This is a genomic window from Sodalis sp. RH16 (assembly GCF_047324245.1).
Classification (GTDB): Bacteria; Pseudomonadota; Gammaproteobacteria; order Enterobacterales; family Enterobacteriaceae; genus Acerihabitans; species Acerihabitans ligni.
Genome location: NZ_CP178737.1, coordinates 5,058,064 through 5,115,734, shown reverse-complemented (window position 1 = coordinate 5,115,734; position 57,671 = coordinate 5,058,064). Strand labels below are relative to the sequence as shown.

Below are 57,671 nucleotides of genomic sequence, written 5' to 3'. Positions count from 1 at the left end.
GGCAAATCGACTAGCACCTATCAAGATGGTAAAGGTATAGAATATACTTTGAGCGATAAAGGCGTCACAGTCAGACCAAGTCCTGATGATTCATCCAATGAAACATCTAATACTATGCCGGACGATTCACTTAATAAGTATGGGCCGAAGCCGGATGCGTCAGCGAATGCTCTCCTTGGGAGCCATTGGAATAGACCATCTAATATAAATCCTGGTGATCCTGCTACCTCTAGTATCACTTTAGATGACCCTTAAAAAATAAGTGGCCTTAGTTGCTCCGGTCTGTTGTGCTTAAAAAATCGGGCCAGGGTAGGCCCGAAAGATATCACTATATTGTATGTATAAATAATTCTATTGATCCATCTCAAACAATTCAAGCTCATAAAAAATTCTAAAATCTCCTATATATGAAGGGTTAGTATTTGATATCGTCAAAGGTATATTGACGCCAAAATCGGAAAATACCCCAGTTCCGTCGCGTATAGGATCGATTACTGTAGGAGTGGAAGTTAATGTTATAGATAAACCATCTCCTGCTTGTGACGAAGGACCTTGAAAATTATATAAGCTAGTAATGTTTAATTTATTACTTGCAGTATCTGTTGCGAAATTATGCTTCCAAGCCAATTCAGTAGAAAGCATATCAAAACGGATGGCTGATGTAATAGATTGAATAACAAGAATTTTTAAATGAGCAATAACTATTCCTTTTTGTCCGGAGCCATGACCAAATGGATTAGGATGATCAAAAACGTTCAAGGTAATGCTCATAGGGTTTGCGAAAGTTAGGTAATCTTTAAGGGGTATCTCACCTTCGGTTCTTTGTGCCGACCTGTTCAAAACCCCATATTTCCCATCGTATGGTAGATATATACTAAATATCCCATTGGAAAAAGAAGCATTTATCTTACCATCTGGTAATATTTCATTATCTATTCTTATTAATGTTTTTGTTAAAGAAGAATTATATGATTGATTGAAATTAATATTTGTTTTATTCAGTACTACGTATTTAAAATTATCCCCCTGATCTCCTATCTGTGCTCCTTGACTTATGTCAATATCCCCGATAAATAAATTATCAGCCTGCAAAAACCTGCCTCCCGTGACTAACAAAGCTATTCCGTTTGAAGGTAAGCTGCCATCACTTGATTCTATGATTATATTTTTTATCCTTACATCACCTATTTTTTTCCAACGATTTCTATAATCAACCCCGTTCGTGCCATTAGTCCAAACCTGGTTGGATAGGGTTAATAGACCCAGTTCCTCAGTTCCTGTTGGGAAAGTCGATACTTGTATTTTCCAATTTTCAATCGTGCCCCCATAGCTTCTATTGTTCGATATTTCGCTGTCTCCTTCAGAAAATACATTTGATATGGTTGTAAATAGAGCATTATGACTATCTACAGACGCTATATTATCTCTCCCAATAATATCATTATATATAGTGTTTTCTGCCCAGTCGGCTGAATATGTAAGATGTCGGCAATTATTTCCGCGAATTTTATCGGTCCGACAATTCGCTGTTGTAATATTTTTACAGCCATAGCGAACATTCACTAGTTCAATGTTGTAGGCCGAAATATTATATGACTCCTGGCAATGAAATGCGTCTATTGTTGTATTGTCATCGGAACTGAACTTGCAATTTATCAATCCTTCACAATCTGCTATTCCAGTGAAGGCCAAGGCATATTGAACACCCGTTGTTGCATGAAAATGGATACCTTTGAGATACACTTTTCTTGGGGTATTATATACATAGGCACTAACCGAAGTATCTGTGGCGGAGTGATCAAAAAAAAGATTACTGTCAAGAATTACAGATCCTGTCGCAATGGATTTAACACGTTTTATACTTCGTTTAATATATTCGTCTGAACGCCTTGTCTCCACTCGCTCGTCAGCTTTGAGCAAAAGTATTGCACCAACTGAAACGATTGAAGAGTCTAAAATTGTCACAACATTTTGATCACGTAAGCTGCTGCCATTTAAGGTAACTTGTTTCCTTGTTGAGTTAAAACCTAACGGTGAACCTTGAACATTTATGATCACTTCACCTTGAGCTCTCCACCTAACGGGCAGGTCAGAAGTGTTTGTATAACCAGTTAATGTATATGTTCCAGCCGTGAAAACGAGTTCGAGTCCATGCTCCATGGCATAGCTGTCGGCATCTTGGATTGAGTCGAACATCGAAGGCGTGACATAGCTAATCGCTTGTGAAACTGTTCCTACAGGTAGCCCGACTTGGTTCGTGAGTTGTTCGTCTGATTCAGCTTGGCTATATACATCCAAGTTATCTCTTGCCGTTGCGGCGTCGCTTACATCGGACAGATTATTGATATCTAGCAATGGATTACCCGGCATGATTTTTCCTTACTTAGTAATCATTTGGAAATCTAACGATATTCTCATTTGATGCTTATATGATTGAGTAGGAAGAAAATCAGAGTATGTCTTAGCGAGAAGGTTAAAAAATGGTCAGGGTATGGCCTAAGTCCGCAGCAAATGGAACCTAATGGAAACAAGTTCATCATACCGAAGCGGTCAAATTTATCGTGAACTCAATCTATTACGTTTAGTTGCCATTTCAATGCTTCCCAAATCCTATTCAAAAGCATAGCCTGTAATTATATACAGTATTTTGTATATGATGGCAGAGTTGAAATCCTTTTCACGGGTGCTTTGCCCCTTCGACAGCATCTTAATGAGGTAGGCTATGGCTATTCCTAACGTAGTGGTATCCGCTCCATCTCAGCTTTTCACCTTACCCAACTCTTTTGCAGCGGTAGCGGGTGGATCGATTTACATTGGCCAAATCAATACCGATCCGACCGTGGCCGCTAATCAAATACAAGTCTATGTCCAGAACAACGACGGCAGTACAACTGCTGTGAGTCAACCTATCAGCATAGGGGCCGGGGGCTATCCTGAATACAATGGATCTGTTTCCAAGTTCGTGACAGTGGAAGGCCAATCAATGGCCGTTTTGGATGCTAATGGTGTACAGCAGTTTTATTATCCTGACGTGTTGAAATATGACCCAGACCAGCTTTCTGTATCTCTAGCAGAGCAAAATGGTGCACAATTGGTTGGCTTTAGGTATTCAACTGTTTATTCCTCACTCAACCACATGCTGACATCAACGGATTATGGTGGGGCATATCCTTTTGTGTATGGACAAAGTTCTGTTGATGATGCCAATATTATCGCCGAGCAAACAGGTGACCAAGATTTATTGCATTATGGGGGTATATATATTGGTAAAAACGGCTTCGGTATTGGGCGAAATAATTGTGTAATATCAGCAAGATTAAATGCTTCAAACCTTTCTTTTTTTCCGCAAGTTGCCGGCGCATCAACAACACAGGCATTAGCTAATTATGGGTCAGTTGATGGAGTGGCGAGTTTTTCTGATGCAAGTAGTACGCCTTATAATTCATGGGAAATTTTTTCTTCACCGGTTTATTCTGCTACGGGGTTTACAGCAACTAGTATCGATACAGCTAATGTAAAAGTTGGAATGGTTGTCTTAACCAATCATTCCACACCCTGGTGGGGGATAATTTCGTCCGTCACTTCTACTACAATTACTCTTGCTGATGGATGGTGGCAAGCTTCATCGTCGGTGGCATCAACGCCAACGAGTGGAATTGGCTTATACCTAAACCCATTAACAAAAATTTGGGCCCATAATGCAAATGTGACGATAGGGGCGACGACAAGAACATCGAATGCTGTAATCGCAGAATATGGTCTTATAAACAATAAAGTTTCTTCCCCTACCAATATTAACGGGATTGATGTTGTGTTGCTTTCCCAATCAACATATGGTGGTACTGCGGGTGTGTATGTACATCCGGCTGGAACTCAAAATTGGTTGTATGGTTTCGACTCGGTTTCTGCAAAAAATGCTAACTTCTTTTCAAGTGGATCAGCAAGCGGTACTTTTTGGAATGGATTTCAGGACGCTTCAAGTAGCCAAGTTGGGTTGAGGTTTGGAGGACAAAATATTGTTGCCTCTATAAACTGGTGTAATAATGTTGGCACAACGGATCTCACGGAAGTCAATACAAATGCCAGAATTGATGGTGCTGGGCGTGTTCGTAAACTCCCTAAATTTCTCACTAATATTTCGGCAGATATTTCACTAAATTCACTGCAACCATCACTCGTTGTGTTGGTCTCTGGAATAGCTATTACTATTCCCAAAAAGACAAACGTGCAGGCTGGTCACCAAATAGAATTATTTAACATTTCATCCGGTGCTATAACTCTTTTGTCTACTGATTCAACTATAAATAATGCTTCATCTTATTCATTAGCGGTCGCAGCCTATACCAAATATACACTTTTATATGGTGGCGCCGCATGGTATGTTTTTCAGGGCTAAATCGGGGAATTGAGGTCCTGTAAGTTTCAATGGTCCTTTTACATATGTTTCGACGAAAATTAAAGCTTACTACATTCTCCTAAGATGCCGATTTGCGCTTAAAGCGTGGTCGGCTTTTTTATTCCCTCTTCTGAAGTGAATCCCTATGGCCGCGATTGATATTACCGCTATGAGTGGGGATGTAGTCCCCCCGGTTTTTAGTACCACTGCCAATGAGGATCTCCGACCAGTTTTTGCCTTACGTAGATAACTGGCGGTGTAGTCCCCCCTGAATTTAGTCTTACCGCTTGATGGAGTTCTCTGGTTAAAATGCAACCAACGGGAGGCTCATCATGAAGAAAGCGCGTTTCACTGAAACTCAGATCTTGCGAGTCCTGAAAGAAGTTGAAGGTGGCCGGCATGTGAAGGATGTCTGTCGCGAAAACGGTGTTTCAGAAGCCAGCTACTATAACTGGAAATCCAAATACGGCGGGATGGAATCCTCTGATATCAAGCGGATGAAAGAGCTTGAAGAAGAAAATCGCCGACTAAAGCAGATGTATGCCTCCCTGAGCTTGGATCATGAAATCCTTAAGGATGTCGTAGCAAAAAAACTTTAACGGCACCTGAGAAACGCGAGTTGGTGCGTTATGTCATGAAGGAACATCACGCCAGCGAGCGTCGCGGGTGTCGGATTATTGGCATCAGTCGAAGTCTTTTGCATTATCGCCATAACACCGCGCGGGACCTGCCGGTGATAGAGGCATTACAAAAACTGGCGCAACAGTATCCGGCCTATGGCTTTGGTCTGATGTTCAATAAGTTACGTCAGTTCGGACAGAGCTGGAATGCAAAACGGGTTTACCGAATATATCGATTGTTGAAGTTAAACCTCAGGCGTAAGGGGAAAAAACGATTGCCCAACCGTCATCCCCAGCCTTTGGCTATTCCGCATAAAATGAACCACTGCTGGTCAGTAGATTTTATGAGTGATGCCTTGATAGATGGGCGAAGGTTCCGCCTGTTCAATGTGGTCGATGATTTTAATCGGGAAGCACTGGCAATCGAAGTTGATTTAAATATACCGGCTCATCGTGTCGTCCGTATCCTGGACCGACTCAGCAGCGAGAGAGGTTATCCGGCTTATATTCGAAGTGACAACGGACCCGAACTTACCGCTGTTGCCTTGGCGGAATGGGCAGAGGATAACGGTGTCATGCTAGATTTTATTCAGCCTGGTAGGCCAATGCAAAACGGATTTATCGAGCGGTTCAACAAAACCCTGCGAACAGAAATACTTGATATGTATCTGTTCCGGACGCTATCTGAAGTGCGGTTTTTAATAGAGAGCTGGCGTACAGAATATAACGAGGAGCGTCCACACAGCTCACTCGGCGATATGCCGCCAGTTATCTACGCAAGGCAAAAACTGGTCGGAGATCCTCATTGGCAGTGGTACTAAAAACCGGGGGGACTACAAACCCACTGCAAGAACGTATGAGAGAAATAAATAATTGGATGGGGTCGCTTTTAATTAGTTTTCTTGGTTACAAATTTAATAATTAGTAGTTTTTTACATCTTTTTTAAAAACCAATAGATATTAAGGTTCTAGTGGTTTCGCGGATTGATGTTTGAAAATTAATACTTAAATTATTATATTGACATTGTTTTTCGAAATGATAGTTCTTTATAAAAATCGCGTGTTGAGAATGATATGCTGCGTGGTTTTTTATACTCTGATGCGAAATCTTCTTCACAGTTACAGTATTCTAAGAGAGTTAAAATTTGAGGGACACTCATGAAACTTGAGTTGCTAAAGAGACGTTGACGATCAATTTCTGTATCTTTAAGAAGAAGTAAATAATTATTGATATCTTTCGTATAATCTCTCCAATTTTTCAGTCTTTTGTCAATTTCCAAATCGGAGCTATGTACCTGAGAGGATATACTTAACTTTAGTATTGTTTCTAGCGTTGTATGATCTTGCAGGCTTCCGAAGTCATGAAGACTAACTGAAACTTTCTCAATTCTACGACCACTTAAAAATATAGTCTTTTTGATCCCGGCATCAAGGTCATGCAGCGTGATTTCTCCAGTAAGTTTTAATAGATATTCGATTTTGAATGCTTGGTCTTGCGAGTGTAGAAGACTATCAGAAAGATCATTTAATAAGCTGTAATCTCTTCCGGACATCGCTTTTTTTGTAAGTGACTTTTTTTTGATTTCAAACAAAAATATAATATCATTTGTCTCGATTAATATATCACTTTCCCCATATATTTTTTTATTCTCAAAATAAAAATTACCTGTGTGATTAATTATGTTTCTTTTGGAAAATTCAGCTCTTAAAAAAAACTCCAATTCCCTCCCCAATTTACTATCCATAGAGTTATCAAAGTGGCCATTTGGCTTACTTAATTGATTCAAAACTGAATTAAGCACAGCTATCGATGTGATACTTTTTGGTAAAAGAATATAAAATTCACCTTGTCTTAAAATTGGATAAGATGTATGGCCTATGTCTTCACTCGAAGGGGGGAAGTGAAATTTTATATTTTGTTTTTTATTTTTAGGTGATAAGATTTTTTCTAAGACACTTAATGTTTGAATTTTTGATAACTTACATTTATTTACTATATCCTTTAGTATGACCTTTGTAGGTATTAGATTATTCGATAAATCTATGATTGCATATGATACCTTAATGATATTTTTCATTGATACATTAAAGCTTTTGTGATTATCAGCCATTGCCCTAGCGGATAGCGAGTTTATAATTTGTTTGCAATAATTCTTATTGATTTGGAAAAAGGATATTAAGTTATCATAAACGACACATTCTTGTAAAAAATCGATCATTTTATCACTACTTACATAAATATTTTCCCAGATACTTTCTGGTTGAATTTCAAATACAGCAATGATATCTCTCAATATCTCCAATAGGTTATTAAATTCATTTTCTTTTGTTATTGAACCTTTATAATCTAAATATTTTACACCTAAAGCTATGCAATATCCCCAAGGTACTGCTTGCGGCACAATAGCTAATCCATTCGTGACTTCCCGATAAACATGAAATCGTGAAAACTTATTATCATAATTCGTTCTGATTTTTTCAAATAAAAAATTTAGTATGTTTTCCCCACCTATATTTTTACAATGACTCTCCAATAGATTATCTATAATGTTGAACGAATTTTCGGAGAAATAAACATTATCATCTTTAAATATTATATTTATATTCAGGTCATGCAATCGCTTAATTGAAAATCCAAGTTTAATCTCTTGTTTGCAAGAATTCAAAGTATTATTATTGGAATCGAAGTAATGTGATGTATTTTTCACGGAGTAAATAATTTCTAAAATTTTCTTCCATTCGCTTTGTTGTATAACTTGTCTGTTTAATGTAATCTTATTATTTCTCGGGCTATCAATAATAACAGTAAGAAATTGAAGGTAAGGTGTTGTTTTCAAACCATAGCAATAATTTCTTATAATAAGTTGTTTTCTAATAAAAAAAGCTTCTTGACGAATTTGATGCACATTATCCCTACAGATTTCTTTGATATCTTCATATACCTGCTCAATACTCTTCTCATTATCAAGAAGATTTTCTTCCAATATCTTATCGCATAAATTTGTAAACTCGCTGAGTTCCATAGCTACCCTTTCATTCATTTTATTGGTCCGTGCGCGCAATGCTATCCCTTCCTCGCCTGCCCGTTTTAGGTGTCGCTTTTCATGCGTTTGCCCGATCCAATCGGATCCAGGCCAGAGCAGGGCTACAGCGCCATAACACCGCTCCCGATCGCCATGCAGAATCATGCACCCTATGCATGCAGTGGTGCAAGTCTGGGATGGTAATCCCCCCGAAAAACTGGGGTACTCATAAGTAGAATTTTCTCGTAACATGAATCGAGGAGATTCGGATGAAAAAATCACGTTTTAGCGACAGTCAGATCATGGCCATTTTGAAGCAAGCTGAGGCAGGTACACCGGTTTCTGAGCTTTGCCGCGAGCATGGTATGAGTAATGCCAGTTTTTATAAGTGGCGCTCACGCTTTGGCGGCATGGATGCCTCAATGATGGCCCGCCTGAAAGAACTGGAAGATGAAAATCGACGGCTCAAAAAGATGTATGCCGAAGAGCGTTTAAAATCCGAGATCATCCAGGAGGCCATGCAAAAAAAGTGGTAACGCCATCCCGGCGACGCGAGATGGCGCGGCACGCAGTCAGCGTTAAAGGTATCTCTATCCGCCTGGCCTGTTCCATTTTTGGCCTCAGCGAAAGTGGCTACCGTTATTGCACTAAATTGCGTGATGAAAATGTGCAAATAGCCAATTGGCTTACCGATTTAACGGCACGACACCGTAGTTGGGGATTTGGTCTGTGTTATTTATTTCTGCGTAACATCAAAGGCTTTCATTGGAATCATAAACGCATTTATCGGATTTATTGCGAACTCAAATTGAATTTGCGGATCAAGCCAAAACAAAGGATTATCCGGCCTCATCCGGCCCCGTTAGTTGTGCCTGACAAGGCCAACCATACTTGGTCAATGGATTTTATGCATGATCAATTAAGTGATGGCAGAAGTTTCCGCACATTCAATGTGATAGACGATTTTAATCGGGAAGGCCTGGTCCTGGATGTTGATTTTTCCCTGACGTCAGAACGCGTTATTCGTTCACTTGAACAGCTCATCGAATGGCGCGGAAAGCCGGCCTGTATACGGTGCGACAACGGCCCGGAATACCTGAGTATCCAACTGCAAAAATGGACGATTAAACATCAAATAACCTTGCTTAATATCCAGCCGGGCAAGCCCCAGCAAAATGCCTATATAGAGCGATTTAACCGCACGGTACGTTATGACTGGCTAAATCAATATGTGTTTAGTTATATTGCCGAAGTACAAGATTTTGCAACGCGGTGGCTTTGGACCTATAACCATGAACGTCCCCATATGGGGCTAGGCGGCATAGCGCCCATGCAGAAGCTCGCATTGGTGGCATAATTCTACTTAAAGATCCCGTTGAAAACGGGGAGATTACCAGACCATCCGCTGTCAGCGGGCCCGACCGCAGCAGCGAACATCCGAATATAAGAGGAAGTCAGAGGGATTATTCTACTGACATTCTGCCATTACAGCCGACCATTTAATCACTGCAAGAGCCCATTACCTTTTCCTGATGGGCTCTGACAGTAATTTACCAACGTGATTTGGTATTTGCATGGAGTGATGAATTAACCATGGCCGCCAGGGCCACCGCCACCCGGTCCGCCACCGCCTCCACCACCAGGTCCACCCATCTGGCCGCCACCAGGACCACCACCGTCTCCACCATCCGGGCCTGGCCACCAAATACAGCCGCTTAGGGCCACACTGAGCATTATGATACTTAACATCATCAATAATCGTCGCATATTTACTCCTTATTAAGTCATGTTGAGTATTCATCTCAGGAAGTAATACGCAATGCGAATAGTACTAAATAATTACTGATTAGTTCATTTATTTCATATGGTTACATTACTTGAATAAAATCTTACGATTTCATGTCGCTGCGCTGTCGGAAGCGTACCTCGTCAGCCTCGACGCAGCTTCTCTTATCTGCTGAGCGCGGGGATTTAAGCAAATAGCGAATGCCGCCCATTACAGGCTCGTAGTGGCTGCGCAGGCTATGGCAGAAGAATGTGCGCGCGGACATAAACCGCATTAATGAACGCTATTGTGCTTATACCAATAACCCTGGAAGATCCATTGCTAAGCCGACCCATCGCGGCTGAAGTTCTGCTGTCCGCTTACCCTGCCACTAAAGTAACGCTTATTTTTTGTCTCAGCATCCAGATGGCTTGATTTTTTCATTAAAAACATCTAAATACATCATATTGTAAAGTATTGTTAAGCAGTAAGACAAAGATGCGCTCCCTTCATTTTTGACCAAAATTTTATAAGTTATTGATATTAATGCTTTTTATCCGGTCGGCGTCGCAACCTCGAGGGCGCGGTTCTCTTCGTGACATGAACTAAAAAAAAGTAACAATGCAGTTTTGTTTATTAAAGAAAAGGCCATAGACCAGTCTCTGGAATAGGGGGTAAAAGTGTCTGGTAAATCCCAATGGATAAAGTTCATATGTTTAATGTTCCTGTTGTCTTACTTTTCACAAACATTTGCGAACGATTTGGACCTCTATTCATTAGATACTGCATCCTTTGCGTATCACGTTTATGCCCCGAAGGAGGGGGACAATCAATACTTTAAAAACCAACTGTTTGCCATTGAAAAAAAAGTGCATAACAATTCAGATTACTTTTTTTTGGCCGGTACTTTCGTCAACAGTGAAAGCAACCGATGCGTATTGTTGGGTATGGGGAAAAATTGGGTAAGGCATAACAATTGGAGCTTTGAAGGGTTATACGCGTACGCAGGCGAATTTGTATTCAAACCCTTTGAGCATTGCGGAGATGATGGGTTCTACCACGATGTTAAAAGGGCGACCGGTATAGGTTTTGCCCCCTATATTTATCATGGCGTTAAATATGATTTGAATAGCTATATCAGTGTAAGGTCAGGTCTTCTTCTGCCTGGTATTGTTATCATGAGCCTACAGTTCAGATTCTGACTGATATGTACACGGTCCGGGGGCAGCCCATCCCCTGGTCGGGCTGTCAGGCAACAGGTTTCGGCTGAAACCCACAATTCGTCATCCGAGCCGTTCGCTGGCCTGATGTTCCGTCGCGGCGTAGCGCGCCAGTTCATGTTTCTCAGATGCCGTTAAAGTTTTTTTCTACAACTTTTTTAATAATTTCATGATGTAAGCTGAGGAATACGTGTATTTGCTTTGGTCGCTGGAGGGGGTTTTTTGACAAACAAGGCGCTGTGCCATTCTCTGCTCATGGCAGTTGCGCAAATTGTGACAGAGAAAGTGCGAATCAAACCACCGCTATGGTTAACTTATGATTAAAATATACTGGGATAAATAAATGAAAAAAGGAATCAGTCATGAATGGGAAACTTTGGGTGGATTATCTGGTGATTGGCGGAAAACGTCACGGCGAAAGGTATGTAGAGCTACAGGAAGAAAATGAAGTTTTTATTAAAGCACAGATACAGCCGCTCATAGAGTTTATTGCCCCTTCTATTGCTGAAAAATTAAGCAAAAAAGCCGGGAAATATTACAAGGTTGAAAGGTTCGTCTACAACGGCAAGACGTATCTTCTCGCGATATTGAAATCAAAAGCAGGCTATGACATCGAAAATCTTCTTCTTCAATCTGACCCGCCCGTAAAGCCTATTGATTGAGATTGTCACCGCCTCCGGGAGTGAACGTCTACAGTTATGGGATATCCATATGCCAATAACGGTAGCGGGGGAAACGACATGACGATATTGATAACGGGCAGTACCGGCATCATAGGCCGGCAGGTTATGGACAATCTGGCGGGACAGCAGATCAACATCCGGGCTCTGACGCGTACTCCGGAACGTGCTTCTTTTCCTGCGGGGATAGACCCTGTCAAAGGCGATCTCACCGATCCACAGAGCATGCGCGCCGCCATGGACGGTGTGGATACGCTGTTCTTGCTGGTGTCCAATGCGCCTGATGAGCTGACCCAGGCGATACAGGCGGTAAATGTTGCCCGGGAAAAAGGCGTCAAGGGGCTGGTTTATTTTTCCGTCATACGGTCGGACAAGTTTGTTGATGTTCCGCACTTTACCAGTAAGTATACGGTGGAGCGGATGATCGAACACTCGGGTATGCCCGCCACCATTTTGCGGCCCGGCTATTTTATGCAGAATGATAAGCGCCAGCGAACAGTCCTGCTGGATAAGGGATTATATGCCATGCCGGTGGGTGAAAAAGGCCTGTCGATGGTTGATGTGCGCGATATCGGCGAAGCCGCCGCCAAAGCGCTGATAAGCAGGCATGGCGAGCAACAGCCGGCACCGAATGAAATATATGAATGCGTCGGTCCAGATGCGCTGACGGGACAGGGGGTGGCGGAATTGTGGAGTCAGGTGCTCAACAAAGACATTCATTACGCCGGCAACAATCTCGATCTCTTTGAGCAGCAGATGCTGCAGGCCGGGCAACCCGGTTGGCTGGCTTATGATATGCGCCTTATGTTGCAGCGCTATCAGCAGGATGGCGCTGTTGCCGACGCAGCGACCGTCCAGCGTTTTGCCCGATTGCTCGGCCACTCTCCCCGGCGCTATCGGGATTTTTGCCGTGAAATGGCTGACGGCTGGTTATAGCGGGGTGGGGCAAATATCAGCAATGCTATGTCCATGGCTATTCTGACTTTTGCGATTTACGGCAGGTCTGCGAGGTGATGGCTCATGATATTGTTTCTGGACTTTGGGGAAACAGGAGAATGAAATCATGGGTGAAAACTTTCAGGAAGCACCTCTGCCGATTGGCAGCGTTTTCAGACGCAACGACCATGTGATTTTGCTATCAAAACCTGTAGGAGAACCACGAAAAAGATACAGGATCAGCGTTAGAATTTCTTCCATACACGACGGCATTTACCAAGGTTTTATTACATCGGTCGAAAATGCCGACGATCATGAACGACCGGGTGATTTCTTTCACCCAGAGGAACGGATAAGCTTTGAGAAAAGGCATATTCAGGGCATTGCGGCGCATTCGGAGGTTAACGCTTCGTCGGCGGGGTAATGATGCCTTGATCACTTATCCTCTGCAGGGTTGAGGCGTTTTTTTTTGCTCGCCGCTAACTGGCTTCGTCATACGGTCGCGGTGAGCATGTTACTGCCTTGCGCTGAATGCTTATTCTTCAGCTATCCCGAGTAGGAACGATATTCTTTCCCGCGTCATTTCTTCACTCGGGCAAACTCTGGCGGGACGCGGCGCAGGCCTGAACGAAAAATTCCGTTTATTCGCCTTTATTATCGGCAATCACGAAATAGCGTTCGAAAAGACGCTTGGATTCGCGCAAGCCCTCTTCGGTAAACACAACGGATTTTGTCTTATTGGCGGGATTGCAGATAAAACCTCGCTCGTAGAGGCGGTCCATTGCATCCCAGTCATGGCCCTTCCAGGCCCGGTCATAGTCATGGAGCGTAAGATAGAGCAGTGCCAGAACGGCTTCATCAATGGCATTTGTATTGATATTCATGTCGTTATCCCCTGTGCTTTTCTGCCCGCGCGGTCAAACCCTCAGAGGGTGGGCTGGTATAAAAAACCTTGTTATAAAATATCGTTTATGAGTGAATTTTTAATTCATGGCAAGAGGAATTACCGCTAAAGAGGCACCTGCCGGCTAACTTGCAGGCATGAGCCGGGACCGAGGCCGGCCCTTAAATGCCGCTGCCGAGACATCGGCGCTTACGAACTATTTATGGCAACCGGCGGCAATCGGAACTAGGATTGCTCTGCTTAGCAGGGAAAATTTCCCGTTGCGAACGTTTTCCCCGTTATGACTCTTCGACAGTTTTATGCCGTACTTTAGTATCAATCAAAGGAGGCTATCACATGACCGATATTTCATCACTTTTGGGTAAAGACGCCGCAACGCTGCTGGAACACCGCTGTACAACTATCCCCGCCGAACATCTGTGCCTGCCGGGCAGCGATTATGTCGACAGGGTAATGATGGACAATGTCCGTTCGCCCGTGGTCCTGCGCAATATGCAAACGATGTTCAATACCGGCCGCCTGGCGGGTACCGGCTATCTCTCCATCCTGCCGGTGGATCAGGGAGTCGAACATTCCGCCGGTGCGTCGTTTGCCGCTAATCCGCTGTATTTTGATCCGAAGAACATCGTTGAACTGGCGTTGGAAGCCGGCTGTAACTGCGTCGCCTCAACCTACGGCGTGCTGGCGGCGGTCTCACGCCGTTATGCTCACCGTATCCCGTTTTTGGTCAAAATTAATCATAACGAAACCCTCAGCTATCCCACTCAATACGACCAAACCCTTTATGCCAGCGTCGATCAGGCATTTGATTTGGGGGCGGTAGCGGTTGGCGCCACCATCTATTTCGGCTCGGAGGAGTCCCGCCGGCAGATAGAAGAAGTCTCCGCCGCGTTTGCCCGCGCTCATGAATTGGGCCTGGTTACGGTATTGTGGGCCTATTTGCGCAACTCAGCCTTTAAAAAAGACGGGGTGGATTATCATACCAGCGCCGATTTGACCGGTCAGGCCAATCATCTTGCCGCCACCATTGGCGCCGATATCGTTAAGCAGAAGATGGCCGAGAACAACGGCGGGTATAAAGCCATTAACTTCGGTTATACCGATGAACGGGTTTATAGTACGCTGACATCGGATAATCCCATCGACCTGGTGCGTTATCAATTAGCTAACTGCTATATGGGCCGTGCCGGCCTGATTAACTCCGGCGGCGCGTCGGCAGGCGCGACCGATATGGCGGAATCCGTTCGGACGGCGGTCATCAATAAGCGGGCCGGCGGCATGGGTATGATTATGGGACGTAAAGCATTCAAACGGTCTATGAAAGAGGGTGTGGCCCTGATTAATGCAGTGCAGGATGTTTATCTGGATAAAACCATTACCATTGCCTGATGAATAGGGCTGCGGCGCTTTTCGAATAGATAAAAAATGGGCCAGGGTGAGGCCCAATGACTTCAAAGAAATAAAATTGGGGAGAAGACATTCGGTTTACCAACAACGCCAAGCTTGAACCTCCGCTTAAGGGTGTAATCAACCGACTTTTCGGCAAAGGTACCTATGTTTGATCAGGTTTTTAAAACACTCGCTTTTTGATGGGGCTTCCATCAAGGAGTGATAAACGCTCAAAGAAACCCCGGGATATTGATATACGCCGATGGTTTGAAATTTTATTTCAAGCATGCGATGGGCAACATCATATCCTACGGACTGGATCTCTTCAGATACTACTCGCTGACGTTCCACGTGCTGTTCCTCCGCTGGAAGAGAAAAACTCAGGAAAATCGTAAAACATTTTTTTCGCGGCAACTTTGTCAGAGATCATGATTAAAGTTTCGCCAGCACCTCTTTTATTACCCGGTAGCAATCTTCGATATGAGCATTCCCCAGGACCTTCATTGCGCTGAAGCTCAAACCGGCCGCAGCGGCCTGGCCGACTATCGGCACATAGCGCAGCGCTGTTTTGGCGGTGATTTTGAAGCCGACCCGTTTGAGCAGCAGGGATACGATTTTACGGGTAATGGTGCTGCCGATAACGCGGCTGCCGATGCCGGAGATGGCGATCATGGTGTATTTTTTGCGGTTCGGATGCAGTGCATCGATTTGCCGCGGCGTTAGACCGAACTTTTCATTTATGGCCGGCAGTAAGGTCATCAGTAACGAAACGTCGGTGCCAATATCCAGGCCGGGTATCGGAATAATCGCCGCGCCGGCGGATAAACCGGCACGCCGGGTCACCATTTTGCGGCACTCCCGGCGTACCTGCTCCAATTCCTCCAAGGTTTGAATGACGCGGCCTCCCCTTGGAACTTTTACGTTATACGCATCCCGGCTATCGGAGTGATAGGTCGCTATGCTCGCGTCAGGTTCTATAATGGTTTCATTACCCTCGGTACGAGCCATTTCCGACTTGCCTTCAGTCATCAGCCTTCGGGCTGATTTTTTTTTATTAAACGTCAGCATATTTTTTCGTTTCACGACCAGAGTTAAGCCGCCGTCGCGGGGTGGCGCGCCGGGGAGAAAGTATCAGCAGGGCCTTGGGCTCATCGGGCCGGCCCGATGGCAAGGCGTTGAGGGCTATTCCAGCCGCATGATCCAGGCGTCGTTGTCATGGTCATAATGCTGCCGGTAAAGAACGTGCTCTTTACCGTCAAGGAAAGCGGGAATGCTGGTTTGTTCATCCCAGCCGTCCAGTTGCTTGCAAAGATCGGGATCGGATTTGCAGGGAATACTCAGGATATTCTCGACGCTATGATTTGTTCCGCTCGTTAACTCCGCATCGTCAACTTTAAAACTGCCTATTTTGACTGTGGTCTTGGTCATGGCTATGCCCTTTATCGTTTCTTGCCCGGAGCAAATTCCCTTGGCTTCTCACGTTTTAAGCATAGTCAAGATCACACGAATTGCTTAAAGCCGGCTGCCCCAGGGCAAGCCGGCGGTCTGGCTGGCATTCATCCCTGCGGTACGGCGGTGCCCCAGTCATGCCACTCTTTCTGCTCTTCGCTGTTGAGCAGGAAATGCTTGCCGGCGTTGGCTTTAGGCGCCAGCGGGGTGGTGGGCGGGGTGGCAAACGCAATACCGCCGCGGATAAACTGCTGGAAGGTGCCGCTTTTAACCGAACCGCCGGTCAAGCCGAACTTCAGATCATATCCCGACGCCAGCCAGAACACGGAATTGTCCCGCACCAGATGCTGGTACTGCTTGCTGATGCGCAGCGACACATAGACCCGATCCGCCATCGGCCCCAGCGACATGCCGGTAACGGTGCCGACTTCAATGCCGCGGAACAGCACCGGAGTACCCACCTGCAGCGCACCCGCTTCCGGCGTATCCACCACGATGTTCAGACCGTCAAGATAGCGGGAATCGCTGATGGTGGCCTGTTGCAAGGTGAAGTTGCGCGTCGTTTGTCCTTTGCCCGGCTCAACGTTGATATAAGGTTGGAACAGGGTTTCCAAATGGGTGACCCCGGCGGCGGAGATTTCCGGCGTCACCACTGAGAACTGCGTGCCGACCCGGGCGAATGCCTGGACATACTCCGGATAAAGCACGGCCTGCGCCAGCACTTCGCTGTTTTGAGACGAAAGCTTAAGGGTTTCCACCTGTCCGACATCGATGCCAAGATAGCGAATGGGCATGCCCGGCGAGAGCTTGCTGGCGTCGAAGGTTTGCAGCACAATCTGGCTGCCCACCGCCCGCGCCGCGTTTTCCGAGGCATAGAGCCTGCGCAACTGGCCTTTGACCTGTACCGCGCCGTCCAGATTATCAAAGCTAATAGCGCCTTTCAGCGCACGATCGAGAGGGGATGCCTGTACGCTAATGCCGCTGCCGTTAATCTGCACTCTGGCGCCGCCTTCCGCCCAGAAGATGCTGTGGTCGGTGAGCAGCTTGCGGTATTGCGGGCGGATATAGACATCCACATCAAAACTTTTCGCGGTGGGGCGGACATCAGTGATTTCCCCCACCTGGAATTTACGGTACATCACGATGGAACCGGATTGTATATCCGGCAGGCTGTCGGCGGTGAGCGTCAGCGTCGCAGCGGGTTTTTCCCCCTGTATGCCCTGTTCTGCCAGTTCACGGTTGCCATAGAGGGGATAATGATCCAGGGGCGCGCCCTGGGTGCCGGGGATCATCACGATGCCGCCGTCCAGCCACTCCTGCGCGCTGGTGCCCAGCACCCGAACGCCGTCCAGGCCGAACTTCACGTCTACCCGGCTGTTAACGACGAATTTGGTATTTTTATGCAACAGTCCGGCGTATTCCGGCTCAATAGCCGCCTCGAACAGCACGCCGTTACCGTCCAGTTTGCGGCTGATGACTTTGCCCACCGCAACGCCATACAGCGTCAGGGGTTGGCCGCTGTCGATACCGTAGCTTTCCGGCGCCGAGAGGGTGAAGGTTTTCACTCCCGGTTCCTGCAACAGGCGATGGTTGCTGTCAAGCACGGTGAAATGCTCCTGAAGCGCCCCGCCGCCGGGAATCAGATTAAGCGTGGTGCCGGTGAGCAGATTACTCAGGTTGAGGTTATTGAGGGAAGGCTGCGGCGTTTCCATTTCAATGCGGGTGCCGCTGCGCATCAAATCCTTTATGGAGGGATTGATGGCCAGCTCCCCGGTTACCTTATTATCGCCGCCCAGATTCAGCTTGGTGAGTGTGCCCACTTCCAGTCCCTGATAGAGCAGGGGGGTATGGCCTTCGCTGAGGTTATCCCCGTTGGGCAGGTCCACCGTGATTATCACCCCCCGCTGGCTGTGGGCGAGATCGGGATAAAGGGTAAAAGTGTCGTCGGTGCGGGCCTGTTCGCTATTTTGCGGCGAATCAAAGGCGATGGCGCCGTTCACCAAGGCCGCCATGCTCTCCATATCCACCTGGGCACCGTGGAAATCCACACTGGCCTTGATACCCGAGACATTCCAGAAGCGGCTGTCTTTTTTCACCAAATCGGTAAAGCGCCGGTCGATCAAAACATCGATATTGACGTCGCCCTTTTCCCTGGAAATATCAAAGTCATACACTTTGCCCACCGGTAATTTCCGGTAGTACACCAAAGAGCCGGTATTCAGCGCCCCCAGGTTTTGCGCATGCATGTGGATCAGCAATTCGCCGGTATTGACCCGGTATTTCGGCTGGGTGTCCAGGGCGGTGAAATGGGTTTGCGGGTCGCCTTTACCGGGCATCATGCCGATATAGTTGCCGCCCACCAGGGCATCAAGCCCTGAAATCCCCGCCAGTGACGCCTTGGGCGTCACCAGCCAGAACTGGGTACCCTGGCGCAGGGCATCGCGCATATCGCGCTTGATGCCGACCTCTACCTTGATGGTGCGCAAATCGTTGCTTAACTTGATGTTTTGCACCGTGCCGACTTCCACCCCCTGGTAACGCACCGGGGTCCGCCCGGCCACAATGCCGTCGGCGGAGATAAAATCAATGGTCACCGTGGCGCCTTTCTCCTGGACCGTGCTGTATACCAGCCAGCCGGCAATCAATAAGGCAATAAACGGCAACAGCCAAAAGGGCGAAATACGGCGCTTGTTTTTGACCTCCGCGTTAATCGGTGTAGTCGGCGTTTGCGGCATGTGCATCCCATATCAGACGGCTGTCTAACCACTCGACAGCAAGTATTGTCAAAATAACGGCGGAGCCAAAATAAAACGCCGCCGGTCCCATAGTAAAAGCCAAAAGCTGGTCGCGATCCACCAGCGACATCGTGATGGAAATAACAAACAAGTCCAGCATTGACCAACGGCCGATCCAACTGACAAAGCGTAACAGGCGGATGCGGGTTTTCAATCCTTGCCGCACTTTAAAATGAATGCTCAGTAATAAGGTCAGCAGGACGATGACCTTGAGAAACGGCACCAGAATGCTGGCGATGAAAACCACCGCCGCCACCGGTATGTTATCGTTCGCCAACGAACCGATGGCGGAAAGTATGGTACTTTCATTACGCCCGCCGTTGATATAGATAATCGAAATCGGCAAGAGATTCGCCGGGATAAGCAATACCACCGAGGCGATTAACGCCGCCCAGGATTTCTGCAGGCTTTGCCGGCGGCGAAGCCGCAGGGGGGTATGACAGCGCGGACAGCGGCCCCGTTCATCGGCATAACCGGTGAAATTGCAGCCCAGGCAAACTTTCAGACCGGCGGTATTCGTGCGAAAAGGGGGGACGGGCTCCGGGTAGAAATGTTCCCAGAGCTGGCCGATATTCAGGTGGGTCATGGTCACCACGCTGAGCAGCGCCAGCGCGATGAATGCCGGCAAGGCCAGGCCGGTATCCACATCGGCGTAATCCTTGACTTTGATGGCCGCCACCGCCATGCCGATCAGATAGATATCCAGCATGACCCATTCTTTCAGGCGGGTAAGCATCAGCAAAACCGGCCGCAGATTCATTCCCAACCGCTCACCGACATTCAGGTAGAGTATGGCTATAACCAGCGTACAGGGAGCGCCGACGGTACAAAATGCCACCATGCTGGCGGTAATAGGCTGGCCTTGGATGGCCATTTGCCAGATACCGTGCACCAGCGTGGCATTGATGGAGGTACCCAGCAGGCGGATGCTGATTAACGGTTCCCCATAGGCGAAGGGCATCAGTACCACCATGGTGAGTGCCAGGATCGCCAGCTGATTTATCGTCCATTCATGGCCGAGGGCGACCTTGGCCCGGCAGCGCGGACAAAAAGCGTCCTGATTCTGATGCAATGTCGGCAAAATGAACAAGGTATCGCATTGAGCGCAACGCTGGTAGCGGCCTTGGGGCAAGGCATAATGGATGTGCTTTATTTTCATATTCTACCGACGCTGAACTCGTTCACATGCCTCTATACCTGCCTCGTAGACGCCGGTGCGGCGAGTCACAGCGGGAATATAATGCCGGCGACGTTGCGCAAACATACCTGCCGAGGCTGGCTTTGTGAAGCAATAAAGGATTAATCTTGTGGCCTTGGGCATTTATTGCTTATTTTATAGAGGCTGGCATTCCGGCTGATATCAGACAGATTAGCTCATTTATTGGTTTACATATGAAAAAACAACAATTCTATAGTGAATTACTACAAAGTATGTCGGCGCTGATTGACGGCGAAACCCATTTTATCGCGGCGCTGGCGAACGTCAGCGCCTTGCTTTTTGAACACCTCGAAGACGTTAATTGGGCCGGTTTTTATCTGCTGGACGGTGATACACTGGTGCTGGGACCGTTCCAAGGTAAAATCGCCTGTGTGCGCATTCCGGTAGGCAAGGGAGTCTGTGGTACGGCGGTGGCGGAAAACAGAATTTTGCGGGTGGACGATGTCCACGAATTTCCCGGGCATATCGCTTGCGACGCTGCAAGTCTTGCTGAAATCGTCCTGCCTATTACCCTGGACGGCCGGGTGGTTGGCGTACTCGATATCGATAGCACGATTTATCATCGCTTCGATCATGAGGACGAAGAAGGCCTGAAAGCTTTGGTGGAGCGGCTTTGCCAGCAATTAAATCAAACTGATCTGCGAAGATTTATCAATAATACCTTATATTGATATACGGATAACGTGGCATTTGCCGATGGCGTCATTATAATGACGCCTGTTCATGCCTGCGCTGGTTGGCAAACCCGTTGTAATCAGGAAATTTCATGGAAAATCAACCCAAGTTGAACAGTAATAAAGAAGTGATAGCCTTTCTGGCTGAGCGTTTCCCGCTCTGCTTTACCGCCGAGGGCGAGGCGAGGCCATTAAAAATAGGCATTTTTGCGGATCTGGTCGCCCGCATCCAGGAAGAAGATAACCTGAGCAAAACGCAGCTGCGCTCCGCATTGCGGCTCTATACCTCAAGCTGGCGCTATCTGTACGGCATAAAACTCGGCGCTCAGCGCGTGGATCTCGACGGCAATCCCTGTGGAGAATTGGAAGCGCAGCATGTGGAGCATGCCCGCAAGCAGCTCGAGGAAGCCAAAGCCCGCGTGCAGCAGCAACGCGCCGCGCAGCAGGCCAAAAAACGTGAAAACGGCGAAGCGCCCGCTCCACGGCGTGCCGCGCCCGCCAATCCGGCCGCTGCTGAACGCAAAGGCCCCGATGGAGCGAATACGCCTCGCAGGCCGCGTCCCGCCTCCCGGCCAAGAAATGAACGTCCCTCTCAAGAGGTTAAAAAACCCGCGCCCGCCCGTCAGGTGCAGGTTACCGATATTTCCAAACTGCAAATCGGTCAGGCCATCAAAATCAAGGTAGGCAAAGATCCCATGGAAGCAACCGTGATGGAAATTGCCAAAGAAGGGGTACGTGTGCAGCTTTCTTCCGGGATGGCTTTGATAGTGCGCGCAGAACACCTGCAGTTCTGATACGGAGGCCAACCAGGGCATGAACAAATTTGTCAGAGTAACTGCACTTGCAGGGTTGTTACTGGCGGGATCGGTGGTGGCGGCAGAGGTGAAGATAACCCGTGCCGATCAGATTCCCCAGCTTCACGAAGAAGCACAGCAAGAAACGGTCAGTGAACGTGTTACGGCGCGTTTTACCCGTTCCCATTATCGCCAGTTTGATTTGGACGATGCCTTCTCGGAGAAAATTTTCGCTCGTTATCTCAATATGCTGGATTACAGCCACAATGTGCTGCTGGCATCGGACATTGCCCGATTTTCGGATAAGAAAGATCAGCTTGACGACGAACTGAAAAACGGAAAACTGGATGTCCCCTTTGCGCTTTATAATCTGGCGCAGCAACGGCGCTTCGAGCGTTATGAATATGCATTGGCCCAATTGGCCAAACCCATGGATTTTACCGGTAGCGACACCATTGATCTCGACCGCAGCAAAGCGCCCTGGCCGCAAAGCGAAGCCGAACTCAACAAGCTTTGGGACGCCAAGGTCAAATACGATGAGTTAAGCCTCAAGCTTACCGGCAAAAAAGACGATGAAATACGCGACATACTGACCAAGCGCTATCAGTTCGCAATTCGCCGGCTGGCGCAAAGCAACAGTGAAGACGTATTTCAAATGGTGATGAATGCCTTCGCCCATGAAATCGATCCGCATACCAATTACCTTTCCCCGCGCAATACCGAGCAGTTCAATACTGAAATGAGCCTGTCGCTGGAAGGGATTGGCGCGGTGTTGCAAATGGATGACGACTATACCGTCATCAATTCGCTGGTGCCCGGCGGGCCGGCGGCGAAAAGCAAAACCATTATGGTCGGGGATCGCGTGGTGGGCGTCGGCCAGACCGGCAAGCCCATGGTCGACGTCATCGGCTGGCGCCTGGACGATGTGGTATCGCTTATCAAAGGTCCGAAGGGCAGCAAGGTCCGTTTGGAAATTCTGCCGGCGGGCAAGGGAACCAAGACGCGTATCGTCACCGTCATCCGCGAGCGTATCCGTCTTGAGGATCGCGCGGTGAAGATGACCATCAAACAGGTGGGTCAGCAAAAGGTTGCGGTGCTGGATATTCCCGGCTTTTACGTGGGCCTGACCGATGACGTCAAGGTCCAGCTGCAAAAACTGGAAAAACAAAACGTCAGCAGCGTGATTATCGATTTGCGCACCAACGGCGGCGGCGCTTTGACCGAAGCCGTGTCGCTGTCCGGGCTGTTTATTCCCAGCGGACCGATAGTCCAGGTTCGCGACAATAACGGCAAGATACGTGAAGACAGCGATAACGACGGTATCGTGTACTATAAAGGACCCCTGGTGGTGCTGGTGGACAGATTCAGCGCCTCGGCATCGGAAATTTTCGCCGCCGCCATGCAGGATTATGGCCGGGCGTTGATAGTCGGCGAGCCGACCTTCGGCAAAGGCACGGTGCAGCAGTACCGCTCCCTTAACCGCATCTACGATCAGATGCTGCGTCCCGACTGGCCGCCGCTGGGCTCAATCCAGTACACTATCCAGAAATTCTACCGGATCAATGGCGGCAGCACCCAGCGTAAAGGGGTTGTGCCGGATATCATCATGCCTACCGGCTATGAGACGGACATTGAAACCGGGGAGAAATTTGAAGATAACGCCTTGCCCTGGGACAGCATCAATGCGGCTACCTACACTAAGAGCGGTGATTTGAAGCCCTTTGCCGCTGAACTGCTGAAGGCGCACCAGGCGCGGATCGCGGCGGACCCTGAGTTCCAATATATCGCTCAGGATATTGCCCGCCTCAATGCCATGAAGGATAAACGCAATATCGCGTCCCTGAATCTGGCGCAGCGCGAGAAGGAAAATCACGAGGATGACGCCATTCGTTTGCAGCGTATCAATGACCGCTTGCAGCGGGAAGGCAAAAAACCGGTGAAATCCCTGGACGACATACCGAAAGATTACCACGAACCCGATCCCTACCTGGACGAGACCGTGCATATTGCATTGGACCTCGCCAAGGCGCAAAGCGGCCAGCAGCCGCTGCAGCCGGCGGCGGTAAAATAAAAACCGAGGCGCCACACCGGCGCCTTTATTTTTTTACAAAATGTAAAGTTATGTCTTTTTAAGCACTTATTGGCAAGTTACGCTTGAAAACCCTCTGAAAGCCCATACGATCCCTTTAACGCAATCGGCGTGATTTTTATCAGGGGACCACATTCTATATGATGCGCATCGCTCTCTTTCTGCTTACCAACCTGGCGGTTATGCTGGTATTCGGTCTGGTGCTGAGCCTGACGGGGATACAATCTTCCAGCGCCGCCGGATTGATGATCATGGCCGGCCTGTTTGGTTTTGGCGGCGCCTTCGTTTCGCTGTGGCTGTCGAAGTCCATGGCGCTGCGTTCGGTGGGCGGGGAAGTCATCGAGCGCCCGCGCAATGAAACCGAACGCTGGCTGCTGGCTACCGTGCAGCGCCAATCGCAGCAGGCGGGCATTGTCATGCCCCAGGTGGCGGTCTACCCGGCGCCGGATATCAACGCCTTCGCTACCGGCGCCCGGCGCGACGCCTCTCTGGTGGCGGTTAGTACCGGCCTGCTGCAAAATATGAGCCGCGATGAGGCCGAAGCGGTCATCGCCCATGAAATCAGCCACGTCTCCAACGGCGATATGGTCACCATGACCCTGATACAGGGCGTGGTGAATACCTTCGTGATTTTTGTCTCTCGGATCCTGGCGCAGCTGGCCGCCGGCTTTTTGTCATCGAACCGTGATGAAGGGGAAAGCAACGGCGGCAATCCGATGATCTATTTTGCCGTGTCCATGGTGCTGGAGCTGGTGTTCGGAGTGCTGGCAAGCCTGATTACGCTATGGTTCTCACGACATCGCGAATTCCATGCCGATGCCGGTTCGGCGCGGCTGGTGGGGCGCGATAAGATGATTGCCGCGCTGCAGCGCCTGAAAACCAGCTACGAACCCCAGGAAGAGGGCGGCATGCTGGCGTTTTGCATCAACGGTAAATCAAAATCCTTCAGCGAGCTGTTTATGTCGCATCCGCCGTTGGATAAACGTATCGAGGCCCTGCGGTCCGGCGCCTATTTGAAATAACCGGCTACCTGCCGGCGGTGCTTTGGCGCTGCGGATTGGGTTGGCTTATACGCAGTGCGCTCACCATGGCTGCCGCCGTTGCAAAGCCGCCGGCCAGCAGCAAAGAGGCATGGGTGCCGCCGGTGCCCAATAAATTAAACATCAGCGCCACCAGGGCGGCGCCGGAGGTTTGTCCCACCAGGCGCGCGGTCCCCAGCATCCCGCTGGCGCCGCCACTGCGGTTGCGTGGCGCGGACGTGATAATGGTATGGTTGTTGGGGGACTGGAATAAGCCGAACCCGGCGCCGCACAGCATCATCCGCCAGACGATGTCGGCATTGGCCGGCGATCCCGGTAGCCAGGCCAGGGAGAAAAGCCCGGCGGCAAAGATACCCAACCCCACAGCCCCCAGCAAACCGGCATGGACACGGCCTATCAGCCTGCCCGCCAGCATGGCGAACAGCATTGTCGCCAGCGGCCAGGGCGTCAGCAATAACCCGGTAGCCACTTCGTCGCGGCCCAGTATGCTTTGCAAAAAAAACGGCAGGGAAACCATGGCCAGCATCTGGGCGCAGAAAGAACAGATGGACGTGCAAAGGGAAAGGGAGAAGAGCGGGATACGCAGCAAATCAACCGGCAGCAGCGGCCAGGGTTGACGAAGCTGATGCCGGATAAAAATGGTGCCGACTATCACCGCGCCGGCAAGCTCGGTCAAAATCATATATCCGTTCAGGCGTTGGGCAAAGCCCCCCAGGGCTGACAATAACAGGCCGAAGGTCAGGGCGTTCATGCCGGCGCTGGCGAAATTGAACCGCTGTCCGGTGTTTTTTATTGGATTTGCCGGCAGGAATCGATGACCAAGATAAAAGGCCAGCAGGCCGATGGGCACGTTGATGGCGAACAGCCACTGCCAGGTGGCGATGGATAACACGCCGGCGGCCACGGTAGGCCCCGCCGCGGTGGATACCGCCACTATCAGGGTGTTGATAGCCATCCCTTTCCCCAGCAGGCGCGTGGGATAAATAATACGGATCAGCGCCGTATTGATGCTCATGATGGCCGCGGCGCCAAACCCTTGCAGCACGCGGGCGCCTATCAGCATCCAAAGGTTTTGGGATAAGGCGCATGACAGGGACATCAGGCTGAACACCACCAGACCGCATTGATATACCCGTCGGAAACCGTAAATATCCCCCAAGGTGGCGAAGGAGAGCAGGGTCATAATGATGGCGAGCTGATAGGCATTGACCACCCAGATTGAGGCGGCCGGACTGGCGTGAAGTTCGCGCGCGATGGTAGGAAGGGCTACATTGGCGATGGCGCTGTCCAGCACGGCGACGGTGATGCTGAGTGCTACGGTGATGATCGCACCATAGCGCTGAGGCGTAGGAACGCCATCAGCAATTTTATCAATCATGAATGTTTAACAACCGTCAAAACCCTTATCCTAGCATTAAACCCTGCTGTAACGGATCAGCAGGCCGCCGGAGAAATGTAATAATTACTGACTGGACATTAAAGCCGGCTTTATTCAGCACAGCCATTGCGAAATTTGGAGTCATACCTTTATAATGGAAATTATGTTCTAGTTTTTTTAAAACAAAACGCTTATCAGGATTTCCATAAAAATGACGATTGCAGATTTAGACAGACAACCCGACTCCGTATCGTCAGTATTGAAGGTTTTTGGTATTCTCCAGGCACTGGGGGAAGAGCGGGAAATCGGCATTACCGAGCTGGCCCAGCGGGTGTTGATGTCAAAAAGCACCGTGTATCGCTTTCTCCAAACCATGAAATCCCTCGGTTACGTCTCCCAGGAAGGCGAATCGGAGAAATACTCCCTGACGCTGAAGCTATTCGAATTGGGTGCCAAGGCTTTACAGAATATCGATCTGATTCGCATCGCCGATGTTCAAATGCGGGTACTGTCCAATTTAACCCGTGAAACCATCCATCTTGGCTCGCTGGATGAAGACAGCATCGTTTACATCCATAAAATCGATTCAATGTACAATCTGCGCATGTATTCCCGCGTAGGCCGCCGGAATCCCCTTTACAGCACGGCAATCGGCAAGGTGTTGCTGGCCTGGCGCGAGGCGGATGAAGCGCAGCGTATCCTTTCGGGGGTGGTTTTTAATCGCAGCACCCGCCGCACCGTCGCCGATGCTGCGTCGTTGATGCCGGAATTGATTAAAGTGCGCCAGCAAGGCTTCGGCGAAGATAACGAAGAGCAGGAGGATGGCTTGCGCTGCGTCGCGGTGCCGATATTTGACCGTTTCGGCGTGGTGATTGCCGGCCTTAGCATCTCTTTTCCCACCATCCGTTTCGCTGAAGAAAGCAAAAACGACTATGTCGCCATGCTGCATGAGGCGGCACGCAATATTTCCCGCCAAATCGGCTATCGCGAATATCCTTTTTAAGGGAAGACCGGAGACATTACCATGTCGGAATCCTTCACCCACGACCAGGAGTTGATCTCTGATCTCGTGGCCTGTCAGCTGGTTATCAAGCAAATCCTCGACGTTATCGATGTGATAGCCCCTGCCCATGTTCGCGATAAAATGTCGCAACAGCTAAAAAGCATCGATGTAACCAGCCATCCCGCGGCGCGAGATCCTATCACCCGCCGCGCTATCGAAAAAGCCATAACGTTAATCGATCTCAAATTTGATCAGGCGCCAACCCATTGATTTTTATTATATATATCTTATCGCATAGATTTTTTTTATAATCTGTAACACATATCATCGTCCTTTAAATCATTATTCTGGTAATAAAATGGACCATGGTTAGTCTTTGTTTAAGTTATCCTAGATAAAATATATTCATCGAGGAAGTACAGGACTTGGGTTTTGAAAAAAAACACGGCACTATCAATACTGGGCATTTTACTACTGTGCTTGATGTTATGGCTGTCGGCATTGAATAGCTTTTGTGATCAGGGCGGTGATTTTTTCAACGGTATGTGTTTTGTCACGAAATGGATGCCATGGTGACGGATGCCATGGTGACGGATGCCATGGGCGATTGCCGTCATGCTTTTGTCCATAGGTGTTTAATGCATGAAACTATCTTGAATGGAGAGCAGGGCCAAAGAGTCGTTTCAGGATACATTGCTGAGCAGAGGGTGTTAAGATAGCGTTTGGTTTTATCAGTGATTAGGTCATGTTATGAACGATTTAGGATTTAATACCCTCAATATCGCCTCAATGGGGCTGTTTTTACTTGTTTTTATTATCGGTCTCGTGGTCTGGTTTTTCCTCAACCGCGCCAGCGTCAGGGCCAATGAACAAATCATGTTGCTTAATGAGCTACTCGAACAGCAGAAAAAACAAACCGAATTATTGATGCGGTTAGGTCAGATGAATTCCCCGCAAAACGACGCCAAGGTCCCTGCCGCCGGCGAACCTATCATGTTCAAAGACTTTATCGCCGAGCGTTAAACTTCGTCGGGCCCGCCTCCCTTGCTGCCTGCTGCGATACCCAATCCTGATCCGGTCCTCCTTGTGCATGTACAGGCTCGCCCTTGCAAAGGAAAATATTTACCGGGTCAAGGTTTTGTGTTCACATTTAGTCAACATTCTATATTATTCTACTGCCGGATCTTGCATTATCAGGGGATAAAGCGAGTAAACAGGAGAGTCGAAGAGACAATGGCGAAAAACAATCCTTGGTACGATGAGTCCAAACCACACCATACGCCGTTAGGCTTTCGCAATCTTGAACCTTCAGTAAGAACCCCCGATGCGTTTAAAAAATGGCATCGAGAGCGCAAAAAACAAGGCTTTCCCCGGCCTCCGCAGGGGGGCTATGCTCAATTCATCCGGGACTGGTGGCAACCCGCTGATTTCAGCGGCAGTGAGGATGCTATTTGGTGGCTGGGCCATGCCTGCCTGCTTATCCGCACCTCCGGGCGATATCTACTGCTCGACCCCGCCCTGGGCGAGCGCGCCTCGCCAATACCCTTTGTCGGCCCCAAACGCAGAACGCCCCTGGCGGTGGGGATTGATGAGCTGCCTCCCATTGATGCGGTGATTTATTCTCATAATCACTATGATCATTTGGATAGAAGCACTCTGCGCCGGTTACTGAAGCGTTTTCCCGATCTACAGGTGATGGCCCCGCTGGGCATGGGGGAATGGCTTGAAAAACGGGGCGTCAAGACTGTTTCCCAATGTGATTGGTGGGAGAGCATCACCTTTCACGATCTTCGCCTTCACTGCGTTCCTGCGCGCCATTGGAGCATGCGTACTTTCAAAGACCGGAACCGCAGTCTGTGGTGCGGCTGGGTCGTGGAAAGCCGGCGCTGGCGTTTTTACTTTTCCGGCGACAGCGGTTATACCCCCGGCCTGGCAGAGATCGGACAGCGCCTGGGACCTTTTGACATTGCCGCCTTGCCCATCGGAGCCTATGCACCAGAATGGTTCATGGCAGAAAGCCACATGAGTCCCGCCAGTGCGGTAAAGTTTTACCAAGAGCTGAACTGTCCGCTGGTTATTCCGATTCATTGGGGGGTATTCGAACTGGCGGACGAATCCCTGGATGAGCCGCCGCGGGAGCTGGCGCAGGCGTTATTAAACGCCGGCATTGCCGATCATCGCTTTATGCCGTTGAAAATCGGCGCCAAAATAGACATATAGCTTTATCGCCTCTCAATAGCGGCTCGATCATCGCCTCAGACCGCGCCCTAGGGCTACCGGGTGGATTTATACAAAAAAATAGAAATGCGCAATGATGATTTTATATTTCAGATTAATACCGGATAGACACCAAGACACTATTTAGTCAGCCAAACAATCCAAAGGTTATTTTATTAGCATTATCTTCAGAAGTATATATTGCAGTATAATGACAATCAGGCATAAGCGATAAAGTTGCCTGCTTAATGGGGATGACATTATTAATCCCGCTTACGGCCGCGGGAGAACTTGCCGTTGCACAATATTGGTGATCACAAATAGCGCATAATTTATTAGCCCGTCACGGTCTTTAGGGCGCGGTGCCGGGCGTTGGGGCCGGTCAGATCGCCCGGCTGGCGTGGAGCCTGTGGCGGGCCCAGGGCAATGGCGGATAATTAACCGTTGCTTATGTTAAGCGGCACTGCTAATTTCTATTACTACGATAGTCGAATCCGGTATAAGAAAACTGGAAAAATGTGAGCTGGCCCCCTTGTTTTCTTTAATTGGGAAATGAATAGTTATTCTTGAATAATGCATTGGACGTTGACAAAGGTTTGCGCTAAGGTTAACGATAAATGGTACAGATATCATGATGGTGGTTTCACTCGGCACAAGGGGGTCGTTTTTTCAACTCTTTGATGCGGGGGGGGGCAACCGGATGCAACTGAACGATTTAATTATGTGCGACATATCCGGCCCTGATCAAAAATGGCTTGCCATTGATTACAGAGTATGTGATAACGCATTTGGGTAAAACGAGGTACAGTTCTGTATATGAATGGCATTTTCAGTAAAGAAGTTTTGCGTAAAGACGATAACGTTGCATACCGCTTCTCTGCCGATCCTAATCTTAGTGCCTCAAGCAGTAACGACTCCAGTTTGTCTCTGTCTCGCCTCAGGGCGATTTAAACACTCCAAAGGAAATATGCAAGATGGCAAAGATCAAAGGTCAAGTGAAGTGGTTCAACGAGTCTAAAGGTTTTGGTTTCATCACTCCGGCCGATGGCAGCAAAGATGTGTTTGTACACTTCTCCGCTATTCAGGGTAACGGCTTCAAAACTCTGGCCGAAGGCCAGAACGTAGAATTCGAAATCCAGGATGGCCAAAAAGGCCCTTCAGCAGTTAACGTAACTGCCCTGTAATCCGCGTTGCTTCGGTGACAGTCAATCATTTGATTGATGGATAACATGTAATCCCCCCTGCCAGTACTGAACTGGCAGGGTGTTCCATTTCCAAAATTCTATCCTGTTATTGCCTGCCCCTATTCGACAAATGCTTGCGTGTCCGGCCTTCGCAGATGTTATTTTCCGGTAATCACCAGCCCTGAATGCTGATTGCGTCCACTGATGGAAGGGTAAGCGGGATCTATTGCCCGCTGGCGGCAAAATCGCCGGTAGCTGGTGTAGCGGTGGCCTCCGGCGGCGGCGGTGCCGCAGATAGTGCATTGGCGCAGCACGTCTACCCCCTGAAATCCCAGAACCTGTAATTTATGGCGCGCAATGGCGGCCAAATCCAGATGCAGCGGCCTGGGCCGAACAATATTCGCCGGTATGGCTAATTGCTGCAGGAAATCCTCCACCAGGCTTTCACTGACTTCATAACAACAAGGTCCGGCCGCCGGGCCAATGGCCGCAACCCAGTTAGCCGGACCGTCGGGATAAGCCAACTGCGCGGCAAAGGCTTCCACGATCCCTGCCAGCAATCCACGCCAGCCGGCATGCACCACGCCGATACTTTTACCGTCGCGGCGGCAAAAAAGAATAGGCAGACAATCGGCGGTGAGCACATGCAGCAGTATGCCTGGGGTGGATGTGATCAATCCGTCCGCCTCTCCGCACGGCTCCGCCGGCCGGTAGACCCGGCGAATATCGATGCCGTGTACCTGTTTTTTAACCGGAGCGGTGTCCAGCCAGGGCTGCAATGGGACCGGCAATAGCGTGGCGGCGTCACCAAAGCCGTGACGTACGCCCGCAACGTTCTGTATCAGGCGGGAGTAAACTGTCATAATGTTAAGAAAGGCTCTTGCATTGAAAAGGATGAGACCATTTTAGCTTTTTTCAACGCGCCGGCCAGTGACAAAAAAGCATCCAGGCCGGCATTAAGATAAAATTCGCGCTTTGTTGCAAAAAAGCATGTCTTGTAGCATTGTTTTGACGATATAGCTCCGAAAGTTAGGGTTTAATGCTTTCAGTCAATGGGATGGCGACGCGAGAACAATGTGAAAAATAATTCGGGGCAGGGCAAGCAGAATTTTATCCAGTGGCGTTTTGGCTTAATGTGTGTCGGCATCACGCTCATCCTGGCGGTGCTGTTAATGCGCATAGCCTGGCTGCAGGTAATCAAACCGGATAATCTGGTGGCCCAGGAGAACATGCGATCGTTGCGGGTTGAGCAAACGCCTATTCCCCGCGGCATGATAACCGATCGCAACGGGCAGCCGCTGGCGGTAAGCGTACCGGTGGACGCGGTCTGGGCCGATCCCTATGAAGTGGCGCAAAAAGGCGGCGTGGAGAACTCATCCCGCTGGCAGGCCCTGGCGCAAACCGTGAATATGCCGTTCAACGAACTGGCGGAGCGCATTAACCACGATCCCCATATGCGCTTTATCTATCTGGGTCGCCAAATAGAACCCAACGTGGCGGATTACGTCAAACAATTAAAACTGCCGGGGATTTATTGCAAGGATGAATCCCGCCGGTTTTATCCGGCGGGAGAGACGGCGGCTAACCTGGTTGGCTTTACCAATATCGACGATCAGGGTATCGAAGGGGTCGAAAAAAGCTTTAATCGCCTGTTGACGGGCGTGGCGGGGCAGCGGGTGGTACGTAAGGATCGTTTCGGCCGGGTGGTAGAGACGCTTTCCTCAACCGACAGTTCCCCGGCGCATAATGTGGCGCTAAGCATCGACCTGCGCTTGCAGCGTATTACGGAGGAAGCCTTAAGCAACGCCGTGGCATTCAACAAGGCGGATTCCGGCGCCTCGGTGCTGGTGGATGTGAATACCGGCGAAATCCTGGCCCTGGCCAATTATCCTACCTTTAATCCCAACAACCGAACCGGCGCCCAGGAAGATGATTTTCGTAATCGAGCCATCAGCGATATTTTTGAACCCGGTTCGACGGTAAAACCCATGGTGGTCATGACCGCCTTAAAACAGGGCATTGTTAAACCGGACAGCCTGCTGGATACCCATCCCTACACGCTTAGCGGCCATCTGATCCGCGACGTGGCGTTCTATCCCCAATTGACCCTCACCGGCATATTGCAAAAGTCCAGCGACGTCGGCGTATCCCGTATGGCCTTGGCCATGCCCATCACCGCCCTGTTGAAGACCTATCTGGCGTTCGGCCTCGGACAACCCACCGATCTGGGCCTAACCGGGGAAAGCAGCGGCTTGATGCCGCACCGGCAGCGCTGGAGCGAGCTGGACCGGGCCACCTTCTCCTTTGGCTACGGCTTAATGGTGACGCCGGTGCAGCTTGCCCGTGTGTATGCCACCATCGCCAGCGACGGCATCTACCGGCCGCTATCCATTACCCGCATCGATCCGCCGGTCGTGGGACAGCGCGTGATGGAAGAGGGGCTGGTGCATGAGGTTAAACATATGATGGAAAGCGTCGCGTTGCCCGGCGGCGGCGGCATCAAGGCGGCGGTGCGCGGTTACCGGGTGGCGGTTAAAACCGGTACCGCCAAAAAAATCGGGCCTGACGGACAGTATATTGATAAATATATTGCCTATACCGCCGGTATCGCGCCGGCCAGCCGTCCGAGATTTGCCCTGGTGGTGGTTATCAATAACCCCCAGGGGGGGAAATATTATGGCGGTGCGGTCTCCGCGCCGGTATTCAGTACCATTATGTCCGAGGTCTTGCGCACCATGAACGTAGAACCTGATGCTCTGCCGGAAGACAATAATCGCATCGTGGTGGCCTCGAAGACCGATAATCATCCCTCATGACCGGTCTTACCGCCGCTGAGTCGCGCGCAGCCCCGTGCGCCGGCTTAGTGCCGGCCGGCCGTGCCTGGCCGGGACCGGTAAAATGACCATCCCGGCCAGGTTTTAAGGTAATATGCTTGCCTAATTGTCGCCCCCTACGGAATGCCCTATGTCTATTTACCAATGCCCGCTGTGTCGTCTGCCGCTGTTGCCCGCCGAGGGTTATTGGGCCTGCGAAGGACGGCACCGTTTTGACCGCGCGCGGGAAGGGTATGTAAATCTGCTGCCGGTGCAATTCAAACGCAGCCGGGAGCCCGGCGATGACCGGGGGATGATGCAGGCCCGCCGGACCTTTCTCGATGCAGGCCATTACCGGCGGATGCGCGATGGCGTCATCGCGTTGATAAACCGCCTGCAGCCGGACCGGTACGTCCGCTGGCTGGATATCGGCTGCGGAGAGGGCTATTACACCTCGGCGCTGGCAGCGGCCGTGGCGGCCCGTACGGGCCGGGTCTACGGACTGGATATTGCCAAGAACGCGGTGCGCGCCGCGGCAAAGCGCTATCCCGAGGTACGGTTTTGCGTCGCGTCCAGCCAGCGCTTGCCTTTTCTCGACGCTTCCCTCGACGGCATTCTGCGCATTTATGCGCCTTGTAATCCCGCCGAGATGTATCGCGTACTGAAACCGGGCGGCATCGTGGTAACGGTGGCGCCCGGACCAAGACACCTCCTGCAGCTCAAGGCGCGAATCTATTCCGAGGTCATGCTGCATCCGCTGAAAGACGAGCATTTTCCCGGCTTTGCCCCGCTGGCCGAAGAGCGGCTGCGTTTTGAACTGGCATTACCCGGTGAAGCGGCGGCCGCGCTGTTGCAAATGACGCCGTTTGCCTGGCGGGCGACGCCGGATGTGGTGGCGGCATTAACCGCCCTGGAAGAATTTACCTGTGAAACGGATTTTATTCTCCGCGCCTGGCGGCGGGAAGAGTGATTAAAAGCGGGCCATGAGCGCTGGGCCGATATGGGCGTAAAGGATATTACAGCCGATGCCTATCAGAATGACGCCGCCGATGATTTCCGCTTTTTTGCCCAGAATCGGCCCGATAAAGCGGCCCAGCAGCATACCCAGCGTGGCCATGAGCATGGTAGCCAGGCCAATGATCATCGCCGTATGGAGAATATTGACTTCCAGGAAGGCCAGACCGACGCCAATCGCCAGCGCATCCAGGCTGGTGGCGATGGCGGTGAACACCAGCACCTTGAGGCTGTGATGGCCTATAGGGGGTTTTGCCTCCGCTTGTTTACCGAAACCGCTCATCATCATACGAACGCCCAGACAGGCTAGCAGGACGAAGGCGACCCAGTGATCCCACTCCATAATATAATGGCTGGCGAGTAAACCCAGCGACCAGCCGATTAACGGGGTAATGGCTTCGATGGTGCCGAAAATAAGGCCGGTTCGCAGCGCTTCGCGCAAGGGGGGTTTATGAAGGGTAGCGCCTTTACCAATGGATGCGGCGAAGGCATCCATGGACATGCCGAAGGCAAGAATCAATGTTGCGGAAAGGTTCATACCATAACCTCGGCTGGGAGCCAATATCCACGCTTCCCCATCTCCCAACCTTACGATGGTTCGTCGTGTCTATAGTCTCGCCAACCATCCTGGTCGTCCGCACCACGTTTAAAACAAACGAGTATGTTGATACGGACATTCCCGCACTGACGACGGAAACCGGCTACTCCCTAATGACGGGCCAACCTTAACATAATAATTAACGACAAAACAACTACAAAAAAAGAGGGGGATTATGGAATGTAATCGATAATTATTTTCACTAAAATGAGGGAATTGAAGGATATTCACTAAGTCAGTATACCTAAGGATCTTTTATAGTCAAAATACAAAATTACTATGATTTATTTATTAGAAATAATTTTTCCGCATGTTTTATGTTAATTTTTTGTTAATTGTTCGTCATAAAGAAATTGTATATGGTTTCCAGGTCATCCAACTGTTTTACCTTTATCAGCAGACGGCGTTTTTCCAGGCCGATCACCAAAAAACCATCTTCCGATAAGTTCATGTTTTTTATACGGTCATATTTAATAAAAAAATTTGCGTAAAAAAAACCGTCCGCCTTGAAAATTATTTTTGGCCGGCGGATATAGGCCAGATAACAGGCCATGAGTACTAGGACTAATAGCAGGGTTGTGGTAAAAACCGTACCGTTCGAGGTGATATTTTGATAGATCAGAATACACACCAGGCCGATAAAAATCAGGGCATCAACGCGGTTCAGACGATGTAAACCGATTTTCAGCCGGGTTTTGCCTTTAAGAAAGTAGTCAACAATAAATTCATCGTAAATAGCAAACAGCAGCGCCAAGGCGATTATTACCATTAAGCCGATATCGGTGACAGACATCTTTCCTCCAAAAATTGCCATAAAAAAACCGGGGTCAAACCCCGGTTTTAGATAATGCGGATTACAGGCCCAACAGGCCAATCCAATAACCGAAGATGCCGATAGCGAAGAAGCCGATGATAATCCACAAGGCATTAACCTTGCGGCGCAACAGCCACATACACCCGAAGGTCAGCAATAGCGGCACCAGACCGGGCATTAACTGATCCAGAATGGTTTGTATTGTGGTAACCGTCGTTTGACCGTTCTGGTTGGTAATACGCGACACGACAAAGGGTATATTGACATGGGTCCATTTATTTACCAAGGCCCCCATGACAAACAGCCCGAGAATGGACGCCCCCTCCGTCAGTTTTTGCAGGAAGCCGCCGCCCATGTCGTTAACGATATCCACGCCTTTACGATAGCCGTAGGCGACACCGTAGTAGCGCACCAGCAGACGGACAAAGTTGAACAGCACAAAGAACAGCAACGGCCCCAACAGGCTGCCGCTCATGGCGATACCCGCGCCCAAGGCCGCGAATACCGGACGGACGGTACCCCAGAAAATCGGGTCGCCCACCCCGGCCAGCGGTCCCATCAGGCCGACTTTCAGGCCGTTGATGGCCGCGTCGTCGATAGGCGCGCCGTTGGCCCGCTGCTCTTCCATCGCCAGGGTAACGCCCAGTACGGGTGCCGCCACATAAGGATGGGTGTTGAAAAATTCCAAATGACGACGGATTGCCTGTTTTCTATCTTCGTTGTTTTCCGGATAAAGACGCCGTATTACCGGAACCATTGCAAAGCAGAAGCCCAGGGCCTGCATACGTTCGAAGTTCCACGATCCCTGGAAAAGGTTCGAGCGGTAAAATACCCCGCGTATATCCCCGGGAGTCAATTTCTTTTGACCAGTTGTATCGACCATTTCTCTCACCTTTTAATCAAGTTCATTATCAAGATCGTTAACGCCCTGTGCCGGCGTACCCTGTCCGCCCTGGGGATGACTGTATTTCGGGCTCAACTGGATATAGAAGATGGCCATAACCACACCGATGACGCCAAGGGCGACCAGGTTGAAGTTGGTAAAGGCCGCGGTAACAAAACCCAGGAAAAAGAAAGGCATCAGGTAGCCGGCACGCATCATATTCACCACCATTGCGTAACCTACTACTACGATCATGCCGCCGGCGATACTCAAACCGTTGGTGACAACCGCCGGGATCGAGCTCAGCATGGCGTGTACTGCATCGGTACCCACGGAAACGGCAACGATAACCGCCGGGATGGCAACGCGCATGGCCTGCAACAGTAGGGCCGTAACGTGCAGCCAGCTCAGCGCGGTGAGATTGCCGCGTTCGGCAGCGCTGTCGGATGCATGCTGGAATGCCACGGTCAAGGTACGAACGATAATGGTCAGTACCTGCCCGGCAGCGGCCAGCGGTATCGCCAGGGCAATACCCGCGCCGACGCTTTGGTTACCGGCCACCACCAGAATGGTGGAGATGATGGACGCCAAGGCGGCGTCCGGCGCCAGGGCGGCCCCGATATTCATCCAGCCCAGCGCAATCATTTCCAACGTACCGCCGATGATGATACCGGTTTTCATATCTCCCAGTACCAGACCGATTAAGGTACAGGCCACCAATGGCCGGTGAAACTGAAACTCATCCAGCACCGACTCCATACCAGCTATACAAGCTATGATAAAAATCAGCACAATTTGAAGCGTGGTGATCTCCATTGTACTTCTCCTCAGACAAACGTAAGAGAGCGGTAAATTATTTCTTTGAAATACATACGCTCTTGATTGTTAGTTTTTCACGGCGAAAATTTATTTACCGAGTTTGGTGATTAAATCCATAACTTTTAATGGGTTATCTGATGAAACCTTACGGGCTTCCAGTTCGATCCCTAAATCATTCAGCTTGTGGAATGCGGCAATATCTTCATCGCTCACGGAAATCGCGCCGTTGACCTGGGTTTTGCCTTGACGGAAGGCCATACCGCCGATATTGACCGACGTGATTTTTACTCCGCCTTCAACCACACGCAGCACATCGGTGGGATTGGTGAACAAGAGCATCACGCGGTCTTTTGCATAGTTCGGGTTTTCATAAACACGAATAGCCTTTGCCACATCAACCACATGGGCGGTTACCCCTGGAGGCGCCACCTGGGTTAACAAGGTCCTGCGCACGGTATCGGCGGCAACCTCGTCGCTGATAACGATGATACGTTTGACATTGGTCTCCTTCGTCCAGCGAGTGGCGACTTGACCGTGAATCAGCCGATCGTCGATACGCGCCAGGGCGATGGTCATATGTCCGCCGGCGGACGGATGGACCGGCGCCGCTGCGGCCTGTCTCGGGGCAGGGGATGCCACCGGTGTTTCTACGTTCAGTTCCGGCGCTTTCAAAGCCTTCACGCCGGCACGTCCGGTTTCCAATGCAATCTTTACCAACTCCCCAAAGGCAGGGTTATCATCACGCGCCATAAAGGTTTCGGCGAGCATGGGGATATTGACGCCGGTAATAACTTCGTAGTTTTCTTTATCTACGACGATACGGCTGGCGGCATTGAACGGACTGCCTCCCCAGGTATCCACCAGAAACAGGACTCCTTCCTTGGTATCTAGATGTGCTAACTTTGCCGTATATTTTTCAATCAATGTCTCAGCGTTTTCCCCGGGAACAAAATCAATCCAGGCGACGTTGCTCTGTGCGCCCAATATCATTTCAGCCGTTTTAAGTAGTTGTTCGGCCGCTGACCCGTGAGTGCCAATTACGATAGCAATACTCACTGGATACCTCCTCTGTTAACAAATTGGGTTAAGCAGTAAAGCCACCCGCTGTGATGAAAAGCAAATTTGTCGGTGGTTATACTTCTTAGCCAGGGTACCAAGCCACCCTGTTTGATGTCCGCCATTTAGAATGAATTGATTCAGGTAGATAACCGATTCAATAGCGGTTAAACGCGATTTATTTTAGTGTGTAAAAAAATAAAAATTGTGACGGCGCTCAGTTATTTGTGCATGAGAAAACGAATCATCGCACAAAGCAGTGTAGACGAGGGTGATGACATCTTTTAGACAAAAAGTTTTATGCCTTTTCCAACATCCCTGTTAAAGTAAAATTTACATATTTGTTAGGAGCGAAGGGCCGCAGCCCCCCCTATGGACTGTCACCGAAAAACGTTTAACGTTGATGTTGATTTATCGGCCTTGCCGAATCGTGCCACCACCCCGTTTCTCTCTATTTCCCCGGCATCGGGCGAATGCGTGTTGTTCCTCTCCCGGCGCGCCGGTTTGCCGTTTCTGCTCCCGGCGCTTCCCGTAACCCGGCTATCGTTGCGGAGTTCACCATGGACTTGCTGATGGATCCCACTCTCTGGGTCGGTTTGCTGACCCTTATTCTGCTGGAAATCGTGCTCGGCATCGATAATCTGGTGTTCATCGCCATATTGGCTGAAAAATTGCCGCCGAAAAGGCGTGACAAAGCGCGGTTGATTGGCCTAGGACTGGCGCTGCTGATGCGTTTGGCATTGCTGTCGCTTATCTCGTGGATGGTAACCTTGACCCGTCCGTTGATTTCGGTGGCAATGTTTGAATTTTCCGGCCGGGATCTGATTTTGTTGACAGGCGGCCTTTTTTTGCTGTTCAAGGCCACGGTGGAACTGCACGAGCGGCTGGAAAATCAGGAACACGGCGGCGCCAATCGGAATTATGCCGGGTTTTGGTCGGTAGTGGCGCAGATTGTGATTCTGGACGCGGTATTCTCCCTGGATGCGGTTATTACCGCGGTGGGGATGGTCAACAACCTGCCGGTAATGATGACCGCCGTGGTTGTTGCCATGGGCATTATGCTGCTGGCTTCCAAAGCCCTGACCCGGTTTGTGAACGCCCATCCCACTGTCGTGGTGCTGTGCTTAAGTTTTCTGCTGATGATAGGGTTAAGCCTGATTGCGGAAGGGTTCGGCTTTCATATTCCGAAAGGATATCTGTATGCCGCCATTGGTTTCTCGGTGCTTATCGAGATGTTCAATCAGATTGCCCGGCATAATTTTATGAAAAATCAGTCTCGGTTGCCGATACGGGAACGTACCGCCGAGGCGATTTTCAGACTGATGGGTGGGGACCGGACCCGGCGCGAGAACTCAGAGGAAACGGCAGATAGTCCTAAACCCTTTGTGGACGAGGAGCGCTATATGATAACCGGCGTTCTGTCGCTCTCTTCCCGCTCCTTGCGCAGCGTGATGACGCCCCGTAATGAAATATCCTGGGTGGATTGCCGGCGCTCGGTGGAGGAATTACGGGCCACATTGCTGTCCACCCCCCATAGCATGTTCCCGGTATGCGACGGGGAACTTAACCAGCTTCTGGGAGTAGTCCGCGCCAAGGATCTGTTGGTGGCGCTGGATAACGGCGAGGATATCAGCGCCTACGCCGCGCAAAACCCGGCTATCGTGGTGCCGGAAACCCTGGATGTGCTCAATCTGCTGGGGGTGCTCCGCCGGGCTAAAGGCAGCCTGGTGGTGGTGACCAATGAGTTCGGCGTGATTCAGGGGCTGGTGACGCCGCTGGATGTGCTGGAAGCCATTGCCGGCGAGTTTCCCGACGAAGATGAAACGCCGGATATCGTGGCGCAGGAAGATGGCTGGCTGGTAAAAGGCGGCACCGATTTGCATGCCCTGCAGCAGGCTCTCGGCGATGACTTGGTTACGCATCATAATATGGCGTCACTGGCGGGCATGCTGCTGCACGAGCGGGATCAGATGCCCACCGTTGGGGAAGTAATCATTATAGGACCATGGCGCTTTACCATCATGCAGATGCTGGAATACCGCATTGAACTGGTGAAGATTGAACGTATCGCGCCATTGCCCGGTTCGGAGGAAGAATAGACCCAGACCCATTGGGTCTTCTTCTCGACGCAATCAGTCGCACTGGACCTTGATTGCCAAACCGCCGCGGGAGGTTTCCCGGTATTTGGCGTTCATATCCTTGCCGGTTTCATACATGGTTTCAATGACTTTATCCAGCGATACACGGGGAGCGCTGGTACGCCGCAAGGCCATGCGCGACGCATTGATGGCCTTCACCGAGGCGATGGCGTTGCGTTCGATGCATGGCACCTGAACCTGCCCGGCCACGGGATCGCAGGTCAACCCCAGGTTATGCTCCATGCCGATTTCCGCCGCCACGCATACCTGCTCCGGGCTGCCGCCCATCAATTCGGTCAGGCCGGCCGCCGCCATGGAGCAGGCCACGCCCACTTCTCCCTGGCAGCCGACTTCGGCGCCGGAAATCGAGGCGTTCAGCTTATAGAGAATACCGATCGCGCCGCAGGCCATAAAATAGCGCTGGTGTATTTCCGGCGTCACCGGCTCGATAAAATGATCGTAATAGGCCAGAACCGCCGGCACAATGCCGCAGGCACCGTTGGTGGGGGCGGTAACGACCCGGCCGCCGGCGGCATTCTCTTCGTTCACCGCCAGGGCGAACATATTCACCCAGTCAATTACCACCATGGGGTCGTTGGAATGTTTATCCGACGACACCAGCATGCGTCGTAAGGCCGCGGCCCGGCGCGGTACCCGCAGCGGACCGGGCAACACCCCTTCGGTATTCAGTCCGCGGTCGATACAGGCGCGCATGGTTTGCCAGACAGCGGCAAAATAATCACCGATTTCCTCGCGGCTGTGCAGCGCCAACTCGTTTTGCATGACCAGACCGGATAAAGAGAGGCCGGTGCTTTTGCACTGTTCCAGCAGCAGTTGGGCGCTATCGAACGGGTGGGGCACGCTGATGATATCAAGCACCGGCTGGCCGAAGTGGGCCTCGTCAACGATAAATCCCCCGCCAACCGAGTAGTAGGTCTGGCTGTAAATACATTCCTCGCCGGCATAAGCGAGAATCCGCAGGGCGTTTTCATGGAGCGGCATACAGTCGTTGTGAAAAATCATGCCGCCCCGGCGCGGGAAATCCACTTCATGAGTGCCGCCCAACAGCAAGCGCTGACGCTGCTCAACATCGCGAATGAACGCCGGCGCCGCGTCGATATCCACCGTATCCGGCCGGTTGCCCGCCAGGCCGAGAATGATGGCGCTGTCCGTATGGTGGCCTTTACCCGTCAGCGAAAGCGAGCCATAGACCTCAACAGCCACCCGGGTGACACTTCCCAGAAGCTGTTTGGCAGCCAGATCGTCAGCGAATTGTTTACCGGCCTTCATTGGCCCCACAGTATGGGAACTGGACGGCCCGATGCCGATTTTGAACATGTCGAAAACGCTTATCATGCTGCTCTCCTCACAACGCCTGCCTTCACAGCGTCGCTCTTCACGGCCTCCGCCATCGCTATGTCCGCGAACCCATGACCTGCGATATACACGTCTGGCGGCAATGCCTTAATTGTAATGACTCAAGCCGAAACAGGCTCGTACTTTCACATGATAAAATCTAATGGACTAGATATCATTTATCTCGGTCTACCAGCGCTGAAGCTGCGTTTCCAGCCACTCCTTTAGGGAATTGAGACCGAACGTGGCTAATGTGAACGCGCCCTAATGTCAGCGTCTTTCTTACAATGTTCACATTCATCCGTTTGACTTTCCTGGATTTGGTCCCGGCATCTTAGCGACAACTCCAAGAGAAAAAAAACATGAACAAGTAATATAAATAACCAAATAATAAAATAGAAATGGGTTTATATTCTGTATTAAATGGATTTCGCAGAGGATTTTAACGTGAAAAAAAAATTTGGGAAGCGGTTTTTCAGTGGGGCGTGACGGGGATCGCGGCGCCGTTTCAGGGCTGTATATGCTGCCCCAGGCGGTAAAGGATTTGTGCGGTCATTCCCCACACCATATGGCTGCGGTACCAGGAAAAATAGACCTGTAACTGCCGGGTGCGCCGCAAAATCTGCAGCGGAGTATAGCTGGCCAGCGATAACGCCTGGTTCAACGGCATTTCAAACATCTCTTCTACTTCGTCCAGGCTGGCGTTAAAGCAGGTATCCGCGGGGAGCAACCCCACTACCGGCGTGACCTGGAAACCGCTGCTGCTGTCCACCGGCGGCAGTTGCCCCAATATATGCACCGACCGGGGGGGAATGGAAACTTCTTCCCAGGCTTCCCGCAGTGCGGTGGCAATCAGGTTTTCATCCTCCCGGTCAGCGGAACCCCCCGGGAAAGCCACCTGGCCGGCATGTTTACGCAGCGCCGCCGACCGCCGCGTCAGCAGCATGGTGGGGGTCGGCCGGCAGATAATCGGCACCAGCACCGCCGCCTGGCGGACATTGCGCGCAGGTTCGCTGTAGCGGGGCAACTGCAGTTGAAAACGGGTAATGAAATCGGCCAATGTCAAAACCTGTCCAGTGTCATTCAACGGCATTCAACGTCTCCAGTCGCGGTAAGATAGTGGCCAATTTCGATAATGTTTCCTGATATTCCGCCTCTTCGTCGCTGTCGGCCACAATGCCGCCGCCGGCCCAGCAAAAAATGTGTTGCTCCTCGGTGAGCAGCGTGCGAATGGCGATATTGCTGTCAAGGGAACCGCAAAAGCTCACGTAACCGATGCTGCCGCACCATGCGTTGCGCCGTTGCGGCTCCAGAGCGTCGATGATATTCATTGCGCTCACCTTGGGCGCGCCGGTAATGGATCCGCCGGGGAAACAGGCGCGCAGCAGGGAACAGGGATGGCAACCGGCGGGCAGTTCGGCGGTGATGGTGCTGACCATATGGTGTACCGCCGGGAAAGCTTCAATCTTAAACAGTTCCGGCACCCGTACGCTACCAGGTACCGCAATGCGGCCGATATCGTTGCGCAGTAAATCCACAATCATCAAATTTTCCGCCCGGTCTTTCGGCGATGCCGCCAGGATTTCACCCTGAAGACGATCCGACTCCGGGTCCGCCAGACGGGGCAGGGTGCCTTTTATAGGCCGGGTCTGGATCTTCCGGTGGCGCAGCTGCAAAAAGCGTTCCGGCGACAGGCTGAGCACCCCATGGCCGGACAGGCGCATAAATGCGGAGAACGGCGCGCGGTTGAATGACAGCAAATGGCAAAACGCCTGCCATTCGTCCCCGCTGTAAGCGGCGCTAAAACGTTGCGCCAGGCATACCTGGTAACAATCGCCGGCAAGCAAATGCTGCTGAACCCGGCGGAATTTTTCGCCATACTGTTCACGGGTCATATTGGCCCGCCAGGCCGTCGTCAGCCTGAACGGTGCCGCTGGTCCGCTCACGGAGGACATAAGCTCAGCCAGCCGCCGGGGGGCATCGCTGTAGCAAACCAACGTCAGGCGGCGAAGATGATGATCTGCTATCAACGCCCAGTCATAAATGCCCACCGCCATATCCGGCAGCCGGATATCCTGCTGCGCCCGCTGGGGCAGCGACTCGAGCCTGCGCGCCAGATCATAGCCGAACAGGCCCAGGGCGCCCCCGAGGAACGGCAGATTGTCCAGGGGGGCGGTATGGATACCGGCGGCGTCCAGCTCCTGTCGCACCAAAGCGAAAGGATCGGCGGCGCTGCTGTAGGTCCTCCCGGCGCGGGATATTTCCGTGCTGTCTCCGCGGGTGACCAGAGTGGCGACAGGATCCGCCGACATGATATCGAAACGGCTGTCAGGATGGTCGGCGTGACCGGAATGAAGCAGGGTCGACCACGGCCGTGAGGAGTAAGGGGCGAAAAGCGTCACCAAAGCATCGGGGTGGTAGGGTAAATCAATCAATTGCGGTGTAGTCATAGGCTCCAACCAATTTGCCGGCTGAGCGCGCCGGACGAAGCGAAGGGAATGATAGCGGTTCACGGGCCTAACATAAAGCGCATTGTTCGGCGCAGGCGCATTGATTGGCGCGTCGGTTGCCAACGTGAGACAATAACGTCCAGATCCCTCTCTGGAGAAACACCATGCTCACCGATATGCCCGCGTTAACCCATGAACAGCAGCAGCAGGCGGTTGAACGCATCCAGGAATTAATGGCTGAAGGTATGAGCAGCGGCGAAGCCATCCGGCAGGTGTCCACCGAAATTCGCGCCAATCATACCGGTGAACGGGTATCGATACGCTGGGATGACGACGAAGATGACGAACCGGCCGACGACGAGGCTGGCAACACGGCCCAGCCCGACAACAGCTGGGACGTGGACGAGAAGGAAGAGTTCTGAGTCCGGGTACCGGCGCCATCTGCCCGGCACGGTTTGCTTTAACGCCGATTCTTGCTTGTCAATCGTGGTTCAAATAGCCGCGATGACCTTGATTTCAACCTTATAAAGCGGGTTCATCAGCCTGGCCTCGACGGTACAGCGCACCGGTGCGCAGCCCGGCACGACCCAGGCGTTCCATGCCGCATCCATCGCGGCAAAATCATCGCCATCGGCCAAAAAAATCGTCACGTCCAGCAGGCGGGTCTTATTGGAACCCGCCTGTTTAAGCATTCTGTCGATAACCGCCAGCGCGTCGGCGGTCTGTTCGCCCGCATCGCCGGCCAGATTTTCCGGTACGCAGGTATAATACAGCGTCTGGTTATGGATGACCGCTTCCGACATCCTGGGGCCGGGGTCTATTCGTTGTATATTCACAGCTGCTCGCCTTTTGGCAGTAAAGAGTCGGCAGAGCATAGCATAGTGCTACGCCCTTGGAAGCTGCCTATCAAACGGATGTAATCAGAATATAGGATCTAGGCTTTATCATGAATTAAATATTACCTGTGCTATTTTAATAATTTTTATACATGATCCCTTGTGGAACCGTAATGATAAGAGACTTGCATATTTGAAAATCATGTTTGAAGGATTTAAAATTTTTTGTCCTTTTTGTCTGCGCTATTGAATTTGCATCGATAACTCGTTTGTTAAAGGCGTATTCATCCTTCCAATCATCTGTCGTTTTTCATCAGTGATAAATGCTATGATCGGCTTTACATGGTCCGGCTGGCGATAAGGGATATATGGCGCTGAAACAGCCTGCTTAAATTGTCTCGAGCTCCCGCAAAGGGCGGCGGCTCCCGCCGTAGTGCTTATTTGACCACAGCCATAATTGAATGTAGATAGTGGTTTCCAGCTCCCTTACTTGGCATAATCCGTCAGCAACCGAACCACAGAGAGTCAGTGTGACAGATGATTTTGCGCCGGAAGGCGCGTTGGCCGCGGCCATCACCGGTTTTAAACCCCGCGAGTCGCAGCGCCTGATGGCCGAAGCGATTGAAGAAGCCATTGAAAACCACCAGCCGTTGGTAGTGGAAGCCGGCACCGGCACCGGTAAAACCTACGCTTATCTGGTGCCGGCGCTGCGTGCTAAACGCAAAGTGATTATTTCCACCGGGTCGAAGGCATTGCAGGATCAGCTGTATGCCCGCGATCTGCCGAAGGTCGCCGCGGCGCTGAAATACCTGGGCGTTACCGCTTTGCTGAAAGGGCGGTCTAATTATCTCTGCCTGGAACGGATGGAGCAGCAAACCCTGGCGGGAGGCAACGTGGCGCCGGAGACCCTGGGGGAGCTGGCGGAAGTCCGCGGTTGGGCGTCCCGAACCACCGACGGCGATATCGCTACCTGCAGCGGTATTCCGGAGGACAGTCCGGTGTGGCCTTTGGTCACCAGCACCAATGATAACTGCCTGGGAAGCGACTGCCCGCTCTACAAAGAGTGTTTTGTGGTGAAAGCGCGTCGTAACGCCATGGATGCCGATGTCATCGTGGTGAACCATCATTTGTTCCTGGCGGACATGGTGGTGAAAGAAGGGGGCTTTGGTGAACTGATCCCCCAGGGCGACGTCATGATATTTGATGAAGCGCATCAATTGCCGGATATCGCCAGCCAGTATTTCGGTCAGCAGCTCACCAGCCGGCAACTGACTGATTTGGCGCGGGATATGACCCTGGCCTACCGCACCGACCTGCGGGATATGGCTCAGTTGCAAAAGAGCGCCGATCAATTGACGTTTCGCACCCAGGATTTCCGGCTGGCTTTGGGCGAGCCGGGCTTTCGCGGCAATCTGCGCGATGTGCTGGCGCAACCCTCCCTGCAGCGCGCTCTGCTGCTGCTGGATGATGCCTTGGAATTATGCCACGACGTGGCCAAATTGGCTCTTGGGCGGTCGGCTTTGCTGGATGCCGCTTTCGAACGCGCCGCGCTGTATCGTACCCGTCTCAAGCGCTTGAAAAACATTCAGGAGCCGGGCTTCAGCTATTGGTACGAATGCAACGCCCGGCATTTTATCCTCGCCCTGACGCCGCTGTCGGTCTCAGATCGCTTTCGCGAGGTGATGGGCGAGAAGGCGGGAACCTGGATTTTCACCTCCGCCACCCTATCGGTAAACGACCGATTAGATCACTTTACCCGGCGTATAGGACTGGAAGATGCCAAGACCCTCCTGCTGGCAAGTCCTTTTGACTATGCCTCCCAGTCATTGCTGTGCGTTCCGCGTTTTTTACCCGAACCCAATCAGCGCGGCGCGGCGGTGCAATTGGCGCGCATGCTGATACCGGTTATCGTGGCCAACCGCGGGCGATGTTTTTTCCTCTGTACTTCCCATCAGATGATGCGGGACCTGGCGGCGGAGTTCCGCGCCGCGCTGACGTTGCCGGTGCTGCTGCAGGGCGAAACCGGCAAGCGCCAGCTGTTGGAGCAGTTCGTGACCGCCGGTAACGCCTTGCTGGTGGCCACCAACAGCTTTTGGGAAGGAGTGGACGTGCGCGGAGAGGCGCTATCCTGCGTTATTATCGATAAACTGCCTTTTACCTCCCCCGATGATCCCTTATTGAAGGCCCGGGTGGAGGATTGCCAGCTGCGCGGCGGCGATCCTTTTATCGAGGTGCAGGTGCCGGAAGCGGTGATAGCCCTTAAACAGGGCGTGGGCCGGTTGATTCGTGACAGTGATGACAGGGGGGTGCTGATTATCTGCGATCAGCGCCTGGTGACCCGGCCCTATGGGGAGATCTTTCTTAAAAGTCTGCCGCCGGCCCCCCGTACCCGTTCACTGCAGCGGGCCATCGATTTTCTGCAAAACCGCTAGCGGCCTATGCGTTTTCACGATAGGTCCCGCGGGATTATGCTATTATGCAGACCCGTTTTAGGTCATATACCCGCGAAATATGATGGGTATAACGTTTTTTTCCCGCCTGAGGTTTGGCATGTCTACGCGAATTTTAGCCCTTGATACCGCAACCGAAGCCTGTTCCGCCGCTCTTTGGCTGGACGGCGAAATCACCGCGCGTTTTGAAATTTGTCCACGGGAACATACCCGCCGCATTTTGCCCATGGTGGACAGTTTGCTGGCGGAGGCCGGTATCGCGCTGCCGCAGCTCGACGCGGTGGCATACGGCCGCGGGCCGGGCAGTTTTACCGGCGTGCGGATCGGGATAGGGATCGCCCAGGGTCTGGCGCTGGGGGCCGATTTGCCGATGCTGGGCATCTCTACCCTGGCGGCGCTGGCGCAGGGCGCCTGGCGGCAAACCGGTATCGAAAATGTATTCGCCGCCATTGACGCGCGCATGGGGGAAGTCTACTGGGCGGCGTATCGGCGCGATAGCGACGGCCGCTGGCAGGGCGAAGAAAGCGAGGTCGTGATCAAACCCGAGCGGCTGGCTGTGTCAGTGGCAGGGCTTCGCGGGCTGTGGGCCAGCGCCGGCACCGGTTGGGAAACCTATCCCGCGTTAGTGGAGTCCGCGCAATTGCAAATCCTGAACGGCAATATAAGCTTACCTCATGCCGCCGATATGCTGCCTCTGGCGGCGCAAAGCCTGCGGCACGGCGAGGCGTTGCCGGTTGAACTCACGCAACCCACGTATCTACGTAACGAAGTGGCGTGGAAAAAACTGCCGGGCCGGGATTAGGCGGCAACTTATGTCCCAGCCGCATGTCATAAAGGTTAAGCATTGCAAAAGGGTTGTCGTATGTCTGTTGCACCGGTAGTGAAATATTTGTTGCGCCTGGCGGTATTGTTATCGGCGTCGTCGGTCCTCGTTCTGACGGGCTGTGTGACCGTGCCGGAATCCATCCGGGGCAACTCGGCCAATCCGCAGCAGGATCTGGTGCGGGTCATGAACGCCCCGGCATTGTATGTCGGCCAGGAGTCGCGTTTTGGCGGCAAGGTTGTCAAAGTAGACAACCTGAGCGGACGCACCCGCCTGGAAATCGCCACCGTGCCGCTGGATGACGGCGCACGACCCATGATTCATCAGCCTTCCATCGGCCGCATCGTCGCGTATATTCCGGGCTTTCTCGAACCGACGGATTTCAACCGCCAGTGGGTAACGGTAGTGGGGCCGATTACCGGTACCGAGAAAGGAACCATCGATCAGGCCGCGTATGATTATGTGGTGATACAGGCCGCGGGCTACAAACGCTGGCAGCTGGCGCAGCAGGTCGTTGCGCCCATGGGACCGCCGCTGACGCCCTGGGGCTGGGGCGGTCCATACGATCGCGGCTGGGGCTACGGTGGTATGGGCTGGGGAGGATATTACGGCGGCGATGCCCGGGTCGAAACCATACTCACCGAATAAACCCCTAAGGGCAGGAGGTTGAAAGTGACAGGGCGCTCAATATAGGCATCCCGTTAACATAATTGCTACCGCTGGGTTATCATTAGGATTATGGCATAAAGTACGATGAGCCTGCGATGAACACCACCAGCAATCCCTCCGGGCGAGCCCTGGACCGAGTGTGGCTAACCCGTTATCCGGCGGATGTCCCGGCTGAAATTGATCCGGGATTTTACGAGACGCTGCCGGCGCTTTTTGAGCATTCAGCAGCGCGTTTCGCGCACTTGCCGGCCTATATACACCTTGGCGAGCAGCTGACTTTTTCCGACCTGGAGCGGCAAAGCCGGGCTTTCGCCGCCTATCTGCAGCAGGGATTAGGTTTGCAGCCGGGGGATCGGGTGGCGCTGATGATGCCCAACCTGCTGCAATATCCCATTGCGCTGCTGGGCATACTGCGGGCAGGGATGGTGGCGGTAAACGTTAATCCCCTCTATACCCCGCCAGAGCTGCGCCATCAGTTAACCGACAGCGGCGCCGTCGCCATTGTGATTTTGGCCAATTTTGCCCATACCTTCGAACAGGTGTTGATGGATACGCCGATCAGGCACGTGCTCTTGACCCGGGTCGGCGATTTATTGCCGCCGCTTAAGGGCGCACTGGTAAATATTGCCGTGAAATACTTGAAAGGCGGGGTGCCCGCGTACCGGTTGCCCAATGCCATCCCCCTGCGACGGGCATTGCGCCGTGGAGCGGACATGCCGTTTGTCCCGCCGGCCATTACCGGCGGCGATCTGGCTTTTTTGCAATATACCGGCGGCACCACCGGCCTATCGAAAGGCGCCATGCTCACCCATCGCAATATCCTGGCCAACCTGGCGCAGACCCAGGCGGCCTATGGACCGATATTGCGCGCCGGCAGCGAGCTTATGGTGACCATGCTGCCGCTCTACCATATTTTCGCTCTGATGATCAATTGCCTGCTGTTCATGGCGGTGGGCGGCTGTAATCTCTTGATTACCAATCCCCGGGATTTGCCCGCCGCGATAAAGCAAATGAGGCGCTATCGTTTCACGGCCATCACCGGAGTCAATACCCTGTTTAATGCCCTGCTGCATAATCAGGACTTTCGCCGGCTGGATTTTTCCGCCCTGCACCTATCGGTGGGGGGCGGCATGGCGCTGCAAAAGACGGTGGCCGAGAATTGGCAGGCCCTGACCGGCGACGCCATCATCGAGGGATATGGCCTGACGGAGTGTTCGCCGCTGGTGGCGGGCAACCCCTATGATTTGCGGCAATTTAGCGGCAGCAGCGGCCTGCCGGTGCCGTCCACCGATATTCGTCTGGTGGATGAGGCGGGAAATGATGTTGCGGCCGGGCAATGGGGCGAGTTATTGATCAAGGGACCCCAGGTGATGGCGGGTTACTGGCGCCAGCCGCAGGCCACAGCCGAGGTGCTTAAAGACGGCTGGCTTTCTACCGGGGATATCGTTACAGTGGATGAACAGGGTTTTATCCGTATCGTGGACCGTAAAAAAGACATGATTCTGGTGTCAGGTTTTAATGTTTTTCCCAATGAAATCGAAGACGTGGTGAGCCGCCATCCCAAGGTCAAGGAAGCGGCGGTCATAGGTGTTCCCAACGATGACACGGGCGAGGCGGTAAAACTCTATGTTGTGAAAAAAGATCCTACCCTCACCGGTAAGGATGTTCTGGACCACTGCCGACTGTTCCTCACCGGCTATAAGGTGCCGAAACGGGTGGAATTTCGCACTGAACTACCTAAATCCGCCGTCGGTAAAATACTGCGCAAACAGTTACGCGACGAACAAGACCGATGAGCGGTAACCGTTCTTGGCGGCGGAAGGCCGCCGGGATAAATTCTATTTAACGTGGGCGGTATCGAATGATACCGTCGGCGTTTTTTTGTTATTAGAACTTAAGTAAGAGAGAGCAGTGTTAAATTACCGATTGATCACCACCGATATCGATTTACAGCAAATCTGCGAACTTGCCCGGCGCCACGAGCGGGTTGCGCTCGATACCGAATTTGTCCGTACCCGAACCTACTATCCGCAGTTAGGCTTGATCCAGCTCTACGACGGCCAGAATTTATCCCTTATCGATCCGCTGGCGATAGGACAATGGCAGCCTTTTGTCGATTTACTGGCAGATAGGGAAGTGGTTAAGATTCTTCATGCCTGCAGCGAAGATCTTGAAGTGTTCCTGCATGCGTTTTCCCAATTGCCGACGCCGATGGTGGATACCCAGGTTCTGGCCGCCTTTAACGGCCGGCCTCTTTCCTGTGGTTTCGCCGCCCTGGTGGCGGAGTATCAGCAGGTGGTGCTGGATAAAAGCGAGTCCCGTACCGACTGGCTGGCGCGTCCCCTGAGCGAGAAGCAGTGCGAATATGCCGCCGCGGATGTGTATTGGCTGCTGCCGATGGCCGCGCGTCTGATTGAGGAAACCGCCGAGGCAGGCTGGAGCGAAGCGGCCCGGCATGAGTGCGAAGCCCTATGCCGGCGGCGCCAGGAGATTGTCGATCCCGAACTGGCTTATCGCGATATCGGTAATGCCTGGCAATTACGTACCCGCCAGCTGGCGTGCTTGCAAAAACTGGCCTCCTGGCGCTTGCGCAAGGCGCGCGAGCGGGACATGGCGGTGAATTTTGTGGTGCGGGAAGAAAACCTGTGGCAGGTGGCGCGTTATATGCCGGGTTCCCTGGGTGAACTGGATCAGTTGGGTTTAAGCGGGCCGGAAATCCGTTACCATGGCAAAATGCTGCTGAGCCTGGTGCAGCAAACGGCGGCGCTGCAGGAGGAGCAGTGGCCGGCGCCGCTGGTAAACATTATCGACCAGCCGGGCTATCGAGCCCTGTTCAAGAGGATCAAGGAGTTCATTGTGCAGGTCAGTCAGCAATCGGGGCTCAGCGTGGAATTATTGGCGTCCAGGCGGCAAATCAATCAATTGCTCAGTTGGCATTGGCATCTGATTCCCGATCAAAGATCGCCGGAACTGTTGAGCGGCTGGCGTGAACAGCTCTTTGGCGCTGCGCTGCGGGAACTACTCGCGAGAGACGGTGAAACAGACGCGACAAGCTCTGTACTGTAACGTAGCGTAAGGGTAAGCGACAAGCCGGTGCCGGGAATTCAGGACGGGTGGGAGTACCGCAGGATTCAGCGGTTTCGTGCGGCACGATCCCCTGCCCAATGCAGGGGAATCATTGGCTAAGTATCATTTCGGGCTTTCTTCCGCTTCCGGCAGCGTGACGTTAAGCTCGAGAATGGAAATATCCCCTTCCCGTTGTTCAAGCTGCACCGAGACCATTTCCGGGTCGATTTGCACGTATTTACAAATAACCTCAAGGATATCCCGTTTCAACTGCGGCAGATAATGAGGTTCGCTATCGCCCCGTCTGCGTTCCGCAACGATGATTTGCAGCCGTTCCTTGGCTATATTGGCTGTCGTTTTTTTGCGGGAGAGAAAAAAATCGAGTAATGCCATGGTTTATCCCCCAAACAGGCGTTTTAAGAAACCCTTCTTCTCTTCTTCGATGAAGCGGAAGGGACGTTCTTCTCCTAACAGGCGATCAACCGTGTCTGAATACGCTTTACCCGCATCAGACTCCGCATCGAGGATGACCGGTTCACCCTGATTGGACGCGCGCAGGACCGACTGATCCTCGGGAATCACACCCAGCAGGGGAATTCTGAGAATTTCAATGACGTCTTCCATACTGAGCATATCGCCGCGACTTACGCGCCCCGGGTTATAACGGGTTAGCAGCAAATGTTCTTTTATCGGATCCTGTCCGTTTTCGGCGCGGCGGGATTTAGACGACAATATCCCCAAAATGCGATCCGAGTCACGCACGGAAGAGACTTCCGGATTGGTGGTAATAATAGCCTCATCGGCGAAATAGAGCGCCATCAGCGCGCCGGTTTCGATACCCGCCGGCGAATCGCAGACCACAAAATCAAAATCCATCTCGTTTAGGCCGTTCAGCACCGTTTCCACGCCTTCGCGGGTCAGGGCATCTTTATCCCGCGTCTGCGAGGCCGGCAGGATGTAAAGGTTGTCGGTGCGCTTATCTTTAATCAACGCCTGGTTCAGCGTGGCGTCACCCTGGATGACGTTGACAAAGTCATACACCACCCGGCGCTCGCATCCCATGATAAGGTCAAGGTTGCGCAAGCCGATATCAAAATCGATCACGACGGTTTTTTTGCCTTTCCGGGCCAGGCCGGTAGCAATAGCCGCGCTCGATGTGGTTTTGCCAACGCCCCCTTTACCCGAAGTAACAACTATAATGCGTGCCATAAATGGATTCCTTGTCAAGGGCTTAATTTAAAGGTTGAATGGTAAGCGTATTGTCTTGCAAGCTGAGCCGAGCGGCTTTTCCGGCAAATTCCGCCGGGATTTGATCGCTCAACCAATATTGACCGGCGATGGAAACGAGTTCGGGAGAAAGATGCGTGCAAAATATCTGGCATAACGCATCCCCCGACGCTCCTGCCAATGCTCTGCCTCTCATCATACCGTAAATATGGATATTGCCGTCGGCGATAAGTTCCGCCCCCGCGCTGACGCTGCTGGTGACGATGAGATCGCAGTTGCGCGCATAAATTTGCTGCCCGGAACGCACCGGTACATCGATGCGTTTGGTCTTCTGCGCCACCACCGGGGCGATAGAAGCGGCGGCCGCGCGTTTTTGCGGTTTGCCCTCGTTCAACAGCGGCAAACCGCTGCGTACGATAGCGCGTTTAAGCTGCTCGTCCCGGCACCCGCTGACGCCGACGACATACAGGCCGGTGGCGGAAAATATCCGCCGAAGCTGTGGCCAATTGACGTCATGAGGTAAGGCCGACACATTGACAACCACCGGTGCTTCTTTCAAAAAATCGGGTGCTTGTTCGATTTTCTTTTGCAAAGCCTGACGAATATCCTCAGGTTGGGCGTCATGAACATGAATTACCGATAAGGTAAAGCTACTGCCTTTCAACTCAATGGGTGTCTGTGACATCTATCCTGACTCAGTCTTAACACATGTATTTACCCGGTAAGCTACCGGTAAGCGATATTCCGAAGCACAGCATGCATGTTATAGTTACTACTATATTCAGGCAAGTCACTAAACCAAGTAAACCGAGCGAAAATATGTTTTGTGTGATCTACCGAAGTAGCAAACAAGAACAAACTTACCTTTATGTGGAAAACAGAGATGACTTTTCCAGGGTTCCGCCGGAGTTAATGGCTCGTTTCGGTAAACCGGTGCTTTCAATGCTATTCCCGTTAAATGGTAGCAAAAAACTGGTCGCTGCGGATATCGATAAAGTAAAACAGGATTTGAAAGAACAGGGTTACTATCTGCAATTGCCGCCGCCTATTGAAAATTTAATGGCAATTCACCTGAATTCCGCTAAAAAATAACTGATCATTAATCCACTGTTTTCCGCCAAGGCGTTAAGCCGTGTGAATATTTTTTCTCGAGGGCGCAATGGCGCCCGCAAAATCCACGACGCATGTCCAATTCGGTAAGGAACCGCTACGTGAAATTATCCACCATTGCTATTTTGGCGGCCGTTATATTTCTGACGCGGTGCAGTCGGCATGAAAATAGTGTGCAGCAAGGCGCGGTACCAAGCGCCGCGGCTTCCCTAGCCCCCTCCGCCGCCGGAGGCAGTAAGGCCCCGCTGTCGCAGCAAGGGCGCGATCCGGCCCTGTTCCCGGCCTATCTGGATCAGTTGAAAACCGAGGCCTTGGCCAAGGGCATCGACGCCGGCATCGCTCAGCAGGCATTTGCCCAAGCGCATTTTGTCGACCGGGTGATAAGCGCCGATCGCAACCAACCGGAACAAAAAGTATCGCTGGACGACTATTTGCAGCGGACATTGCCGGCCTGGAAAATTGCCCGCGCGCAGGAGATGTATCGTCTCTATCAGCCTCAGCTCGCCCCCGTCAGCGCCCGTTATGGCGTACCGGCCCGTTATATCGTGGCTCTGTGGGGTATGGAAAGCGGCTTTGGCAAAATTCAAGGACACGAAGATGTGATCTCAGCCTTGTCGACCCTGGCATTTGAAGGGCGACGCGAGGCCTTTTTCAAAAACGAACTGTTCGCGGCGCTGCGCATTCTCGGACAAAATAATATTACCCTTGACCAACTAAAGGGCTCCTGGGCCGGCGCGATGGGACAAAGCCAGTTTATGCCCAGTTCCTATCTGCGTTATGGCGCCGACGGCGATAATGACGGTAAGATTGATATCTGGAATAACGTCGCGGATGTCTTTGCCTCCACCGCCAATTATCTGGCCACTGAAGGCTGGAACGGCGATCAGGGCTGGGGCAGGGCGGTTCGGCTGCCGGCGGGATTTCCCGCCGATAAAGCCGGCCTGAAGGATCCGCAGGGGCAAACGGTAAGCGACTGGAGCCGCCAGGGCATCTCCTTGCCCGATGGCGGCCCGCTACAGGCTTCCCCACAGCGGGCCTGGGTGATTATCCCGGACGATACCCCTAACCGCGGCTATCTCGTTTACGATAATTTCCGTACCCTAATGCGCTGGAACCGTTCCTATTACTTTGCCATCAGCATCGGTACCCTGGCGGATGCGCTGGCGCAGTGACATCCCATTGTTCCTTTTTTGCGGCCGATGTAGGATGATGTTTACTACTCGTTAACAAAAAAAATTTCAGCCGGCAGGCAGGAGCGACACGACATGTATCAACACAGAGATTGGCAAGGGGCGTTATTGGATTTTCCGGTCAGTAAAGTGGTTTGCGTCGGCAGCAATTATTCCGATCATATAAAGGAAATGGGCAGCGCTACGCCCACCGAACCAGTGCTGTTTATCAAACCTGAAACCGCGCTGTGCGATATCCGTCAGCCAATTGCCATCCCCGGCGATCAGGGTGAAGTCCATCACGAAGTGGAGCTTGCCGTCCTTATCGGCATGCCTCTGAAACAGTCCGATGAGGATCATGTTGCGCGGGCCATCGCCGGTTATGGCGTGGCGCTGGATCTGACGCTGCGGGAGCAGCAGGCCAAGTTCAAAAAAGCCGGCCAGCCGTGGGAAAAAGCCAAGGGCTTTGACGGCGCCTGCCCGATATCCGGTTTTATCCCGGTGGCGGAATTCGGTGATGCCCAACAGGCCGATCTGACGCTGAAAGTGAATAATGAAATCCGGCAACAGGGGAATACCCGGGATATGATCACGAAAATCCTGCCGCTGATTGCCTATATGAGCCGCTATTTCACGCTGCGCCCCGGCGATATTATTTTGACCGGCACTCCACAGGGTGTGGCAAAACTATCGCTCGGCGACAGCTTAACGGTCTCAGTCAACGATCATACCCTGACAACCCGCATAATTTAGCATTCCGGTGTATGCCTCTTGTAATACCGGGGCGGCAAAGTATCATCATTATTGATATAAAGTCGTCCTGTTTTTACCGGAGGTAACGATGGCCACCATTCCTTTTTGGCAAGAAAAATCTCTGGATGAAATGACCGACAAGGAATGGGAGTCTTTGTGTGACGGCTGCGGTCGATGCTGTCTGTATAAATACATTGATAGCGAAACCAAAACGCTCCAATCCACTAATGTCGCCTGCAAACTGCTTAATATCAAAACCTGCCAGTGCAGCCATTATGAGAAGCGTTTGGAGCGCATGAAGGGTGGTTGTATTAAGCTGACCAGGGAAAATATCACCACGCTGGATTGGCTGCCGCCCACCTGCGCCTATCGGCTCTTGGCGCAGGGCAAACCCCTGCCGAACTGGCATCCGTTGATTACCGGTTCCAAAGCGGCCATGCACGCTGAGCGCATTTCCGTGCGGCATATTGCGGTACCTGCAAGCTCTTTGAATAAAAAGGTAAAATTTGTTGTGCCTAAGGCGCAGCCGGCAGAATAGCGGGTGCATTAATCTTGGCATCGGCGATCAGCGGATCGGCAAAAAAATTTGCAACCTCTACCAGAAAGCTTTATATAAAGCCACTAGGCTCTCTCACCGGAAGTAATGATGACGACACGCCCCTTTTGGCAGGAAAAAACGCTGGCGGAGATGACCGATCAGGAATGGGAGTCTTTATGCGACGGTTGCGGCCGCTGCTGTCTGCATAAGCTTATTGATGAAGATACCGAAGAGGTGTACTTCACCAATGTCGCCTGCAACCAGCTTAATATCAAAACCTGCCAGTGCCGCCATTATGAGACGCGGTTTGAATA

Annotated in this window: 56 protein-coding genes (1 of these 56 running past the window's edge); 33 read left to right on the top strand and 23 right to left on the bottom strand. The window is 51.6% G+C overall.

Annotated elements, in window-relative coordinates:
- Nucleotides 1-351: 351 nt before the first annotated feature.
- The gene (locus tag ACL2XJ_RS23305; protein ID WP_413724625.1) at nt 352-2,370 is read right to left on the bottom strand and encodes a hypothetical protein; all 2,019 of its coding nucleotides are present in this window, start codon (nt 2,368-2,370) and stop codon (nt 352-354) included.
- Between the two features lie 352 nt (nt 2,371-2,722).
- Between ACL2XJ_RS23305 and ACL2XJ_RS23300 the strand changes: the two genes are divergently transcribed.
- Both ACL2XJ_RS23300 and ACL2XJ_RS23295 read left to right on the top strand, forming a co-directional pair.
- Nucleotides 2,723-4,396: a phage tailspike protein gene (locus ACL2XJ_RS23300; protein WP_413724624.1), complete on the top strand. Its 1,674-nt coding sequence runs from the start codon at nt 2,723-2,725 to the stop codon at nt 4,394-4,396.
- 332 nt (nt 4,397-4,728) lie between these two features.
- A protein-coding gene (locus ACL2XJ_RS23295; RefSeq protein ID WP_132925564.1) for an IS3 family transposase occupies nt 4,729-5,837 on the top strand; the annotation gives its coding sequence in 2 pieces (ribosomal slippage) (nt 4,729-4,978 and nt 4,978-5,837; 1,110 coding nt in all).
- 192 nt (nt 5,838-6,029) lie between these two features.
- Here the strand turns inward: ACL2XJ_RS23295 and ACL2XJ_RS23290 are convergent.
- Nucleotides 6,030-8,291 (bottom strand): hypothetical protein, encoded by a 2,262-nt coding sequence (locus tag ACL2XJ_RS23290; RefSeq protein WP_413724623.1) that lies wholly within the window; start codon nt 8,289-8,291, stop codon nt 6,030-6,032.
- A 17-nt stretch (nt 8,292-8,308) separates the two neighbouring features.
- Between ACL2XJ_RS23290 and ACL2XJ_RS23285 the strand changes: the two genes are divergently transcribed.
- Nucleotides 8,309-9,396, top strand: a protein-coding gene (locus ACL2XJ_RS23285; protein WP_413724622.1) for an IS3 family transposase whose coding sequence is annotated in 2 segments (ribosomal slippage) — nt 8,309-8,561 and nt 8,561-9,396 — 1,089 coding nt in all. Because the reading frame shifts where the segments join, the coding sequence is not laid out codon by codon here.
- A gap of 193 nt (nt 9,397-9,589) precedes the next feature.
- On the opposite strand, the gene ACL2XJ_RS23280 is transcribed toward ACL2XJ_RS23285, so the two are convergent.
- A complete protein-coding gene (locus ACL2XJ_RS23280) occupies nt 9,590-9,727 on the bottom strand; it encodes a hypothetical protein (RefSeq protein WP_413724621.1) in 138 nt (45 codons plus the stop codon).
- Nucleotides 9,728-10,484: 757 nt separating this feature from the next.
- Between ACL2XJ_RS23280 and ACL2XJ_RS23275 the strand changes: the two genes are divergently transcribed.
- From ACL2XJ_RS23275 to ACL2XJ_RS23260, 4 genes are all read left to right on the top strand, one after another.
- On the top strand, nt 10,485-11,006 hold the full coding sequence (locus ACL2XJ_RS23275) for a hypothetical protein (RefSeq protein ID WP_413724620.1): 522 nt from the start codon (nt 10,485-10,487) through the stop codon (nt 11,004-11,006).
- A 380-nt stretch (nt 11,007-11,386) separates the two neighbouring features.
- Nucleotides 11,387-11,686 carry a hypothetical protein gene (locus ACL2XJ_RS23270; protein WP_132921306.1) on the top strand — a complete coding sequence of 100 codons (300 nt, stop codon included), beginning with the start codon at nt 11,387-11,389 and terminating at the stop codon, nt 11,684-11,686.
- Nucleotides 11,687-11,764: 78 nt separating this feature from the next.
- The gene (locus tag ACL2XJ_RS23265; protein WP_413724619.1) at nt 11,765-12,640 is read left to right on the top strand and encodes an SDR family oxidoreductase; all 876 of its coding nucleotides are present in this window, start codon (nt 11,765-11,767) and stop codon (nt 12,638-12,640) included.
- 127 nt (nt 12,641-12,767) lie between these two features.
- A complete protein-coding gene (locus ACL2XJ_RS23260; protein ID WP_413724618.1) occupies nt 12,768-13,064 on the top strand; it encodes a hypothetical protein in 297 nt (98 codons plus the stop codon).
- Nucleotides 13,065-13,281: 217 nt separating this feature from the next.
- Here the strand turns inward: ACL2XJ_RS23260 and ACL2XJ_RS23255 are convergent, their stop codons facing one another.
- A complete protein-coding gene (locus ACL2XJ_RS23255) occupies nt 13,282-13,524 on the bottom strand; it encodes a DUF6429 family protein (protein WP_132921309.1) in 243 nt (80 codons plus the stop codon).
- Between the two features lie 356 nt (nt 13,525-13,880).
- On the opposite strand from ACL2XJ_RS23255, the gene fbaB reads away from it, so the two are divergent.
- The gene (fbaB, locus tag ACL2XJ_RS23250) at nt 13,881-14,933 is read left to right on the top strand and encodes a class I fructose-bisphosphate aldolase (protein WP_413724617.1); all 1,053 of its coding nucleotides are present in this window, start codon (nt 13,881-13,883) and stop codon (nt 14,931-14,933) included.
- Between the two features lie 138 nt (nt 14,934-15,071).
- On the opposite strand, the gene ACL2XJ_RS23245 is transcribed toward fbaB, so the two are convergent.
- The 5 genes from ACL2XJ_RS23245 to yebS all read right to left on the bottom strand — a co-directional run bounded on the left by ACL2XJ_RS23245 (nt 15,072) and on the right by yebS (nt 20,336).
- Nucleotides 15,072-15,284, bottom strand: a complete 213-nt coding sequence (locus tag ACL2XJ_RS23245; RefSeq protein ID WP_413724616.1) for a KTSC domain-containing protein — start codon at nt 15,282-15,284, stop codon at nt 15,072-15,074.
- Nucleotides 15,285-15,365: 81 nt separating this feature from the next.
- Nucleotides 15,366-15,941, bottom strand: a complete 576-nt coding sequence (locus ACL2XJ_RS23240) for a hypothetical protein (RefSeq protein WP_413724615.1) — start codon at nt 15,939-15,941, stop codon at nt 15,366-15,368.
- A 174-nt stretch (nt 15,942-16,115) separates the two neighbouring features.
- Nucleotides 16,116-16,361 carry a DUF1480 family protein gene (locus ACL2XJ_RS23235; protein WP_132921312.1) on the bottom strand — a complete coding sequence of 82 codons (246 nt, stop codon included), beginning with the start codon at nt 16,359-16,361 and terminating at the stop codon, nt 16,116-16,118.
- A 128-nt stretch (nt 16,362-16,489) separates the two neighbouring features.
- Nucleotides 16,490-19,117 carry an MlaD family protein gene (locus tag ACL2XJ_RS23230; protein WP_413724614.1) on the bottom strand — a complete coding sequence of 876 codons (2,628 nt, stop codon included), beginning with the start codon at nt 19,115-19,117 and terminating at the stop codon, nt 16,490-16,492.
- The gene (gene yebS, locus ACL2XJ_RS23225) at nt 19,089-20,336 is read right to left on the bottom strand and encodes a membrane integrity lipid transport subunit YebS (RefSeq protein WP_413724613.1); all 1,248 of its coding nucleotides are present in this window, start codon (nt 20,334-20,336) and stop codon (nt 19,089-19,091) included. Before yebS ends, ACL2XJ_RS23230 begins: the two co-directional genes overlap by 29 nt.
- 233 nt (nt 20,337-20,569) lie before the next feature.
- Between yebS and ACL2XJ_RS23220 the strand changes: the two genes are divergently transcribed.
- The 4 genes from ACL2XJ_RS23220 (at nt 20,570) to htpX (ending at nt 24,975) form a co-directional block, all read left to right on the top strand.
- Nucleotides 20,570-21,067, top strand: coding sequence for a GAF domain-containing protein (locus ACL2XJ_RS23220; RefSeq protein ID WP_413726951.1), 498 nt, complete (start codon nt 20,570-20,572; stop codon nt 21,065-21,067).
- A gap of 95 nt (nt 21,068-21,162) precedes the next feature.
- Nucleotides 21,163-21,864: an RNA chaperone ProQ gene (proQ, locus tag ACL2XJ_RS23215; protein WP_132921315.1), complete on the top strand. Its 702-nt coding sequence runs from the start codon at nt 21,163-21,165 to the stop codon at nt 21,862-21,864.
- A gap of 19 nt (nt 21,865-21,883) precedes the next feature.
- A complete protein-coding gene (prc, locus tag ACL2XJ_RS23210) occupies nt 21,884-23,935 on the top strand; it encodes a carboxy terminal-processing peptidase (RefSeq protein WP_413724612.1) in 2,052 nt (683 codons plus the stop codon).
- Between the two features lie 158 nt (nt 23,936-24,093).
- Nucleotides 24,094-24,975 carry a protease HtpX gene (htpX, locus tag ACL2XJ_RS23205; protein ID WP_203521221.1) on the top strand — a complete coding sequence of 294 codons (882 nt, stop codon included), beginning with the start codon at nt 24,094-24,096 and terminating at the stop codon, nt 24,973-24,975.
- A gap of 4 nt (nt 24,976-24,979) precedes the next feature.
- Here the strand turns inward: htpX and ACL2XJ_RS23200 are convergent, their stop codons facing one another.
- The gene (locus tag ACL2XJ_RS23200; protein ID WP_132921318.1) at nt 24,980-26,371 is read right to left on the bottom strand and encodes an MFS transporter; all 1,392 of its coding nucleotides are present in this window, start codon (nt 26,369-26,371) and stop codon (nt 24,980-24,982) included.
- A gap of 211 nt (nt 26,372-26,582) precedes the next feature.
- Between ACL2XJ_RS23200 and kdgR the strand changes: the two genes are divergently transcribed.
- From kdgR to cspE, 7 genes are all read left to right on the top strand, one after another.
- Complete coding sequence (gene kdgR / locus ACL2XJ_RS23195) at nt 26,583-27,374, top strand: DNA-binding transcriptional regulator KdgR (RefSeq protein WP_132921319.1); 792 nt, start codon at nt 26,583-26,585, stop codon at nt 27,372-27,374.
- A gap of 21 nt (nt 27,375-27,395) precedes the next feature.
- On the top strand, nt 27,396-27,644 hold the full coding sequence (locus tag ACL2XJ_RS23190) for a DUF2766 family protein (protein ID WP_413724611.1): 249 nt from the start codon (nt 27,396-27,398) through the stop codon (nt 27,642-27,644).
- A gap of 213 nt (nt 27,645-27,857) precedes the next feature.
- Nucleotides 27,858-27,950 (top strand): PhoP/PhoQ regulator MgrB, encoded by a 93-nt coding sequence (locus tag ACL2XJ_RS23185; RefSeq protein ID WP_132927723.1) that lies wholly within the window; start codon nt 27,858-27,860, stop codon nt 27,948-27,950.
- A gap of 174 nt (nt 27,951-28,124) precedes the next feature.
- Complete coding sequence (locus tag ACL2XJ_RS23180) at nt 28,125-28,397, top strand: YebO family protein (RefSeq protein ID WP_132921321.1); 273 nt, start codon at nt 28,125-28,127, stop codon at nt 28,395-28,397.
- Nucleotides 28,398-28,607: 210 nt separating this feature from the next.
- Complete coding sequence (locus tag ACL2XJ_RS23175; RefSeq protein ID WP_413724610.1) at nt 28,608-29,594, top strand: MBL fold metallo-hydrolase; 987 nt, start codon at nt 28,608-28,610, stop codon at nt 29,592-29,594.
- A gap of 813 nt (nt 29,595-30,407) precedes the next feature.
- The gene (locus ACL2XJ_RS23170; RefSeq protein WP_413724609.1) at nt 30,408-30,542 is read left to right on the top strand and encodes a DUF2627 domain-containing protein; all 135 of its coding nucleotides are present in this window, start codon (nt 30,408-30,410) and stop codon (nt 30,540-30,542) included.
- 23 nt (nt 30,543-30,565) lie between these two features.
- On the top strand, nt 30,566-30,775 hold the full coding sequence (cspE, locus tag ACL2XJ_RS23165; RefSeq protein WP_005968829.1) for a transcription antiterminator/RNA stability regulator CspE: 210 nt from the start codon (nt 30,566-30,568) through the stop codon (nt 30,773-30,775).
- 158 nt (nt 30,776-30,933) lie between these two features.
- Here the strand turns inward: cspE and ACL2XJ_RS23160 are convergent, their stop codons facing one another.
- Nucleotides 30,934-31,638, bottom strand: coding sequence for a polyphenol oxidase family protein (locus ACL2XJ_RS23160; RefSeq protein ID WP_413724608.1), 705 nt, complete (start codon nt 31,636-31,638; stop codon nt 30,934-30,936).
- Nucleotides 31,639-31,827: 189 nt separating this feature from the next.
- Between ACL2XJ_RS23160 and ftsI the strand changes: the two genes are divergently transcribed.
- Nucleotides 31,828-33,591, top strand: coding sequence for a peptidoglycan glycosyltransferase FtsI (gene ftsI, locus ACL2XJ_RS23155; RefSeq protein WP_132921325.1), 1,764 nt, complete (start codon nt 31,828-31,830; stop codon nt 33,589-33,591).
- A 148-nt stretch (nt 33,592-33,739) separates the two neighbouring features.
- On the top strand, nt 33,740-34,558 hold the full coding sequence (gene rlmA / locus ACL2XJ_RS23150; protein WP_413724607.1) for a 23S rRNA (guanine(745)-N(1))-methyltransferase: 819 nt from the start codon (nt 33,740-33,742) through the stop codon (nt 34,556-34,558).
- Here rlmA and mntP read toward each other — a convergent pair whose 3' ends face one another.
- The 5 genes from mntP to manX all read right to left on the bottom strand — a co-directional run bounded on the left by mntP (nt 34,559) and on the right by manX (nt 38,772).
- On the bottom strand, nt 34,559-35,140 hold the full coding sequence (gene mntP / locus ACL2XJ_RS23145; protein WP_132921327.1) for a manganese efflux pump MntP: 582 nt from the start codon (nt 35,138-35,140) through the stop codon (nt 34,559-34,561).
- A gap of 391 nt (nt 35,141-35,531) precedes the next feature.
- Nucleotides 35,532-35,993: a DUF986 family protein gene (locus ACL2XJ_RS23140; protein ID WP_413724606.1), complete on the bottom strand. Its 462-nt coding sequence runs from the start codon at nt 35,991-35,993 to the stop codon at nt 35,532-35,534.
- Between the two features lie 61 nt (nt 35,994-36,054).
- Nucleotides 36,055-36,897, bottom strand: a complete 843-nt coding sequence (locus tag ACL2XJ_RS23135) for a PTS mannose transporter subunit IID (protein WP_132921329.1) — start codon at nt 36,895-36,897, stop codon at nt 36,055-36,057.
- A 12-nt stretch (nt 36,898-36,909) separates the two neighbouring features.
- Nucleotides 36,910-37,713, bottom strand: coding sequence for a PTS mannose/fructose/sorbose transporter subunit IIC (locus ACL2XJ_RS23130; RefSeq protein WP_413724605.1), 804 nt, complete (start codon nt 37,711-37,713; stop codon nt 36,910-36,912).
- A 90-nt stretch (nt 37,714-37,803) separates the two neighbouring features.
- On the bottom strand, nt 37,804-38,772 hold the full coding sequence (gene manX, locus ACL2XJ_RS23125) for a PTS mannose transporter subunit IIAB (protein WP_413724604.1): 969 nt from the start codon (nt 38,770-38,772) through the stop codon (nt 37,804-37,806).
- Between the two features lie 560 nt (nt 38,773-39,332).
- On the opposite strand from manX, the gene ACL2XJ_RS23120 reads away from it, so the two are divergent.
- A complete protein-coding gene (locus ACL2XJ_RS23120) occupies nt 39,333-40,871 on the top strand; it encodes a TerC family protein (protein ID WP_413726950.1) in 1,539 nt (512 codons plus the stop codon).
- Between the two features lie 33 nt (nt 40,872-40,904).
- On the opposite strand, the gene ACL2XJ_RS23115 is transcribed toward ACL2XJ_RS23120, so the two are convergent.
- The 3 genes from ACL2XJ_RS23115 to pabB all read right to left on the bottom strand — a co-directional run bounded on the left by ACL2XJ_RS23115 (nt 40,905) and on the right by pabB (nt 44,716).
- Nucleotides 40,905-42,266, bottom strand: coding sequence for an L-serine ammonia-lyase (locus ACL2XJ_RS23115; RefSeq protein WP_413724603.1), 1,362 nt, complete (start codon nt 42,264-42,266; stop codon nt 40,905-40,907).
- A gap of 508 nt (nt 42,267-42,774) precedes the next feature.
- Nucleotides 42,775-43,359 (bottom strand): CoA pyrophosphatase, encoded by a 585-nt coding sequence (locus tag ACL2XJ_RS23110; protein ID WP_132921333.1) that lies wholly within the window; start codon nt 43,357-43,359, stop codon nt 42,775-42,777.
- Nucleotides 43,346-44,716, bottom strand: coding sequence for an aminodeoxychorismate synthase component 1 (pabB, locus tag ACL2XJ_RS23105; RefSeq protein ID WP_132921334.1), 1,371 nt, complete (start codon nt 44,714-44,716; stop codon nt 43,346-43,348). Before pabB ends, ACL2XJ_RS23110 begins: the two co-directional genes overlap by 14 nt.
- A gap of 164 nt (nt 44,717-44,880) precedes the next feature.
- Between pabB and ACL2XJ_RS23100 the strand changes: the two genes are divergently transcribed.
- The gene (locus ACL2XJ_RS23100) at nt 44,881-45,138 is read left to right on the top strand and encodes a YoaH family protein (RefSeq protein WP_132921335.1); all 258 of its coding nucleotides are present in this window, start codon (nt 44,881-44,883) and stop codon (nt 45,136-45,138) included.
- Between the two features lie 69 nt (nt 45,139-45,207).
- Here ACL2XJ_RS23100 and ACL2XJ_RS23095 read toward each other — a convergent pair whose 3' ends face one another.
- Entirely contained in the window at nt 45,208-45,552 is a 345-nt protein-coding gene (locus ACL2XJ_RS23095; RefSeq protein ID WP_132921336.1) for a RidA family protein, read from the bottom strand.
- A gap of 530 nt (nt 45,553-46,082) precedes the next feature.
- Here ACL2XJ_RS23095 and ACL2XJ_RS23090 point away from each other — a divergent pair.
- From ACL2XJ_RS23090 to rnd, 5 genes are all read left to right on the top strand, one after another.
- Entirely contained in the window at nt 46,083-47,984 is a 1,902-nt protein-coding gene (locus tag ACL2XJ_RS23090; RefSeq protein WP_413724602.1) for an ATP-dependent DNA helicase, read from the top strand.
- 118 nt (nt 47,985-48,102) lie between these two features.
- Nucleotides 48,103-48,804 (top strand): tRNA (adenosine(37)-N6)-threonylcarbamoyltransferase complex dimerization subunit type 1 TsaB, encoded by a 702-nt coding sequence (tsaB, locus tag ACL2XJ_RS23085; RefSeq protein WP_413724601.1) that lies wholly within the window; start codon nt 48,103-48,105, stop codon nt 48,802-48,804.
- 60 nt (nt 48,805-48,864) lie between these two features.
- Nucleotides 48,865-49,473, top strand: a complete 609-nt coding sequence (locus ACL2XJ_RS23080) for a Slp family lipoprotein (protein WP_413724600.1) — start codon at nt 48,865-48,867, stop codon at nt 49,471-49,473.
- Between the two features lie 149 nt (nt 49,474-49,622).
- On the top strand, nt 49,623-51,290 hold the full coding sequence (gene fadD, locus ACL2XJ_RS23075; protein WP_413726949.1) for a long-chain-fatty-acid--CoA ligase FadD: 1,668 nt from the start codon (nt 49,623-49,625) through the stop codon (nt 51,288-51,290).
- 115 nt (nt 51,291-51,405) lie between these two features.
- Nucleotides 51,406-52,560, top strand: a complete 1,155-nt coding sequence (rnd, locus tag ACL2XJ_RS23070) for a ribonuclease D (RefSeq protein ID WP_413724599.1) — start codon at nt 51,406-51,408, stop codon at nt 52,558-52,560.
- A gap of 123 nt (nt 52,561-52,683) precedes the next feature.
- Here the strand turns inward: rnd and minE are convergent, their stop codons facing one another.
- The 3 genes from minE to minC are packed head-to-tail and all read right to left on the bottom strand — an operon-like array spanning nt 52,684 to nt 54,472.
- Nucleotides 52,684-52,953, bottom strand: coding sequence for a cell division topological specificity factor MinE (gene minE / locus ACL2XJ_RS23065; protein ID WP_132921341.1), 270 nt, complete (start codon nt 52,951-52,953; stop codon nt 52,684-52,686).
- A 3-nt stretch (nt 52,954-52,956) separates the two neighbouring features.
- A complete protein-coding gene (minD, locus tag ACL2XJ_RS23060) occupies nt 52,957-53,769 on the bottom strand; it encodes a septum site-determining protein MinD (RefSeq protein WP_132921342.1) in 813 nt (270 codons plus the stop codon).
- 22 nt (nt 53,770-53,791) lie between these two features.
- Nucleotides 53,792-54,472 (bottom strand): septum site-determining protein MinC, encoded by a 681-nt coding sequence (gene minC / locus ACL2XJ_RS23055; protein WP_132921343.1) that lies wholly within the window; start codon nt 54,470-54,472, stop codon nt 53,792-53,794.
- Nucleotides 54,473-54,606: 134 nt separating this feature from the next.
- On the opposite strand from minC, the gene ACL2XJ_RS23050 reads away from it, so the two are divergent.
- The 5 genes from ACL2XJ_RS23050 to ACL2XJ_RS23030 all read left to right on the top strand — a co-directional run.
- Entirely contained in the window at nt 54,607-54,879 is a 273-nt protein-coding gene (locus ACL2XJ_RS23050) for a YcgL domain-containing protein (RefSeq protein WP_132927726.1), read from the top strand.
- A 119-nt stretch (nt 54,880-54,998) separates the two neighbouring features.
- Nucleotides 54,999-56,069, top strand: coding sequence for a lytic transglycosylase domain-containing protein (locus tag ACL2XJ_RS23045; protein WP_413724598.1), 1,071 nt, complete (start codon nt 54,999-55,001; stop codon nt 56,067-56,069).
- A 93-nt stretch (nt 56,070-56,162) separates the two neighbouring features.
- Nucleotides 56,163-56,819, top strand: coding sequence for a fumarylacetoacetate hydrolase family protein (locus tag ACL2XJ_RS23040; RefSeq protein WP_413724597.1), 657 nt, complete (start codon nt 56,163-56,165; stop codon nt 56,817-56,819).
- Between the two features lie 88 nt (nt 56,820-56,907).
- On the top strand, nt 56,908-57,357 hold the full coding sequence (locus ACL2XJ_RS23035) for a YcgN family cysteine cluster protein (protein ID WP_413724596.1): 450 nt from the start codon (nt 56,908-56,910) through the stop codon (nt 57,355-57,357).
- Between the two features lie 108 nt (nt 57,358-57,465).
- On the top strand, nt 57,466-57,671 hold the 5' portion of the coding sequence (locus ACL2XJ_RS23030; RefSeq protein WP_413726948.1) for a YcgN family cysteine cluster protein. Its footprint extends 241 nt past the window's final position; 206 of the gene's 447 nt are visible here — the first part of the coding sequence; it begins with the start codon at nt 57,466-57,468; its stop codon lies off the right edge, out of view.

Bases quoted from the DNA above. Each gene is read 5' to 3' on its own strand.
- ACL2XJ_RS23305 (WP_413724625.1), bottom strand. From the start codon at position 2,370: ATGCCGGGTAATCCATTGCTAGATATCAATAATCTGTCCGATGTAAGC.
- ACL2XJ_RS23300 (WP_413724624.1), top strand. From the start codon at position 2,723: ATGGCTATTCCTAACGTAGTGGTATCCGCTCCATCTCAGCTTTTCACC.
- ACL2XJ_RS23290 (WP_413724623.1), bottom strand. From the start codon at position 8,291: ATGTTACGAGAAAATTCTACTTATGAGTACCCCAGTTTTTCGGGGGGA.
- ACL2XJ_RS23280 (WP_413724621.1), bottom strand. From the start codon at position 9,727: ATGGTGGAGACGGTGGTGGTCCTGGTGGCGGCCAGATGGGTGGACCTG.
- ACL2XJ_RS23270 (WP_132921306.1), top strand. From the start codon at position 11,387: ATGAATGGGAAACTTTGGGTGGATTATCTGGTGATTGGCGGAAAACGT.
- ACL2XJ_RS23265 (WP_413724619.1), top strand. From the start codon at position 11,765: ATGACGATATTGATAACGGGCAGTACCGGCATCATAGGCCGGCAGGTT.
- ACL2XJ_RS23260 (WP_413724618.1), top strand. From the start codon at position 12,768: ATGGGTGAAAACTTTCAGGAAGCACCTCTGCCGATTGGCAGCGTTTTC.
- ACL2XJ_RS23255 (WP_132921309.1), bottom strand. From the start codon at position 13,524: ATGAATATCAATACAAATGCCATTGATGAAGCCGTTCTGGCACTGCTC.
- fbaB (WP_413724617.1), top strand. From the start codon at position 13,881: ATGACCGATATTTCATCACTTTTGGGTAAAGACGCCGCAACGCTGCTG.
- ACL2XJ_RS23240 (WP_413724615.1), bottom strand. From the start codon at position 15,941: ATGGCTCGTACCGAGGGTAATGAAACCATTATAGAACCTGACGCGAGC.
- ACL2XJ_RS23235 (WP_132921312.1), bottom strand. From the start codon at position 16,361: ATGACCAAGACCACAGTCAAAATAGGCAGTTTTAAAGTTGACGATGCG.
- ACL2XJ_RS23230 (WP_413724614.1), bottom strand. From the start codon at position 19,117: ATGCCGCAAACGCCGACTACACCGATTAACGCGGAGGTCAAAAACAAG.
- yebS (WP_413724613.1), bottom strand. From the start codon at position 20,336: ATGAAAATAAAGCACATCCATTATGCCTTGCCCCAAGGCCGCTACCAG.
- ACL2XJ_RS23220 (WP_413726951.1), top strand. From the start codon at position 20,570: ATGAAAAAACAACAATTCTATAGTGAATTACTACAAAGTATGTCGGCG.
- proQ (WP_132921315.1), top strand. From the start codon at position 21,163: ATGGAAAATCAACCCAAGTTGAACAGTAATAAAGAAGTGATAGCCTTT.
- prc (WP_413724612.1), top strand. From the start codon at position 21,884: ATGAACAAATTTGTCAGAGTAACTGCACTTGCAGGGTTGTTACTGGCG.
- htpX (WP_203521221.1), top strand. From the start codon at position 24,094: ATGATGCGCATCGCTCTCTTTCTGCTTACCAACCTGGCGGTTATGCTG.
- ACL2XJ_RS23200 (WP_132921318.1), bottom strand. From the start codon at position 26,371: ATGATTGATAAAATTGCTGATGGCGTTCCTACGCCTCAGCGCTATGGT.
- kdgR (WP_132921319.1), top strand. From the start codon at position 26,583: ATGACGATTGCAGATTTAGACAGACAACCCGACTCCGTATCGTCAGTA.
- ACL2XJ_RS23190 (WP_413724611.1), top strand. From the start codon at position 27,396: ATGTCGGAATCCTTCACCCACGACCAGGAGTTGATCTCTGATCTCGTG.
- ACL2XJ_RS23185 (WP_132927723.1), top strand. From the start codon at position 27,858: ATGTTATGGCTGTCGGCATTGAATAGCTTTTGTGATCAGGGCGGTGAT.
- ACL2XJ_RS23180 (WP_132921321.1), top strand. From the start codon at position 28,125: ATGAACGATTTAGGATTTAATACCCTCAATATCGCCTCAATGGGGCTG.
- ACL2XJ_RS23175 (WP_413724610.1), top strand. From the start codon at position 28,608: ATGGCGAAAAACAATCCTTGGTACGATGAGTCCAAACCACACCATACG.
- ACL2XJ_RS23170 (WP_413724609.1), top strand. From the start codon at position 30,408: ATGAATGGCATTTTCAGTAAAGAAGTTTTGCGTAAAGACGATAACGTT.
- cspE (WP_005968829.1), top strand. From the start codon at position 30,566: ATGGCAAAGATCAAAGGTCAAGTGAAGTGGTTCAACGAGTCTAAAGGT.
- ACL2XJ_RS23160 (WP_413724608.1), bottom strand. From the start codon at position 31,638: ATGACAGTTTACTCCCGCCTGATACAGAACGTTGCGGGCGTACGTCAC.
- ftsI (WP_132921325.1), top strand. From the start codon at position 31,828: ATGGGATGGCGACGCGAGAACAATGTGAAAAATAATTCGGGGCAGGGC.
- rlmA (WP_413724607.1), top strand. From the start codon at position 33,740: ATGTCTATTTACCAATGCCCGCTGTGTCGTCTGCCGCTGTTGCCCGCC.
- mntP (WP_132921327.1), bottom strand. From the start codon at position 35,140: ATGAACCTTTCCGCAACATTGATTCTTGCCTTCGGCATGTCCATGGAT.
- ACL2XJ_RS23140 (WP_413724606.1), bottom strand. From the start codon at position 35,993: ATGTCTGTCACCGATATCGGCTTAATGGTAATAATCGCCTTGGCGCTG.
- ACL2XJ_RS23135 (WP_132921329.1), bottom strand. From the start codon at position 36,897: ATGGTCGATACAACTGGTCAAAAGAAATTGACTCCCGGGGATATACGC.
- ACL2XJ_RS23130 (WP_413724605.1), bottom strand. From the start codon at position 37,713: ATGGAGATCACCACGCTTCAAATTGTGCTGATTTTTATCATAGCTTGT.
- ACL2XJ_RS23120 (WP_413726950.1), top strand. From the start codon at position 39,333: ATGGACTTGCTGATGGATCCCACTCTCTGGGTCGGTTTGCTGACCCTT.
- ACL2XJ_RS23115 (WP_413724603.1), bottom strand. From the start codon at position 42,266: ATGATAAGCGTTTTCGACATGTTCAAAATCGGCATCGGGCCGTCCAGT.
- ACL2XJ_RS23110 (WP_132921333.1), bottom strand. From the start codon at position 43,359: ATGCCGTTGAATGACACTGGACAGGTTTTGACATTGGCCGATTTCATT.
- pabB (WP_132921334.1), bottom strand. From the start codon at position 44,716: ATGACTACACCGCAATTGATTGATTTACCCTACCACCCCGATGCTTTG.
- ACL2XJ_RS23100 (WP_132921335.1), top strand. From the start codon at position 44,881: ATGCTCACCGATATGCCCGCGTTAACCCATGAACAGCAGCAGCAGGCG.
- tsaB (WP_413724601.1), top strand. From the start codon at position 48,103: ATGTCTACGCGAATTTTAGCCCTTGATACCGCAACCGAAGCCTGTTCC.
- ACL2XJ_RS23080 (WP_413724600.1), top strand. From the start codon at position 48,865: ATGTCTGTTGCACCGGTAGTGAAATATTTGTTGCGCCTGGCGGTATTG.
- minE (WP_132921341.1), bottom strand. From the start codon at position 52,953: ATGGCATTACTCGATTTTTTTCTCTCCCGCAAAAAAACGACAGCCAAT.
- minD (WP_132921342.1), bottom strand. From the start codon at position 53,769: ATGGCACGCATTATAGTTGTTACTTCGGGTAAAGGGGGCGTTGGCAAA.
- minC (WP_132921343.1), bottom strand. From the start codon at position 54,472: ATGTCACAGACACCCATTGAGTTGAAAGGCAGTAGCTTTACCTTATCG.
- ACL2XJ_RS23050 (WP_132927726.1), top strand. From the start codon at position 54,607: ATGTTTTGTGTGATCTACCGAAGTAGCAAACAAGAACAAACTTACCTT.
- ACL2XJ_RS23040 (WP_413724597.1), top strand. From the start codon at position 56,163: ATGTATCAACACAGAGATTGGCAAGGGGCGTTATTGGATTTTCCGGTC.
- ACL2XJ_RS23035 (WP_413724596.1), top strand. From the start codon at position 56,908: ATGGCCACCATTCCTTTTTGGCAAGAAAAATCTCTGGATGAAATGACC.